This is a genomic window from Blastococcus sp. SYSU DS0617, assembly GCF_054051075.1.
In genome coordinates this window covers 286,178-341,187 of record NZ_JBJHAO010000003.1, presented here as the reverse complement: position 1 = coordinate 341,187, position 55,010 = coordinate 286,178, and the positions used below count along the sequence as shown (strand labels likewise).

Genomic DNA, 55,010 nt, shown 5'->3' with positions numbered 1-55,010 from the left:
ACCGAGGGCGTCCAGGGCCAGCGGCCCGCTCAGGTGTGGCAGCAGCCGCTCGCCGAAGGCCTGGGTCGCCTCCTTGTCGGCCATGCCGGGCCCGATCAGCACGGCGTCGGCCGCCTCGGCCAGGTTGCGGACGACGTCCGCCGCGTCCGGGGCGATGGCGCCGCCGCGGGTCTGCGGCAGGGCCCGGACCAGCGCCTCGGGCAGTGCGGTGGCCACGTGCGGGGCCATGGAGGCGACCGTGGCCACCTGCAGCTTGCCGGCACCGGCCCGCATGGCCGCCTCGGCGGCCAGCAGCACCGCGCCGAGGGTCTCGGTGCTGCCGCCGATCACGAGGATCGAGCCGCGCGCGTTCTTCCCGCCGGAGGGCTCGGGCAGCGGCCACGCCCGCAGCACTCCGGGGGTGACGGTGGTGGGCTCAGGCCTGCTGGGGGACATCGGGCTCCTCGGTGATCTGCTCGTGCTCGGCGGCCAGGTGGTCCACCTCGTTGAACGCGACGAGGCGGAAGTCGCCGGAGTCCTCGCGCCGGTACCGGGTGAGCGACGCGTTGGCGACCTGCTCCTCGCGGTCGACGGCGAGCAGCTCCTGCTCGGTGAGCCCCTCCAGCACGTACCGGAAGACCATGATCACGGCCTGGTGCGCGACGATCACCAGGCGCTCGCAGTCGTGCCGCAGGCCCTCGGTGGCCAGCAGGCTGCGGATGCGCAGCGCGACGTCGGCCCAGCTCTCCCCGCCCGGCGGCCGGTAGTAGAACTTGCCCAGGAGATCGCGGCGCGAGGCCTCGTCCGGGAACTGCTCGCGGATGCCGGCGCCGGTCATCCGGTCGAACATGCCGAAGTCGCGCTCGCGCAGCCGCTCGTCGGTGCGCACCCGGAGCCCCAGGTCCGCCGTCGCCAGCCGGGCGGTGGTCAGCGCACGGTCGAAGGGCGAGCTGAGCACCGCGGTCGGGCGCTCGACCTCCGGCAGTGCAGCCAGCCAGGCGCCGAGCGCCTCCGCCTGCGACCGGCCGGTGTCCGACAGCGGCACGTCGGGGTCCCGGATGTCGAGGTCGAGCCGGCCGGCCCCGGCCTGCTGGGCGTGCGCGTCGGCGACGTTGCCCATGCTCTCGCCGTGCCGCACGAGCCACAGCGCCGACGGTCCCGGTTCCCGGCCTGTCACCCGCCACCCCCGTCCCCGTGCCGCGCGGTGCGGCCGTCCGCCCGCCGATAGCCGCGCGGGAGGAAGCCGAAACGGTCGGCACCCGCGGGCACGATGACTCCGTGACGCTGCCCACGGACCTGCCGGTGCTGCCCTTCCCCGACCAGGCCGCTCTCGAGGCGTGGCTGGAGGACCACCACGAGACCGCGCCCGGGCTCTACGTGAAGATCGCGAAGAAGGGCTCGGGCGTGCCCTCGGTGAACTGGGAGCAGATGGTCGAGGTGCTGCTCTGCTTCGGCTGGATCGACGGCCGCGCCAACCGGCTGGACGACTCCTTCTACCTGCAGCGGATCACGCCCCGGCGGCCGAGGAGCGTCTGGTCGGCGAAGAACGTCGCGACCGTGGAGCGCCTGATCGCCGAGGGGCGGATGCGCCCGGCGGGGCTCGCCGTGGTCGAGGCGGCGAAGGCCGACGGACGGTGGGAGCGGGCGTACGCCGGCCCGGCCACCATCACCGTCCCCGACGACCTGGCCGCGGCGCTGGACGCCGAACCCGACGCACGGGCGGCGTTCGACGCGCTGGACGGGCAGAACCGCTACGCCGTCCTGTGGCGGGTGCAGACGGCGAACACGGAGAAGACCCGCGCGAAGCGGATCGCCGCCGCGGTGGAGCTGCTCGCCGCCGGCGGGACGCCGCACCCGCCGTCGGGTCAGCCGGGGTAGGCGCTGCGCCGCTCGCGCCAGAAGGTGGCGTCGCGCCGGCGCCACCAGAGCATGAGCAGGACCCCTGCGGACATGACGCCGACGCCGATGACCAGCGGCGGGCCCACCCCGAGCCAGGCCTGCCCGGTGTAGGAGTTCTCCGCGTCCGCCAGGTCCCGGACCGAGAGCACGAGCAGCCAGGCCAGCATCGCCGCCCCGGTCAGCGGGCCGACGCCCAGGAGCAGGAGGTTGCGCACGCTGGAGAGCAGCTGCCGCCGGAAGTAGACGGCGCAGGCCAGGCCGGTCAGCGCGTAGTAGAGCGCGATGAGCAGTGAGAGCCCGGTGATCGAGTCGAACAGCGCGTTCTCGCTGACCAGCCCGACGCCGACGTACCAGGCCACGCCGATCCCGGCGACCCACCAGGTGGAGACGTCGGGCGTGCGGTGCGTGGGCGAGATCGAGGCGAACCGGCGCGGCAACGCGGCTCGCCGGGCCATCGACAGCCCGGTGCGCGAGGCCGGGATGATGGTCGTCTGCGTCGAGGCGATGGCGGAGGTGGCGACGGCGACCAGCACCACCCAGTCCCAGCCACCGAGCGCCCGGGTGGACAGCAGCGCGAAGACCGCCTCCTCCTCGTCGGCGTTGCCGGCCAGCCAGCCGGTGCCCGCGAAGGCGACGACCGCCGTCGCCACGCCCAGGTAGGTGATCAGCAGGGCCACCGTCGACCAGACGCCGGCCCGGCCGGGCGCGCTCAGCGGGTCGCGGGTCTCCTCGGTCAGGTTGACCGCCGACTCCCAGCCCCAGTAGGCGAAGACGCCGAGCAGCAGGCCCCCGGTCAGCGCCGCGCCACCCGACCCGAACGGGTCCAGCCAGTTCCACTCCGGCGTCAGGCCGCCGAACGGGCTGGTCCCACGGACGCCGCGCACCAGCGCGACGACGGCGAAGACGGCGAGCGCCACGGTCTGCGCCACGATCAGGCCGTTCTGCAGCCGGGCCGAGAGCTCGGTGCCGCGCACGCAGATCGCCGCCATGACCACCACGAGCAGCACCGACAGGGCCATGACGGTCGGCGTCGACTCCGCCCAGCCGTCCAGACCCACGGCCAGCAGCGTGAAGCGGACGCCCACCTCGGCGAGCGAGCCCAGCACGAGGACGCCGGTCATGGCGATCGCCCAGCCGCCCAGCCAGCCCGCCCAGGGGCCCAGCGCCCGCGTGACCCAGGAGAAGGTGGTGCCACAGTCGGGGTCGACCCGGTTGAGCGCGGCGAAGGCCCCCGCGATGAGCAGCATGGGAAGGAACGAGGCCAGCAGCACACCAGGGGCGTGCACCCCCACCAGGGCGACGATCGGCCCGAGCACGGCGGCCAGCGAGTAGGCCGGCGAGGTGGCCGCGAGGCCGATGACGAGGGTGTCGAGGAAGCCGACGGCGTCGGGGCGCAGGGTCGGCGGCGCCTCGGGCCCGGACGCGGTGGCGGTCACCCCCGCGATTGTCCTCAGCCGGTGAGGCGGACGCCGAACCGGTAGCCGCGCTGGTCGACGCTCGTCACGGCGACCGGCTTCCCGTAGGTGCGGGCGTGCACGATCATCCCGTTGCCGATGTAGAGCGCCACGTGGCTGATCGGCGTGTAGTAGAAGACCAGGTCGCCGGGCCGGAGCTCGTTCCGGGAGACCTGCCGCCCCAGCTGGGACTGCGCACGGCTCGAGTGCGGCAGCCGCACGCCGGCGGCCGCGTAGGCGGCCGAGGTGAGGCCGGAGCAGTCGTAGGCGTTCGGGCCCGTGCCGCCGGCGGCGTAGGCGTCGCCCACCTCGGCCAGCGCCGCCCGGATGGCCACGGCAGCCGCCGAGCCCGGGGCCACCGGGAGCTCCTCGACGGAGGGGGCGTTCAGCGAGCGGCCGGCCACGGCGGTGGTCACGCGCTCCTGCTCGGCGGCCGAGAGCCGGGCGAAGTCGGCCTGGTAGGCGGCCGCCCGCTTCTCGACCTCGGCCTTCTGCTCCCGCAGCTGCTGGGCACCCGCCTCTGCGGTGGCGGCGGCCTCGTCGGCGGCCGCCTGGGCCGCGCGGGCCGCGTCCTGGGCGGCGTCCGCCTGGGCCACGACGGCGTTGGTGTGCTCGGCGATCAGGTCCAGCGTCGTCATCTGCTGGACCAGCTCGGCGGCGGACTCGCTGGTGAGGAAGGCGGCCATGCGCGACTGGGTCTTCCCGGTGTAGCCGGTGGTCGCGATGGCGCGGAGCTTGGGCTCGAACACGGCCATCGCGGCATGCGCTGCCTCGGCCCGCTCGGCGGCGGCTGCCGCCTCCTTCCGCTGGGTGGCGACCAGCAGCTCGGCCTCGTGCAGCTGCTCGTCGACGACCGTCAGCTCGTGCGCGGCCTTCTGGACGAGTTCCCTCGCCGCGGCAGCGGTGCCCGGCGTGGCGCCCGCGGGAGCCGGCGCCAGCACGCCCGTGGCGGCGGCGACGAGCGCCACCCCCACGGCGAGGAGGGCCCGGGAACGGCGTCGGGGGGTCGTGCGCGCGGACTGCACCGTCGGCCTCCGATCAGCTGCGCCGGTGCCGGGGAAGGGCACTGTTCGTTGCGCGTCGGTACGCACCGTAAGGAGGTCGTATCGACACGTAGCGGACGGCGCGCGGGATCGGAAGCCCTGCACTCGCCCCGTTCGTCACATGCGCCTCAGCCGTTCCCGCGGGCCCCGCGAGCGACCCCGTCCGGACCCCGGTCGGCCGCGAGCGGGACGAGCCGATCGGCGACGGCGCCGGTGACGAAGGAGTAGACGGCCTTGTGGCCGACGTCGACCACCTGGTCGCGGCGGGACCACGTCCACGGCGGTGCGCCGACGCCGGTGGCGTTCTCCAGGGTCTGGTCGGTGGCCAGCCGCACCGAGGTGTGCCAGGCCGAGGCGCGCCAGCCGCGCAGTCCGGCGGCGGACCAGATCCCGCGCAGGGCGCCGACGGCCGCACCGGTCCCCCAGTGCATGAGGTGGTTGCGCACCGGCGGGCGGGCGGAGCCCGGCAACCGGCGGCCGGTCGTGACCGCGGTGAGCGTCCGTGCCGGTACGTAGGAGTTCGGGCGCGAGGTGACCGACTGCTCGGCCTTCTCCGCCAGGGTCATGGCAGCGACGCCGGCCAGGCCGGCGAGGGCTCCGCGCAGCGCGGCTCGTCCCAACATGCGAGTGCCCCTACCCGGGGAACGGGCAGGGGCAACGCGACGATCAGCCGGCGAGGGGCTCCTGGACCTGGAGGCCGGCGACGGTCTGGAAGTCGCGGAGGATCGCGGAGAGCTCGTCGGCCGTCCACGCCTCGCAGCAGTCGCAGCCGCCGTCGGCGAAGCTGACCAGGCCGAGGCGTCCGCCCGCCTGGTCCTCGTCGATCGCGAGGTGGCCGGCCGACGGGTGGCGGTGGCAGGCGCAGGCCGCGGCGCACAGGCCCAGACCCCACCCGGAGATGACGACGGTGTGCCCGTCGTCCCGGACCTTGCCGACCTGGAAGACGGACGGCTTGTGACTCCTGCTCATGGGAGTCCTCCCCTCGACAGCCCGTTCCGGAGAGCGGGGCCCGTGCTCGGTTGAAAAAAGGAGCCACAAGAGGTTTCGGCAGATGTGGTCCTGCGGTAAAGCTCTCTGTTGCACCGACTTTCAGCACCCACGGTAACCCCGCCGCCACGACGCGTCGCCGTCACAACTCTCCAGGCGTCACTCGCCCACGTTGGCGGAACTGCACCGACCGGAGCCCGGCCTGCGACGGGTGTGACGGACGGGTCCGCCGGGGCGTCGGCGAGGCCACCGTCAGCTGGCCGGTGACACCGAGCTCATGTTGAAGTCCGGCACCCGCAGCATCGGCATGGCCGCGCGGGTGAACCAGTCGTTCCACTCCCGGGGCAGGGTGCGCTCGGTCCGGCTGGCCTGGACCGCACGGCCCAGCAGGTCGACCGGCGACTCGTTGAACCGGAAGTTGTTGGCCGCACCGGTAACCTCCCCGTTCTCCACGAGGAAGACGCCGTCGCGGGTGAGGCCGGTGAGCAGCAGCGTCTGCGGGTCGACCTCGCGGATGTACCAGAGCGTGGTCAGCAGCAGGCCGCGCTCGGTGGCCGCGACCATGTCAGCGGGATCCACCGATGCGGTGCGGTCCTCGAGGATCAGGTTGTCGACGGCGACCGTGGCCGGCGCCGTCTGCTTCAGCGCCCAGGCGCGCGGGCGGACCAGGTTGGTGAGGACGCCGTCGGTGATCCAGTCGATCGCCGGCGAGGCGAGGCCGTTGTCGAACACCGAGGCCGCGCCGGACGAAGCGGGCACCACCTGGAAGGGTGCGGTCTCCAGGCCCGGTGCCGCCGGGTCGCTGCGCAGGGTGAGCGGGAGCTCGGCGAGGCGGTCGCCGATCCGGTTCCCGCCGCCCTGGCGGGCGAAGACGTTGCGGCCCTCGTCGGCGTCGCGCGCCTCCATCGTCCAGTAGAGGCAGATCATCAGGTCGCTGACCGCCGAGGGCGGCAGCAGGGTCTCGTAGCGCCCGGCCGGGAGGTCGATGCGGCGCTCCGACCAGCGCATCTTCTGCGCCACGTCGGCGGCGAGCGCCGGCACGGACACGTCCCGGAAGTCGCGCGTGCTGGTGCCCGACCACACCGAGCGGGAGAAGTCCGGGCTCTTGCCGTTGAGCTCCACCCGGCCGGTGGGCTGGTCGGTGCGCAGGCGCAGACCGGTGGAGGTGCCCAGGTAGGTGGTGCTCAGGGAGTGCTCGGCGAAGCCGAAGAGCAGCTCGCCGCGGTCGCGCGCCTCGCCGAAGGCCTGCCCGAGCGCCGGCGCGAACTCGGCGAACACCTCGATCGAGGTCTCCGCCGGGTCGGCCGACCAGTCCCCGGTGCCCGGCGGCGGCTCGGAGACCAGCGGGACGGCGTCCTCGGCGGGGCCCGCGTCGCGGGCGGCGCGCTCGCTGGCGGCGACCAGCTCGGCGACGTCCGGCGTCCCGGTGCGCGACACCGTGCCGGCGGCCATCCCCGCACCCCCGTCCACGAAGGAGACGACGACGACCGAGCGCGAGCGCATGGCGCCGTTGGTGGTCAGGCTGTTGCCCGCCCACCGCAGGTTGGCCTCCGAGTGCTCGGTGACGTAGGTGACCTGGCCGTCGGCGGTCGAGGTGGCGAGCGCCTGCTCGACGAGCTCCTGGGCTGAGCGGTGCAGACTCATTGCTCGACTCCGGTCTCGTTCCGCTCCTCGGTCGCTAGCGCTCCCTGCGATGCTCGCTCGACCGTCGTTCTCGCGCTCATCGGCCGGCCTCCTGGACGGTGTTGAGCACCGACACCTGGTCGAAGCGGGCGGTCGGGCAGCCGTGGCTCACCGGCGCCGCCTGCCCGGGTTGGGCCTTGCCGCAGTTGAACGCGCCGCCCAGGACGTAGGTCTGCGGCCCGCCCACCACCGACATCGAGCCCCAGAAGTCCGTCGTCGTGGCCTGGTAGGCGACGTCGCGCAGCTGACCGGCCAGCCGTCCGTTCTCGATCCGGTAGAACCGCTGGCCGGTGAACTGGAAGTTGTAGCGCTGCATGTCGATCGACCAGCTCTTGTCGCCGACCACGTAGATGCCGCGGTCCACCCCGCCGATGATGTCGTCGGTCGAGGGCCCGTCGGGCGCCGGCTGCAGGGAGACGTTGGCCATCCGCTGCACGGGCACGTGGCCCGGCGAGTCGGCGAACGCGCAGCCGTTGGAGCGCGGGAGCCCCCGGAGGCGGGCCATGTTGCGGTCGACCTGGTAGCCCACCAGCACGCCGTCCCTGACGATGTCCCACTCCTGCCCGGCGACGCCCTCGTCGTCCCAGCCGACGGTGGAGAGGCCGTGGGCGGCCGTGCGGTCGCCGGTGACCTGCAGCAGCGGCGAGCCGTACTGCAGCGTGCCGAGCTTGTCGACGGTCGCGAACGACGTGCCGGCGTAGGCGGCCTCGTAGCCGAGGGCCCGGTCGAGCTCGGTGGCGTGGCCGATGGACTCGTGGATGGTCAGCCAGAGGTTCGAGGGGGCGATGACCAGGTCGTAGCGGCCGGCCTCGACCGAGGGCGCCTTGGTCTTCTCCCGCAGGAGCTCGGGGAGCTCGGCCAGCTCGCCGGCCCAGTCCCAGCTGCCGCCGGTCAGGTACTCCCAGCCGCGGCCGGACGGCGGGGCGAGGGTGCGCATGCTCTCGAAGGAGCCGGTGGCGCGGTCGACGGTGAGCGCGGTGAACTCCGGGTGGATGCGCACCCGCTGCTGCCTCGTGCGGGTGCCGGCGGTGTCGGCGTAGTACTTCTGCTCCTTGACGTGCATGCAGCTGCTCTGCACGTGCTCGACGCCGTCGGGGGCCAGGAGCCGCTCGGAGAAGTCGGTGAGCAGGGCGGTCTTCTCGGTGTCCGGCAGCTCGAACGGGTCGACCTCGTACTCGGAGACGTACGTGGCGTCGGGGTACACCGGCTCGGGGACCAGCTCCACGCGGTCGGTGTTGATCGCCGCCGACACCGTCGCCACGGCGACGGCCTGCTCGGCCAGCCGGACGGCCTCCGCGGCGGTGAGGACGACGCCGGCCGCGAAGCCCCAGGTGCCCTCGTATACGACCCGGACGGCCAGCCCGAGGTCCTCGCCGTCGGTCACCGCCTCCGGACGGGCGTCGCGCAGGCTGATCGTCTGGGTGCGGATCCGCTCGACCCGGATGTCGGCGTGCTCGCAGCCGAGGTCCACCGCCCGGGTGAGGGCGGCGTCGGTGAGCGCGGACAGCGGGAGCGCGAGGAAGGACTCGTCGACGGTGCGGGTTCCTGGCACCCGGCCTGTCTACCAGCACCCGACCGGGGGTAGCCGGGGCTCATGGTCGAGCCCGCACCGCAGCCCATGGACGACGTGACGATGACCTTCGTCGGCAACGCGACGATGCTGCTCCGGCTCGGCGGGTTCACCCTGCTGACCGACCCGAGCTTCCTGCACCGCGGGCAGCGCGCCTACCTGGGCAAGGGCCTGTGGACCAAGCGGTTGACCGACCCGGCGCTGGAGCCCGGCGAGCTCCCGTCCCTGGACGCCGTCCTGCTCTCGCACATGCACGGCGACCACTGGGACGACATCGCCACCCGCAGCCTGGACAAGGCCACGCCGGTGGTGACCACCCAGGCGGCCGCGCGGGCGCTGGGGCGCAAGGGCTTCACCGCGACGTCGGACCTGCGCCCCTGGCAGCAGCACGTCCTGTCCGCCGGCGACGACGAGCTGCGGATCACCTCGGTACCGGGCGTCCACGGGCCGGGACCGCTGGCGAAGGTGCTCCCGCCGGTGATGGGCAGCGTGCTGGAGCTGGTGCGGGCCGGCGAGGTCGCCTGGCGGGGCTACATCTCCGGCGACACCCTGTACCGGCCGTTCCTCGGCGAGGTGCTGGAGCGCTGCGGGCCGCTCGACGTCCTCGTCCCGCACCTGGGCGGGACCAAGGCGCTCGGGCTCACCGTCACCATGGACGCGCGCCAGGGCGCCGACCTCGTGGAGCTGCTCAAGCCGCCGGTCACCGTGCCGGTGCACTACGACGACTACGACCGGTTCAGGAGCCCGCTCGGGGACTTCGTCGCCGAGGTCGGCCGCCGCGAGCTGCCCGGCCAGCTGCGCACCGTCGGCCGCGGGGACACGATCTCCCTGCGCGCCTGATCCGCGGGCTCAGCCGCGGGCGAGCAGGTCGTCGAGCTTCTCGTAGCCCTCGTTCACGCCGACCTCCATGCCGCTGGCGACGAAGCCGTCGCGGCCCTCGAACGAGTCCACCAGCGACGTCGAGGTGAGCCGGGTGCGACCGTCGCCCAGGTCCTCGAGGACGATCCGCTCGAGGGCGACGTCGTCCGGCATCCCCTCGAAGGCGAACGTCTGGACGATGAGCTCGTTCGCGCGCACCTCGTGGAAGACGCCGTTGAAGCCGTAGTCCTCGCCGTCCTGCGACATCACGTAGCGGTAGGAGCCGCCGGTGCGGCAGTCGTACCGGTCGATGCGGATCTCCATGCCCTTCGGCCCCGTCCACCGTGCGAACAGCTCCGGGTCGACGTGCGCCCGGAACACCTTCTCGGGCGGGGCGTCGAACTCGCGCACGATCCGGACGAGGGGGACGTCGGGGTCGGAGACGATCTGGGTCTCGTGGTGCGTGGTGCTGGTCATGACGTGCTTCCTTCCTGGGCTGGGCCGGCGTCCGGCATGTCGCGCAGGACGTCGTCGAGACGGCGGTAGCGCTCCTCGGCCTGCCGCCGGTACCGCTCGATCCACTTCGTCATCAGGTCGAACACCTCGGCCTCGAGGTGCACCGGGCGGCGCTGGGCCTCCCGGCTGCGACTCACCAGGCCGGCGTCCTCCAGCACCTTGAGGTGCTTGGAGACGGCCTGGACGGTCACCTCGTAGGGCGCGGCGAGCTCGTTGACCGTGGCATCGGCGACCGCCAGCCGCGCCACGATGTCCCGCCGGGTGGGGTCGGCCAGCGCCGAGAACACCCGGGAGAGCGGATCCGCCACCGTGTTCCTCCTTGTCAACCTTGCGGTTGAACAGCACGGTAGACCTCCCACCACCCTTGGTCAACCGGACGGTTGAAGAAGGGTCAGCCGAGCCGCGCCGGGACGTCCCACCGGAGGAGGTCGTCGAGCCGGCGACGGGTCACCAGGTCCGGGGTCCGGCGGACGACGTGGTCCCGCGCCGCGCTGCTGAACCGCCCGTCCAGCTGGGCGATCCTCCCGACCTGGGCCGAGCGTCGCGCGATGCGCCGGGCCCGCGGACGTCGTGCCCGGTCGTAGGCAGCCAGCCCGGCGTCGACGTCCCCGCCGGCCGGGAGCAACGACCCGAGGGTCGCCGCATCCTCCAGCGCCTGGCAGGCGCCCTGACCCAGGTTCGGGGACATGGCGTGAGCGGCGTCGCCGAGCAGCACGAGCCGCCTCCCGACGTAGGACCGCGGATGCGGACGCAGGTCGTAGACGTCGTGGCGCAGCACGTCACCGGGGGCGGTGGCACCGACGACGTCCGGGATCGGCGCGTGCCAGCCGGAGAAGCGCCGGCGCACCTCGGCGTGCTCGCCGTCGGCCGCCTGCCCGCCCTCGGGAGCGTTCGCCGTCGCGAACCAGTAGACCCGCCCGTCGGCGAGGGGCACGATCCCGAACCGCTCGCCGCGCCCCCAGCTCTCGGTCGCGCCGTCGAGCCGGACGGTCACGGCGCCGGCGGGCACGACGGCACGCCAGGCGGTGTAGCCCGCGTAGCGGGGGCGTGGGCCCGGGCCGGCGACCAGCGAGCGGGTCGTGCTGCTCAGCCCGTCGGCGAGCACGACCAGCTCCGCGCGTCCCTCACCGCCGCTGTGCCGGACCCGCGCGACGTCCGGTCCGTCCTCGACGTCGAGCACCCGGGCGCCGGTGACGACGGTGCCCGGCCCCAGCGCCGCGAGCAACGCCTCCTGGAGGTCGGCCCGGTGCACCGCCAGGAGCGGGGCGCCGTACCTCTCGGGGTAGACGGCGGGGTCGGTGCGCGACAGCCAGCGACCGTCCCCGGCGCGAATGCCGCCGGGCCCCGGGGGCCGGCCGGCGGGCAACTCGACGCCCAGCGCGGCGAGCGCCCGCACCGCATTGGGGAACAGGCTGAGGCCGGCACCGAGCGGCTCCAGGTCGGCCGCCCGTTCGAGCACCCGCACCGACCATCCGGCCAGCTGCAGGCCCCGGGCCGCGGCCAGACCGCCGATCCCCCCACCGACCACGACCGCACGCGGAGCGCGGCCCGAGGTCACCGCCCGGCCAGGTGGGCGGCGCGCTCGGCCACGTCCACCCGCAGCGCGTCGGCGTCCACACGCGTGGACCGGCCGTCCTGCACGACCTGGCTGCCGCCCACCCACACGTCGCGGACGTGCCGGCCGTCGGCGGACCAGACCAGGTGCGCGAGCAGGTCGGCGGCGTCGCCGACGCGCTCGAAGACGAGGTCCCGGGTGTCCACGTGCACCAGGTCGCCGCGGCGGCCGGGCGCCAGCACGCCCAGGTCCGGGCGGCCGATCGCGTCGGCAGCCGCCCCGGTGGCCAGCCAGAACGCCTCCGCCGCCGTCAGCGCCGTCGCCGACCGTTCGCGCAGCCGCGCCATCGACGCGGCCAGGCGCTGGTCGGCGAGCAGGTCCAGGGAGTCGTTGGACGCCGGGCCGTCGGTGCCCAGGCCCACGCGGATGCCCCGGTCGAGCATGTCGCGGAGGCGGGCGACCCCGCTGGCCAGCTTGGCGTTGCTGGCGGGGCAGTGCGCCACGGCGACGTCGTACTCGCGCCACAGGTCGAGGTCGCCGTCGTCCATGTGCACGCAGTGCGCCGCCAGCACCCGTCCGCCCAGCACGTCGTGGGCGGCCAGCAGCGAGGGCACCGACAGGCCGTGCGCGGCGAGCAGGTCCTCCCCCTCGGTCGCGGTCTCGGCGACGTGCAGGTGCAGCAGGAGGCCGTGCTCGCGGGCCGCGGTGGCGGCGTCGCGGAGCACGGGGAGCGGCACCGTGTACGCGGCGTGCGGGCCGAGCCCGAACTCGACCGTGCCGTCGTCCGGCGCGCCGGCGGCCAGCGCGACGGCGGCGCGCAGCTGCTCCTCCATCGGCGGCATGCCCGGCAGCGGGAGCAGCGGCGTGGCGATCACGGCGCGGGCTCCGGTGACCCCGACCGCGGCGGCGATCCGCTCGGCCTGGAAGTACATCTCGACGCTGGTGGTGATCCCGTTCCCCAGCATCTCGGCCGACGCGGCGGTCATCGCGACCTCGACGTCCTCGGGGGTGAGGCGGGCCTCGCGCGGCCACATCACCTCGCGCAGCCAGCGGTCCAGCGGCAGCCCCTCGCCCTGACCCCGGAAGAGCACCATCGGGGCGTGCGAGTGGGCGTTGACCAGCCCGGGCGTCAGGACGCCGGGCAGGGCGACGACCTCGGCACCGGGCTGCGGCGGGGCCTCGGCGGCCGGGCCGATCCACTCGATCGAGCCGTCCAGGACGTCGACGACGGCATCGGGGACGACGGTGCCGGCGCGGTCCCCGACCACGGCGGCGCGGGCGGTGAAGCGCTGGCGCATACCTGGCGACGCTAGCCGCGCCGTGGGTCGGCGTCGCGGCAGCGCACCGGACCCGCCGATACCGTGGGCGGCATGGACCTGCTCACCGCCGCGGCCTCCGACGAGGGTGGGATCACCGGATTCCTGCTGGATCTGGTCAACTCGCTCGGCCCGGTGGGCGTGGGGCTGGCCATCCTGGCCGAGACGGTCATCCCGCCGATCCCCAGCGAGGCCGTGCTCGGGCTGGCCGGAGTGCTCATCAACGACGGCGAGATGAACATCGTGCCCGTCGTCCTCTTCGCCACCCTGGGCTCACTGCTGGGCGCGGTCTTCTTCTACTACGTCGGCCGGGCGCTGGGCCCGCGGCGGTCGCACGCCTTCCTCGACCGGCTGCCGCTGGTGGAGACCGGGGACGTCGACAAGACCTTCGAGTGGTTCGCGCGGCACGGGCGCTCGGCGGTGTTCTTCGGCCGCATGGTGCCGATCGTGCGCAGCTTCATCTCGGTGCCCGCCGGCGTCGTCCGGATGCCGATCGGGCAGTTCCTGCTGTTCACCGCCGGCGGCAGCCTGATCTGGAACAGCGTGCTGATCGGGCTGGGGGTGGCCGCGGGCGACTTCGTGCGCGACAACCTGCACTGGCTGGACTACGCCGTCGTCGTCGCCGTGGTCGCGGCCGTCGCGTGGTTCGTCTACAAGAAGGTGAGCGGCCGCCTGCGTCGCCCGCCGGCGGCCGCGGCGCACCTGCCGCCCGACGAGCGCGACGAGGCATGACCCGCCGACGGCCGGAAGTCGTCGCGTTCGACGTCAACGAGACGCTGCTGGACCTCGCGCCCGTCCGCGCCACGCTGGTGGAGGCCGGCCAGCCGGAGTCGCTGCTGCGCACCGTCTTCGCGCGCACCCTGCTCACCGGCTTCGCCGCCACCGTCGTCGGCGACTGGTGCTCCTTCCGCGACGCGCTCGACTCCGCCCTGGCGCAGGAGAGCGCCCTGCCGGCTGCCGCCCGTGCCGGGGTGCTCGACGCCTTCGCCGAGCTGTCCCCGCACCCGGACGTGGAGCCGGCCATGCGCCGGCTGACGGAGGCGGGCGTCCGCGTGGTGACGCTGTCGCACGGCTCCCCCGGCGTGGCCGAGGCCGGCCTGGCGCGCGGCGGCCTCACGCCGCTGGTCGAGGCGACGCTGACCAGCGAGGCGATCCGCGCCTGGAAGCCGGCCCGCGAGGTCTACCTCTGGGCCGCGGGCCGGTGCGAGGTGACCCCGGAGCGCCTGGGACTGGTCGCCTCGCACGGATGGGACGTGCTCGGCGCCCAGCGGGCCGGTCTCACCGGCGCCTGGTTCCCGCGCAGCGAGCGGGTGTACCCGCTGGTCTACGAGGCGCCGCACGTGCAGGCCGGCGACCTCCTCGGCGCGGTCGAGGGGCTGCTGGCGCTGCCGGCATGAGCGAGCTGGTCGACACGCCGCTCGGGCCGGCGCGCGTGCTCAGCGCCGGCGACGGGGCCGCGGGCACGCTCGTGCTCGGGCACGGTGCCGGCGGTGGCTCGGACTCGGCCGACCTGGCGGCGGTCGCGGCCGAGGCGGTGGACGCCGGGTGGCTGGTGCACCGGGTGGACCAGCCGTGGCGGGTGGCGGGCAAGCGGATCGCCCCGGCGCCGCCGCGGCTCGACGAGGCGTGGGGCGCCGTGCTGGACCGGCTGCGGCTGACCGACCGGCTGCCCGGCCGGCTGGTGCTCGGCGGCCGCAGCGCCGGCGCGCGGGTGGCCTGCCGGACGTCGGCCGCCGAGGGCGCGGCGGGGGTCCTGGCCCTGGCGTTCCCCCTGCACCCGCCGGGCAAGCCGGAGAAGAGCCGGGCCTCCGAGCTCACCGGCGTGGGGGTGCCGATCGTCGTGGTGCAGGGCGAGACCGACGCGATGGGCCGCCCCGAGCACGTCGCGGCGGCACTGGCCGGCCAGGGGCTCGCGTCGGTGTACGCGGTGCCGGGCGACCACTCGCTGAAGAAGAATCCCGGCCTCGTCGCCGCGGCGGCGCTCTCCTGGCTCACCGAGGTGCTCCCGGGCTGAGCTCAGCCGCTGCACCGCCCGACGTCGGTGCGACGGCTACGCGGTGCGACGGCTACGCGGTGCGACGACGACGGCGCCTGCGGCGGACCAGCAGCACCACCGCGGCGACCGCGGCCGCGGCGCCCACGACGGGCGCGTAGCGGCTCGGGCCGCCGGCGCCGGACACCTCGAGCAGGTCGATCGGCTCGGGCCGGGTGGCGGGGCTGGTCGACACGGGCGCCGCGGACCGGGGACCGGCCGACGGGACGCTGCGGGCGGGGGCACCGGTCGCCGGCCGGGCCGGGGGCGCGGACGGCCCCGAGGGCGGGCCGCTCGGGCGCCGCGCACCGGCGGACGCCGGAGCGACGTCGGTGGCCGCCGCGGGCCCGGCTTTCTCCGCGGGCGGGGTCGCGGCGGACGCCTTCTTCGCAGGAGCCGCCTTCGCGGGCTCTGCCTTCGCGGGCTCTGCCTTCGTGGGCTGGGCCTTCTTCGCGGGCTCTGCCTTCGCGGGCTCTGCCTTCTTCGCGGGCTCTGCCTTCTTCGCGGGCTCCGCCTTCTTCGTGGCCGCCGCCTTCGCGGGCGTCGTCCCGGCGGGCGCCGCCTTCTTCGCCGGGGCGGCCTTGGCCGGAGCTGACGTGGCGGGAGCGGCCTTCGCGGCCGTCGTCTTCTTCGCCGGAGCGGCCTTCGCGACGGGCTCGGTCACCTTCTCGGTGGCGCCGGCCGCGGCCTTCTTCGTGGCCGCCGCCGCCTTCTTCACGGCCGTGGCGGCGGGGCCCTCCCCGGGCACCTGCTCGACGGAGGCCGCGATCTCCTCCACCGCGCCGGACGCCGTCGCCGCGGCCTTCGCCACCGGTCCCGGCGAACCCGCGGCCGGCGACGGGGCACCGAGCTGGGCGGCGAGCTTGTCCGAGAACTGGCCGAGCAGCTTGTCGCCGACGTCGGTCATGACGCCCCGGCCGAACTGCGCCGGGCGCCCGGTGATGGTCAGGTCGGTGACCACGTCCACCCGCGTCCCGGAGCCCTCGGGCACCAGCACCGCCGTGATGACCGACGCCGCGGTGCCGTTGCCCCGCTGGTCCTTGCCGCGGGCCTCGATGACCGCGCGGTGGGCGGCGTCGTCCTTCTCCGTGACCGAGCCCTTGCCCTGGTAGGTCAGGTTGATCGGCCCGAGCTTGACCTTGATCGAGCCGGTGAAGTCGTCGCCGGACACGGAGTCGAGCACGGCGCCCGGCATGCACGGGGCGATCCGCTCGATGTCGAGCAGCACCCGCCACGCCTCGTCGACGGGCAGGGGCACGCTGAACGAGTTCTCCAGTTTCACGGCTGGATCCTCCTGAGGCTGCGTTTCACCGGACCCACGCAGGGCCCCGGCCGGGACGGACGGGTACGCACCGGCGGCTGCCCGACGCTACCGCTCGCCCCGCCCCCTCATCGTGCGGCGCGAGCGGGCTGGGCCGGGTGGGACAGGTGTTCCGGCAGCGCACCGGCGGCTCGCATCTCCCGTCGGCGCAGGACGCCCGAGGCGGTGAGCGCGAGCAGCCCCGCGGCCGCCAGCCCCGCGCCGAGCAGGCCGGGCGCGGTGTACCCGTGCCCCGCGGCGATGACCAGCCCGCCCGACCACGCGCCCAGGGCGTTGGCGGCGTTGAGCGCCGAGTGGTTGAGCGCCGCCCCCAGCATCTGCGCCTCACCGGCGACCTCCATCAGGCGCATCTGCAGGCAGACCACGAGGGTCGAGGCGCCCGCGCCCAGCAGGAAGATCGCCGCGACGATCGTGACCGGCGTCCGGGCGGCGAGCGGGATCAGCGCCAGGAGGACGCCGGTCACCACGTTCGCGCCCACCAGCGACCGGAACAGGGCCAGGTCGGCGAGCCGCCCGCCGAGCGCCGTCCCCACCACGCCCCCGATGCCGAAGGCGAGCAGCACCAGCGGGATGGAGCCGCGCGACATCCCGGTCACCTCGGTGACCAGCGGCGCGACGTAGCTGTAGACGGCGAACATCCCGCCGAACCCGACGACTCCCACGAGCAGGGTCAGCAGCACCTGCGGACGGCGCAGCGCGCCCAGCTCGGTGCGCACGGTCGCCGCGCGGTTGCCCGGGGACGCCGGCACCACCGTGGCGACGGCGAGGATCGTCAGCGCGCCGATTCCCACCACCGCCCAGTAGGCGCTGCGCCAGCCCAGCTGCTGCCCCAGCCAGGTCGCCGCCGGCACGCCGGCCACGTTGGCGACCGCCAGCCCGAGCATCACCGAGCTCACCGCCCGCCCGCGCAGGTGCGGCCGGACCAGCGAGGCGGCCACCAGGGACGCCACGCCGAAGTAGGCGCCGTGCGGGACGCCGGCCACGAAGCGGGCCGCCAGCAGCGAGCCGTAGCCCGGCGCGACCGCGGTGAGCACGTTGCCGGCGATGAAGGCGACCATGAGCCCGATGAGCAGGCCGCGCCGCGGCAGGGTGGTGCCGAGCGCGGCGATCACCGGCGCACCCACGACCACCCCGAGCGCGTACAGCGAGATCACGTGCCCCGCGGTGGGGATGTCGACGTCGATGCCCGCGGCCACGTCGGGCAGCAGGCCCATCGTGACGAACTCTGTGGTGCCGATCGCGAAGCCGCCGAGGGCCAGGGCGACCACAGCGGCCGCCACGCGTCCCGGGGACAGCGCCGGGCGGACGGGGTCGATCACGCCGGTCAGTGGACCGCGGCCGGCTCTGCGGCGTCGTCGAGGGGCAGCTGCCACGGGCGGACGACCAGCACCAGCAGGACGGTCGCCAGCCCCAGCGCGGTGACCACGACCGTGCCGATGGCCACCGCGTTGTTGCCGAGCAGGCCCACGACCGGCGAGACCAGGGCACCGACGCCGAACTGGACCGCGCCCAGGAGCGCCGCGGCGGTGCCGGCGGCGTCGCCGTGGCGGGACAGCGCCAGCGCGGGGGCGTTGGGCAGCGCCAGCCCGCAGGCGAAGAGCACGGCCCACAGGCTGACCGCCACGGCCCACAGCCCGCCGGTGGTGGTGGCGGCCAGCGCCACGAGCACGGCCCCCGCGACCACCCCGGCCACGGTTCCCGCGACGAGCACCTGAGCCGGGGACCAGCGACGGAGCAGCACCGGGTTGAGCTGCGTCGCGGCGATCAGCCAGAACGCCCCGGCACCGAACAGCAGGCCGAACTGCTGCTCGTCCAGGCCGAACTCGTCCTGGTAGACGAAGGCCGAGCCGGACACGTAGCTGAACAGGCCGGCCATCGTCAGCCCGGCGACGAGCACCAGCCCGACGTAGGGGCGGTCACGGAGCAGCCCGCGGTAGCCGCGCAGCGTGCCGGCGACCCCGGTGGACCGGCGGCGTTCCGGTGGGAGCGTCTCGGGGAGCAGGCGCGCGCCGACGACGATCATGACGACGCCGTAGACCGCCAGCAGGGCGAAGATCCCGCGCCACGAGGTGAACCGCAGCATCTCCCCGCCGATGGTCGGCGCCAGGACCGGGGCGGCGCCGAGCACCAGGAACAGGCGGGAGAGCATCGTGGCGGCCGCCCGGCCGACGTAGAGGTCCCGCACGATGGCCAGCGCGATCACCGCTCCGGCCGCCGTCCCGACACCCTGCAGCACGCGGAGCGCGCCGAGCACGGCCAGGTTCGGCGCGATGATCACGAGCAGGGACGCCAGCACGTGCAGGGCGGTGCCTGCCAGCAGCGGGCGCTTCCGGCCGATCGCGTCGGACAGCGGGCCCAGCACCAGCTGGCCCAGGGCGAGCCCGATCAGGGTGCCGGTCAGCGTGAGCTGCACCGCCGCCGAGGTCGTCTCCAGCTCCCGGGTGATGGTGGGCAGCGCCGGCAGGTACATGTCGATGGTCAGTGGCCCGATGGCCACGAAGGCACCCAGGACGAGGGCGGTACGGGCCGCGCCGGGCGGCTGCACCGCCGGCGGAGGCGCGGACGCCGGCCGCGCAGGGGCGGGCGCCGGCCGGTCGTTCAGGGTGGTCACAGGGGGTCCCTCGGGGTGTTCGCGACGGAGCGGGGACCCACGCTGGCCGGACCGCAGTACGAGGGCTCCAAGTCCAGGCGCCCGCCGGTCATTCCGGACCACGGCGGAATCGCCGGCAGTTCACCTCGCCGTCATCCGCGGGGCGGCCGAGTGGGCAGCAGCGCCCGGGCCGAGCGCGCCCGCACGGCTCCCGTCCACAGCCCGGCCCCGTACGCGAGGTCGTCGAGCCGACGCGCAGCCAGGTGACGGACCGGTCCGATCCGCCGCCGGTTCGGCAGCCAGGAGAGCAGCCCGTCGACGACGGCCAGCAGCAGGGCACCCCGCCGCGCCCGGTGCGAGAGCAGGGCCGCGGTCACCGTCAGCGGCCAGTGGTGGCGGGTCGCCGACCGGGACAGCGCCCGCGCGGCCGCACCGGCGCTCCTCCCGACGAGGACGACGGCCAGTCCCACCCGCGGGCGCTCCCCCGGCCGTGCGAGCCGGCCGGCCAGCCGGGCGGCCCGCACGGCCAGCAGCCCCAGGCCCGCGGTCCGCCCGGCCCGACCGCCCCCGGCGGCCAGCGCCACGGCCACCGCCAGCTCCGGGGCGATCACCAGCGGCGACACCAGACCCCCGTGCCGGGCCGCCAGCAGCGCGGCCCCGGTGCCGTAGAACGCCCGGCGGCGCACCCACTCCACGGTCCCGGTCGGGTGCTGGTGCGCCACCTCGGCGGCCGGGTCGTACCGCACCCGCCAGCCGGCCGCGGTCAGCCGCCACACCAGGTCGACGTCCTCCGCCACCCGCAGCGCCTCGTCGAAGCCCGCGCCCAGGGCAGACCGCCGGCACAGCAGCGCCGCGCTCGGCACGTACGAGACGCCCGACAGCGGCCGGACCGGTGCGGCGTGCTCGCCCATGTCCAGCGCGCCGCCCACCGCCTCGTGGTCCTGCAGCCAGCCCCGGCCGGGCAGCCCGACGATCCGGGGCGCGACGACCGCCAGCCGCGGGTCGGCCAGGTGCGGCAGCAGCGCGGACAGCCAGCCCGGCCGCGGCACGCAGTCGGAGTCCAGGAAGGCGACGAACGGTGTCCGGACCGCCCGCAGCCCGGCGTTCCGGGCCGCCGCGGGACCGCGCGCCGCCTCGTGCCGCACGACGACGACGCCCTGGGCGCGCACCGGGGCGGCCGACCCGTCGTCCACCACCACGACGGGCAGACCGGCGGTGGCCGGATCGGCACGCAGGGCGGCGAGCAGCCGGGCCAGCTCGGCCGGCCGGTCCTTGACCGGCACGACGACGGTCACGCCGGCGCCACCCTCCCCGGCGGCTCGCGTGACTCCGGAGGCGAGATCGGGATGCGCAAGCCCCGCGTCCAGCAGGCGCGCCGCGAGGGACGCGATGGCGGCGTCCCGCACCACCAGCCGGTCGCCGGTCAGCAGCTCGCGCGCCCGCGGGGCCAGCCGCAGCAGCCGCAGCGGCGAGCCACCGAGCAGCGTCGCCCCGCCGTCCCGGCGCCGCGTCCGCGGATCGAGGCGGACGGCGAAGCCGTCGGGCAGCCGGTCCTCGGGCGGGGTGCCGAGCGTCGCCGGTGCCGATCGATCCACCCCGCCAGTCTCCCCCGGCCCTCCGCCGGGACCTGCCGGGGCGGGGCGGGGCGGGGCGGGGCGGGGTGGTGATCGTTACACAGCCACGCTGTGGTTAGGTCAGCCTTACCTGACGTTCGAAGGAGCCCGCATGTCCCCCCGCCCCCTCCTCCGCGCCGCAGTCCTGACCGCCGCAGCACTCGTCGTCACCGGCTGCGGTTCCGACGACACCGGCGGCAGCTCCGGTGGCGACGGCGGCGGCAGCTCGTCGGGCGCCTTCCCGGTGACCGTGGACACCGCCTTCGGCGAGGTGGAGATCGAGGAGGAGCCCACCCGCGTCGTGGCCCTCGGCTGGGGCGACGCGGAGACGGCGCTGGCCCTGGGCGTGGAGCCGGTCGGCGCCAGCGACTGGCTGGCGTTCGGCGGCGAGGGCGTCGGTCCGTGGTCCGAGGGCTACGACGAGGTCCCCGAGATCATCGAGACGATGGAGCCCAGCTTCGAGGCGATCGCCGCGCTCGAGCCCGACCTCATCCTGGACACCAAGTCCGACGGCACGCAGGAGCGCTACGACCTGCTGAGCCGCATCGCGCCGACCGTCGGCATGCCCGAGGGCGTGGATCCGTACCAGACCAGCTGGGACCAGCAGCTCGAGCTGGTCGGCCAGGCGCTCGGCCGGACCGACGAGGCCGAGGAGCTCGCCGCTGAGGTGACGCAGGCGTTCGAGGACGCCGCCGCCGCACACCCCGAGTTCGACGGCACCGAGGTCGCCGTCGCCGCCTTCACGGCCGAGGGCTTCGGCGCCTACGTGCAGGGCGACGCCCGTGTCGACTTCATGGAGGAGCTCGGCTTCGTCAACGAGCCGGAGATCCAGGAGCAGGCCACGGACAGCTTCTTCGTGGGGGTCAGCGAGGAGCAGGTGTCCCTGCTCGACTCCGACCTGACCGTCGCCTTCCCCATCTTCGTCGAGGCCTCCGAGTTCACGTCGAACCCGCTGTGGCAGGCGCTGCCCTCGGTGCAGGACGGCCGCGCCGTGGTCCTGGAGGACGAGACGCTGGCCAGCGCCTTCTCGATCGGCACGGCTCCGGGCATCCTCTACGCGCTGGACGAGACCGTGCCGCTGTTCGCCGAGGCCCTCTCCTGAGCCGGCCCGCCTGAGCACCGGCCCCGCCGGACGGCTCCTCAGCCGAGCCGTCCGGCGGGGTCCACCTGCCATTCGCGCACCGCGGCCACCAGCCGCGCGGCCAGGTCGGCCACGAACTCCGCCCCCTCGGCCGCCGAGGCACCGGCGGGGTCGCCCAGCACCCCGTTCGGGCTGACTCCCCGCACCCCCTCGGCGCGCAGCCGGGCCAGGATCTCCGTCAGCGGCGCCGTCTCACCGGCCACCGCAGCGGCCTCCCGCACCCCGCCGGGTTCCACGTGCAACATCAGCGACGTCTCCGTGCGCCCGGCGTGCGCATCGCCGCCCGGCACCCCGCACGGGAACCAGGCGACGTCCCGCCCCTCCGAGCGCAGGAGCGGCACGGCGGCCCGAAGCGCCGCCAGGTTGCCCCCGTGGCCGTTGACCACCAGCAGCCGCGGCGCCCACCGGCAGGCCGAGCGCCCCAGTTCGACCAGCAGCCCGGTCAGCGCCTCCGTGCCGATCGACACCGTGCCGGGGAAGCCCTCGTGCTCCCCGCTCGCCCCGTAGGGCAGCGCGGGCCCCAGCAGCGCCCCGTCGAGCTCGGGCAGCGACGCGCGCGCGACCGCCGTCGCCACGGCGGTGTCCGTCGCCAGCGGCAGGTGGTGCCCGTGCTGCTCGACCGAGCCGAGCGGGACGACGAGCAGCGCGTCCTCGGGGATGCCCGGCCACACGGCACCGGCGAGCTCGGTCACCGGGGCAGCGTAAGGACCCGATCCCCGGGCAGACTGCGGCGCATGGCGAACCGGCGCTGCCCCTGCGGAACGGGCCTGGGCTACGACGAGTGCTGCGGCCCCCTGCACACCGGCGCCGCGCCGGCGGCCACCGCCGAGCAGCTCATGCGCTCCCGGTACAGCGCCTTCGCCGTCGGCGACCCGGCCTACCTGCTCGCCACCTGGCACCCGAGCACCCGGCCGTCGTCGCTGGAGCTGGATCCCGGCGTCCGCTGGGTCGGCCTCGACGTGCTGGCCACCGACGGCGGCGGGCTGCTGGCCACCGAGGGGACGGTCGAGTTCCGCGCGCACCGGGTGGCCGGCGGGCAGCGGGGCGCGCAGCACGAGGTCAGCCGCTTCGTCCGCGAGCACGGCGCCTGGCGGTACCTGGACGCGGTGTGAGGGGGTGTCGGGCCCCGCGACCGTGGGAACGGATCCGCCATGAGCGCAGAGGACACCCGCAAGGTCGCCGAGCTGCTGAAGGGCCAGCGGTTCGGCTTCCTCACCACGACCACGCCCGAGGGGAAGCTGACCAGCCGCCCGATGACCCTGCAGGAGGTCGAGTTCGACGGGGACCTCTGGTTCTTCGCCGAGCGCGGCTCGCACCCGGTGGAGCACATCCGGGCCGCGCCCCAGGTGAACGTGGGCGTGGGCTCCGGTGGCACGTGGGTGTCGCTGACCGGCCGCGCCTCCGTGGTCGAGGACGTCGCGAAGAAGAAGGAGCTGTGGAACGGCGGGGTCGAGGCCTGGTTCCCGCAGGGCCCGGAGGACCCGTCGGTCGTGCTGCTGCGGGTCGAGGGCGACTCGGCCGAGTACTGGGACAGCCCGGGGGGCCGGCTGGCGACCGCCTTCAGCTTCGTGAAGGCCAAGGCCACCGGCGAGCGGGTCGACGCCGGCGAGAACGAGAAGGTCGACCTCTAGGCGCGGTCGGCGACCGCCACGCCGCTGACCTGCTCCACCGCCGGTGCTCCCGGCTGTGCCGGGATCGCCGGCCGGCCGGCCGGGCAGCAGCCGCGCGCCCGCGTTCGCGGTCTCGGCCGGTTCCGGGCGGGCGAACAGGTACCCCTGCGCCGTGCCGCCGACGGCGGCCACGGCCACTGCGGTCGGCTGCCCGTACCCCCACCCCCACGCCAGCAGGACCAGTCCCACGGCGCAGGCCGCGGAGAGGCACACGATGGCGCGGTGGCGGCGCTGCCACACGGCGTCGGGCACCGCCGGCCCGAGGGCAGCAGCTGCGCGGCGCGGTGGCGGAGTTCGGCGATCACCGTCACCTGATCGGCGCGGACGGCGCCGGTCCGCAGCCCGCGGGCCGGCGCCGCCCGGAAGGGGGGGCGGCCCGCGTCGGACGACCGTCAGTGCTGCGCCATCGTCAGAAGTACTGGGACCCGGCATCGATCGAGAGGTGCTCCGCGGTGATGAAGCGGGCGTCGTCGGAGACCAGGAAGGCGACGGCGCTCGCGATCTCGTCCGCCTCCATCCACCCCTGCTCGAGGAACGCGGTGCCCATCACCGCGAGCTTGGGGTTGCTGGCGTTGGTCCGCTCGATGGCGGTGACCATGTCGCCGCTGCCCATGGGCGTGGCGACGGCGCCGGGGTGCACCGAGTTGACCCGGATGTCGTGCTTGCCGAGTTCCGCCGCGAACGCACGGGTCATGCCCGTGACGGCGTGCTTGCTCGTCGTGTAGTGGATCATGAACGGCTGCATCTTCTTGCCCGCGTAGGAGCTGGTCAGCACGATGGCCCCACCGCGACCGGCGGCCACCATGTGCGGCGCGGCCGCCATGACGGTGTTCCAGACGCCGGTGACGTTGACGTCCATCGTGTCCTTGAACATCGCCGGCGTGGTCTCGTCCCACGTCGCGGGGATGCAGATCCCGGCGTTGGCGACCACGACGTCGAGCCGGCCCAGTTCGGCCACCCCGGAGTCGACGAAGGCCTTCATGTCGTCGAAGTCCCGGACGTCGCCCTGGTGGGTCACGATGCGGCGGTCCAGAGCCTCGACGAGGCGGGCGGTCTCCGCCAGGTCGTCGGGGGTGGCCGAGTCGTAGGGCACGCCCGGGAGGGGGCCGGCCAGGTCCAGGGCCAGGATGTCGGCGCCTTCGCCGGCCAGCCGGAGGGCGTGCGCCCGGCCCTGGCCTCGTGCGGCTCCGGTGATGAAGGCGACCTTGCCCTGCTGGCGCTGCGGAACGGTGCTCATGGGCGTTCCTTCTCGTACGTCGTGGTGGTGGTGCGGTCAGGGTCGTCAGGTGGGGCGTCGTGCCCCACGGGGGAGGGGCCTTTATCGCGCGCCATGCGTCAGTCCGCGAAGACGGCACCCAGGGCGCCGGCGACGTCCCGGTGGTCCCGGATCAGCCGGATGCGCCCGCGGCCAGCGCGGGCCAGGTCGCGGCCCAGCTCGACGTCGACCTCTCCGGAGGTGTCCAGCAGCACGTCCAGCCGGGGCAGCCGCGCGGCGGTGAGCCGCGGGTCGGGGCCGGCGTTGTGCACGCAGTCGCTGAGCAGCAGGACCCGCGCATCGCGCTGCGGCACGCCGGTCAGCTGCCGGGACGCGGTCTCCAGCGCGAAGGTCACGTTGGTCAGGCCCTGGGTGGGCACCCGCAGCAGCAGGTCGAGGACGGCGAGCGGCGCGACCTGCTCACCCCGGCGCACCAGCACCGCGGCATCGGACCAGAACGCGACGACGGCCAGCGAGTCCCGGGCGAGCTCCCCGGCCAGCGCGCCGACCGTGGCGGCCGCCGTCCGGACCCGCTCGCCCTTCATCGACCCGGACACGTCGACGACCAGCACCACCGAGCGCTGCTGCCGGACACGTTCCCGGACGACGACGTCGGTCGCCTCCGGGAAGGGGTTGCCGGCGATCGCCTCGAGGGTGCGCTCCAGGTCGAGCTCGTCGGATCCCCCGCTCCACGGCGCGCTGGTCAGCTCGCCGACCCCACGCCGCGGGCGCCGGTCCCGGGGCGGGCGCGGGACCGACAACCGCCGGGCGATCTCCCTGGCCCGCTGCCGGGTGACCTGGTCGACCGAGCTCTCGGTCTCCAGGTCCCCCAACGCAATCAGGTCGGCCGGCTCGTCCGTGGTCCCCGAGGCCGTTCCGCCGGGACGTCCGGCTCCGGTGCGCGTCCGCCTGCGGTCACCGGAGGCGAGTGCCAGCCCTCCTCCGGCGCGGGCGGGCTCGTAGAGCGCGGGCTGCTCGGTGAGCTGCTTGGGCCGGCGGCGCAGCGGCCTCGCGCCCCGGGCCGACCCGGACCGGTCCCGCCGGGTCACCGGGGAGTCCGCCTCGACGGCTCTTCAACCCGGATCGGCAGCGGCCGGCTGCAGCAGGAAGTGGTCCTCCCAGATCTCCCGCAGGACCGCCTCCGGCGTGGTCTCCAGCGTCTCGTCGAGGAAGATCCGCCCGGACAGCGCAAGCAGGACCGCGTCCAGGACGACGTCGGTGTACTCCTCCGGCAGTCCGCGCGGCGGCGCGAGCGCCGGCTCGTCGGGCAACGGGACGCCGCGCATGGCCGCCAACTGTGCGGCGACCAGCGCGATGTCGATCGCCCCGCGGACGCTGCTCCCCTGCCGGACGTCGTCACGCTCCCGGGTGGCGCGGGTCAGCGCCACGGCATCGGCGATCAGACGGGGGGACTCCAGACCGGTTCGCCGCCCGACGATGCCCCGCTCGGCCTCGGCGTCCTGGTAACCGATCGCCAGCCGGCAGAGCCGGTCGTGCACCGAGGACGACAGCCGGGTCGTCCCGATGTTGTCGTAGGGGTTCATCGAGGCGATCACCCGGAAGCTGGGCAGCGCTTCCACGACGCCGACCCGCGGAATGGCGATGCGCCGCTCGGCCATGGCGGTGAGCAGCGTGTTGAGCGTGTCCTCGGGCGCCCGGTTGAACTCCTCGACGTAGAGGAACCCCCCGCTGCGCATCGCCTCGACCAGCGGGCCGGGCACGAAGTTGTCCGGCGAGTAGTCCTCGCGCAGCACCCGGGCCGGGTCGTGGTGGCCGACCAGCCGGGTGGGCGTGAGGTCGGCGTTGCCCTCGACGAACACCAGCGGGATGCCCCACTCGGCGGTGATCGAGCGCAGCAGGGTCGACTTCGAGGTACCCGGCGGGCCCTCGAGCAGGACGTCGCGCCCGGCGGCCACCGCGGCCAGCAGCAGGTCGAGTTCCCGGGCGCGCCCGACCAGGTGGGAGGCCACGCGGCCACGGACGGCCAGAACGGCGGCCCCGTCGTCCCCGGTGACCCGGAGGCCGGTGACCAGCGGGTCGTCGCCGGTGGGATGGGACATGTGCTCGGTCAGCGATCGATCCTCTCAGAGCGCCGAAGGCACGCCTCGGGCGAGTGTGGGACGGCGGCCGCGAGGCCGCCGTCCCACACGGGTGTCACTTGACGGTGTAGCCGGCGTCGACCGGGAGGGTCACACCGGTGATGTAGCGCGCCTCGTCGGAGACGAGGAACAGGATGGCGTTGGAGATGTCGACCGGCTCCACCCACGGGACCGGCAACGCGTTGGTCGACTGGAAGATCGGCGCCGCCGCCTCCCGGCTGGGCGCCGGGTCGTCGGGAGTGAACAGCCCCCAGGTCTTCTCGTTCTGGATCATCACCGTGTCCACCCCGGTCGGGTGCACGGTGTTGACCCGGATGGAGTGCTGGGCGAACTCGTTGGCCAAGGTCCGCATGATGCCGACGACACCGTGCTTGGCGGCCGTGTAGTGGATCGTGTTCGCCGTCCCCTTGAGTCCCGCGGTGGAGCTGGTGAGCACGATCGCCCCACCCCGTCCGCCCTCGATCAGGTGCGGCAACGCGACCTTGCAGGTGTTCCAGACACCGGTCAGGTTGATGTCGATCATCTCCCGCCAGGCATCGTCGGTGACGTCCAGCGCGGGCTGGATCTCGAAGACACCGGCGTTGGCCAGCACGATGTCAAGGCGTCCGAGCTGAGCGACTCCCTCGTCCACCGCGGCCTCCAGAGCCCCGGTGTCGCGCACGTCGGCCGTGGTGGCGACGATCCGCCGGTCGAGCGCCTCGACCTGGCGCACCGTCTCGGCCAGGTCCTCCTCGGAGGCCGGTGGGTACATCTGGATCGACGGCACCGGGCCGGCGATGTCGACGGCGATGATGTCGGCGCCCTCCTGCGCCAGCCGCACCGCATGGCTCCGGCCCTGGCTGCGGGCCGCGCCGGTGATGAACGCGACCTTCCCCTCGACGCGACCGGCCATCACTTGATCACCGAACCCGCGTCGATCGGCAGCTGGACGCCGGTGACGTAGCGCGCCATGTCCGAGGCCAGCCAGACGACCGCGTTCGAGATGTCCACCGGCTCCACCCAGCGGATCGGCAGCAGGTTCAGCGACAGGAACGCCTCCTGGGCGTCCTCCGCCGTCGCCGTCCCGGGCGTCATGTCCGGCCGGAACAGGTCGTAGGTCCCCTGGTTCGTGATCATGTCGGTGTCGACCGTGGTGGGGTGCACCGAGTTGACCCGGATCATGTTCGGCGCCAGCTCGAGGGCCAGCACCTTCATCAGCCCGACCACGCCGTGCTTGGCGGCGACGTAGTGGCCGGCGTTCGCGATGCCCATGATGCCGGCGGTGGAGCTGGTCAGGATGACCGATCCCCCGCCCTCGTTGGCCTTCAGGTGCGGGATAGCCGCCCGCACCGTCTTGAAGACCCCGGTGAGGTTGGTCGCGAGCATGTCCTCCCAGATCTCGTCGGAGAGCTCCTCGACGGGTCCGTAGCTGGCGATCCCGGCGTTGGCCGCGACGATGTCCAGCCTTCCCAGCTGCGCCACGCCCTCGTCCACGGCCGCCTTCAGCGCCGCGCTGTCCCGGACGTCGGCCTCGGTGGCCACGATCCGCCGGTCCAACGCCTCGACCTGACGGACGGTCTCGGCCAGGTCCTCCGGGGTGGCCATCGGGTACGGGACGGTGTCGATCTGCGCGCACAGGTCGACCGCGATGATGTCCGCGCCCTCCTGCGCCATCCGGAGTGCGTGACTGCGGCCCTGGCCGCGTGCCGCGCCGGTGATGAAGGCGACCTTGCCCTCGAGCATGCCCATGCTTGATCTCCTCGTGTGGTCCCCCGCTGTGGACGTACCTGGACGCGGTCGGACCTGTCGAGGTCAGACCGCTGTGGCCCCTGACGGGGCGGCGGCCGCCGGCCGCCCGGGTCGGGGGTGCCACGCCGCGGGCCCGCGCAGGTACCAGGGACGGGAGAGCTCCAGCGAGGCGAGCGCGGGAAGTGGCGTGCAGCAGCCGTCGCAGGCCATGCGCTCCACCTCCTCGTCGTCGAGCCGGTCGGTCGGGACCTGCGGGATCAGCTCAGCTGCAGGCCGGCCAACGGGGACTCGTCGCAGATCTTCGCCGGGATCGACGGGATGCCGAGCAGCGTCGGCTGACCGCGGACCGGACCGCTGTGCGAGTGGTCGATGTGGCTGCGCGGGGTGACCAGCTCCAGGTCCCGGGCGGCCAGGGCGCTCTCGCCGTAGCCCTGCACGCACTCGGGGTCCGGGCCGTCCAGCGGCAGCCCGGTGAAGAACTTGGCCGCCATGCAGCCGCCGCGGCAGGCGTCGAAGTGCGCGCACTTGGTGCAGGCGCCGCCGGTCTGCGGGTTGCGCAGGTCGGCGAAGAGCTCGGACTGCTGCCAGACCCGCTGGAAGCCGCCCTCGTCCCGCACGTTGCCGGCGAGGAAGTTCTCGTGGATGGCGAACGGGCAGGCGTAGACATCGCCGACCGGGTCGATCAGGCAGACCACGCGCCCGGCACCGCACAGGTTGAGCCCGGGCAGCGCCTCCCCGAAGGCGGACAGGTGGAAGAACGAGTCGCCGGTGAGGACGCCGTCGCCGTTGGCGAGCAGCCAGTCGTAGAGGTCGCGCTGCTGGGCCTGCGTCGGGTGCAGCTGGTCCCAGACGTCGGCCCCGCGACCGGAGGGCCGCAACCGGGTGATGCGCAGCTGCGCGCCGAACGAGTCGGTGAGCGCCTTGAACTCGTCGAGCTGCCCGGCGTTCTCGCGGGTGACGACGACGGAAACCTTGAAGTCCTTCATCCCGGCCTCGGCCAGGTTCTCCAGCGCCCGGATGGCCGTCGCGTAGGAGCCGGTGCCGCGCACGCGGTCGTTGACCTCGGCGGTGGCGCCGTCCAGGGAGATCTGCACGTCGACGTAGTCCGTGCGGGCCAGCTGGGCGGCGCGGGTCTTGTCCAGCTTGATGCCGTTGGTGGAGAACTTGACGCCGACGTCGTGGCCGATGGCGTAGTCGAGCAGGTGCCAGAAGTCCGGCCGCACGGTGGGCTCGCCGCCGCCGACGTTGACGTAGAACACCTGCATCCGCTGCAGCTCGTCGATGACCGCCTCGGCCTCGGCCGTGGACAGCTCCCGCGGGTCCCGCCGTCCCGACGAGGACAGGCAGTGGGCGCACGCCAGATTGCAGGCGTAGGTGAGCTCCCACGTCAGGCAGATGGGGGCGTCCAGGCCGTACTCGAACTGGTCGATCAGCCGGCCGCCCACCGGGCGGTCCGGGCGGGCGGGACGGGACGGCAGGACGGCGGTCACGGGGTCTCCCGGGGTTCGATCATCTGCGAGCGGGCGAGGTCGGCCAGCGCCTTCTCGTAGGCCGGGCGCTGCGCTTCGCTCACGCCGCAGGCCAGGAGCGCGGCGGTGGCGCTCGGGTGGTCGGCCAGCGCCTCGACGACGGCGACCAGGGTCTTCGACTTCAGGAAGGAGAGCTTCCGGTTGCCGAAGTGGTAGACCAGCGCGCCGAAGGGCTCGGGCCGCAGCGCGACCGAGCGGGCGCGCTGCCAGGGCCCGGCCGGGTCGAACGCGACCTCGGCAGGGGACACCGCCGTGGTCACTGGGACGTCGTCGCTCAGTAGACGCCGCACATGCCGTCGATGGACACCTCTTCGACCAGCGACTCCTCGACCAAGGCCTCCTCGCCGGCCGGAGCGGGGGCGACGTCGACGTCGGTGTGGTTCTCGGGCATGGCGCACTCCTGGTGATCGGGGTCACGGTGGATGCAGCGAGGCTAATGACACCGAGTGCCACCCGGCAACCCCCGGGGCCGGTGGATGCGTCCGGACGCGGAGGATTCCCTGCGGCGCGCCGCCGCGCGGCACAATGCGGTCCGTGACCGCCATCGAGACCGCGCCGGCCGGCGTGCCTGCCGAGGGCACCCGGGCACGGGTGGAGCGGGCCGCCCTGGACCTGTTCACCCTGCGCGGCTTCGAGCAGGTGACCACCGACGAGGTGGCCGACGCCGCGGGCATCAGCCGGCGGACCTTCTTCCGCTACTTCGCCACCAAGGCCGACGCCGTGTGGGGCGACTTCAGCGCCCACGCCAGGCGGCTCGACGAGCTGCTGGGCGCCGCCGAACCCGACACACCCGTGCTGGCCGCCGTCTGCGCCGCCTACGTCGAGGTCAACGACTACCCGGCGTCCCAGCTGCCGCTGCTCCGCGAGCGGATGCTCCTGATCCTGACCGAGCCGGCGCTCCTGGCCCACTCGCAGCTCCGCTACGCGGCAGTGGACCGGGTGGTCGCCCGCCACGTCGCATACCGCTCGGGAGTCGCACCGACGGACCTCGTGCCCCGGCTGGTCGCGGCGGCCACCCGCGCGGCGGCGACGACGGCCTTCGAGGCGTGGCTGGCCGACGAGCACTCCGCCCTCGGTAGCCACCTCCGGCAGGCGTTCGCCGAGCTCACCGCCGGCTTCCCGAGCCTGTCCCGCTGAGACCTCTCCCCCGCAGGTGTGGCGCTCGTCTCCCTGCGTGCGGGTAGCCTGGCACTCAGTGCCACCGGCCGGTCCCGGCCGGGGCGGCAGATCAGGTGGCCTCCCGGCGCACGGGGTGGCCCGGCGACAGGAGAGCAGCAGATGGCGAATCCCTGGTTCGAGTCAGTGGCAGAGGCGCAGCGGCGGGCCAAGAAGCGCCTGCCCAAGGGGGTCTACGGCGCGCTGGTCGCCGGCTCCGAGCGGGGGCTGACCACCGAGGACAACCTCGCCGCGTTCGCCGAGATCGGCTTCGCACCGCACACGGCGGGCCTGGCCAACGAGCGCAACATGGGCGTCACGGTCATGGGCCAGGAGATGTCCATGCCGGTGATGATCAGCCCGACCGGCGTGCAGGCCGTGCACCCCGACGGGGAGGTCGCCGTCGCCCGCGCCGCGGCCAACCGCGGTGTCGCGATGGGCCTGTCCTCGTTCGCGAGCAAGCCGATCGAGGACGTCGTGGCCGCGAACCCGAAGACGCACTTCCAGATGTACTGGGTCGGCACCCGCGACGAGATGCTCGCCCGCATGGAGCGCGCGAAGCGCGCCGGCGCCGTCGGCATGATCGCCACGCTGGACTGGTCGTTCGCCTACGGCCGCGACTGGGGCAGCCCGTTCATCCCCGAGAAGATCAACTTCGAGGCCGCGCGCCGCTACGCCCCGCAGGTGCTGGTCAAGCCGCGCTGGCTGCTCGACTTCGCCCGGACCGGGAAGATCCCGGACCTCAAGGTCCCGAACATGGTCGCCCACCCCGGCGACGAGGCGCCCACCTTCTTCGGCGCCTACGGCATGTGGAACGCCTCTCCCATGCCCACCTGGGAGGACGTCGCCTGGCTGCGCTCGCAGTGGGACGGGCCGTTCATGCTCAAGGGCGTCATGCGGGTCGACGACGCCAAGCGCGCGGTCGACGCCGGCGTCTCCGCCATCAGCGTGTCCAACCACGGCGGCAACAACCTCGACGGGACCCCCGCCTCGATCCGCGCACTGCCCTCGGTGGCCGCGGCGGTCGGCGACCAGATCGAGGTGCTCCTGGACGGCGGCATCCGCCGCGGTGGCGACGTCGCCAAGGCGCTGGCCCTGGGCGCCAAGGCCGTGATGATCGGCCGCGCCTACCTCTGGGGCCTCGGCGCCAACGGCCAGGCCGGCGTGGAGAACGTGCTGGACCTGCTCCGCGACGGGCTGGGCTCGGCGATGGTCGGTCTGGGCAAGGCGAACGTGGGCGACCTCAGCAGCGACGACCTGGTCATCCCGGCCGGCTTCGAGCGCCAGCTCGGCGACACCGCCGTCGCCAACGCCACGCTCAGCACCTCGCCGGCCGCCGCCCGCGCCCGCGAGGTCTGACCACCCGCCGACCGCGGGGACCGCACCGCCCGGGCACCGTTCCAGGCGTCGCTCTCCCCGCGGTCGGCGCAGCCGTCAGGGCCGCCCGGCCGGCTGCTCGGAGCCGTCGCCCCGCAGCAGCTCCGCCCGACGGCGCAGCCGGGCGCGCTTCCAGGGGTGGCCGGCCGCCGCCACGGTCCATGCGACGACGGCGAGCCACCACCACGGGCTGTCGGTGACCGCCAGGAACGCCGAGAGCAGGGCCACCAGCACGAAGAACGGCGTCGCCCAGAGCCGCTGCCGGTCCAGCGGGGCCAATTGGGCGAGCACCAGGCCGTGCGCCGCCTCGCGCACCTCTGGGTCCGCGGGCACCGGCCCGCGGGACGCCGCCCGCCGGACCCGCCTGGACAGGCCCTCCGGCGACCGCGCCGCGACGTCGCGGAGGCCCTGCTGCTGCCGGTACTGGATGCGCCCCCTGAGCCCGCCGAAAACGGCACCCGCGACACCGCCGTAGGTCAGCGTGGTCGGCCAGCTCTCGCCCCCGCCGAAGCGCATGAACGCGGCCCACACGAGCCCGAACAGCGACCCGTTGACCAGGCCGAGGACCCACGCGGGGGCGTGCAGCAGCCGTTCACGCATGCCGCGATCGTGCCGGTCCGTCGCTCCAGTGGCCAGCACGTCGCCCGGCCGGGTCGCGCCGGCCCCCTGCAGGTCGGCCGAGCTCGCCATCCAGGCCTCCGTCGCCCGAACTCCTCGATCAGGCGAGGAGCTCCGCACGCCCACGCATCCGGCGGCGCAGCCAGGGATGACCGGCCGCGGCCGCCAGCCACACGGGGACAGTGACCCACACCCACGCGGGCCCGGTGAGCGCAACCCCCGCCGCCAGCACGGCCGTTCCCACGAACAGCGCCGGCGCCCAGTACCGCTGCCCGTCGAGCACGCGCAGGTGGTCCAGGGCGATGTCGTGCGCCGCCTCCCGCTCGTCGGGGTCCTCGGGCACCGGCCCCCGCGACGCCGCCCGGCGCACCCGCCGGCCCACCGCCCGCGGGGACTGGTCGTCCGGATCGTCCGCGCTCCGCCTCCGGTGCATGAACGCCACGACCACACCGGCCCCCACGCCCACGACCGCGGCGCGCACGACGACCTCGGCCCAGCTCTCGTCCCGCACGAGCACGCCCCAGAGGACGACCACCGCGAAGAACGTGACCACGGAGATCACCGTCGACCGCCGGCCAGGGGCATCCAGGAGTCGCTCGCGCATCCCCCGATCGTGCCCGGTCGTGGTGGCGACGGGCGACCCCGCCCGGTCCGAGCGCCAGCGCGGACGACGGCGTCAGGCCTCGTCGCCGACCGACGGCCGGAGGAGTTCCGCGCGGCGCCGCAGCCGCCCCGGCAGGACCAGCCAGCCGTGCACGAGCAGCGCGACGGCCCCGGCCACCCCGAGCCACCACCAGGGCGAGGCCTGGACGGCCAGGTTCGCCAGCATGGCCAGCATGACCAGCGAGCCCACGATGCCGAGCACGCGCCGCCGCCGGTGCTCCGCCAGGGCCTGCTGCGTTAGCGCGTAGGCGGCGGCGCGGGTCTCCGGGTCCTCGGGCACGGCGCCACGGAGCGACGCCCGTCCAGCGACGCGTCGGTCAGGCGCCGGCAGCCCCGCCACCGCCTCGGCCCGGCGTCGGACCTGGCCCCGCAGCAGCGTCGCCCCCACCAGGCCGCCGCCCAGCGCAGCTCCGACGGCACCGGGCAGCGCGCCGCTCCAGCCTTCGCCGACGACAGCGAGCAGCAGCCCCGTGCCCAGCCCGCAGGTCAGCCCCATCACGAGGGCGACCTGCCACCGCGGGGCACGCGACATCCACTCGCTCAGCCTCTCGTCCACCGCACGATGATCACCGCGAGCCGGCCGGCCGAGAAGCCATCCGCGGGATCTCTGCTCCGAAGAACCCGTCCGGGTGGCCCGGAACGCCCTGGCATCACCCGATCAGTCCCGGACGGAACCGACGATCCGGTCCGGCCGGATCTCCACCGCGGCGGCGCTCCCGAGCCAGCGCCGCAGCGTGCCCGAGGGGTCCGCCACCCGGGCCGCGCTGCCGTCGGCACGGCGGACCTCCAGGCCGGCGGTCAGCACGGCCGGGCCGTCGCCGAGGACGTCGTCCAGCCGGCACCGGCGCCCGTCGACCGTCACCCGGGGCTGCGGGACCAGCGTGCCCGCCAGCCGCCGTCCGGCCCGCCCGCTCCGGTCGACCGACGGCCCGCGCAGCGCCGGGGTCCGGCTGTCGGTGGCCAGCCGCGCCACCGCGGGAATCCTGCGGACGACGGCCAGCACGGCCCGGCGCAGCACCGCCGCGCCCCGGCCGCCCCCGGTCATCAGCCGGCCGACGAGCAGGGCCAGCCGGATCAGCGCCCGCGCGTGCGACTCGCGCTCGGCCTGATGGGTGTCCAGCAGCTCGTCCGCGGCCTCCCCGGCGAGGACAGCGGCGAGCTTCCAGCTCAGCTGGTGCACGTCCCGCAGCCCCAGCCCCAGGCCCTGCCCGACGAAGGGCGGGGTGAGGTGGGCGGCATCGCCGGCCAGGAGCACGCGCCCGGCCCGCCAGCGGTCGGCCAGCTGCGCCCGGAAGGTGTACTCGACGGCCCGCACCACCTCCACGGCCGCGGGATCCACCGGCGCGAGCAGGGACCGCAGGGCCGCCGTCGTCGTCAGGTCGGCGACGGTCTCCTCCGGACGCAGGCGGAACTCCCAGCGGTAGCGGTCGCCGGTGACCGGCATGCAGGTGGCGGCGCGGGCCGGGTCGCAGACCTGGGCGACGCCCGGCCAGAGCGGCAGCGGCACGGGGGAGCGCACGTCCAGCACCAGCCACCGGTCGGCCGGCCCCAGGTCGCGCATCCGGGCCCCGATCAGGTCGCGCACGGTGCTGTGGGCGCCGTCGCAGCCCAGCACCGCGGCCGCCCGGACGGACCGGTCCGCCCCGTCGTCCCGCCCGCGCACCGTCAGCCGCACGCCGTCGCCGGCCGACTCGAGGCCGGTGACCTCGGCTCCCCGCCGCAGCTCCACCGCCGGCGTGCGGGCGACGGCGGCCGCGAGCACCGCCTCCAGGTCCGGCTGGTGCACCAGCGAGCCCTGCGGCCAGCCGTTGAGACCCGCGGCCGGATCGCGGCGGAACTCGGCGAGCACCTCACCGGTGGCGTCCACCAGCCGCAGACCGGCCATCGGCCGGGTCAGGGGCGCCAGCTCGTCGGCGACACCGGCGTCCTGCAGGACGCGGAACACCTCGTCGTCCAGGTGCACCGCGCGCGGGAGGTCGTAGGGGGTGCGGTGGCGCTCGAGGACGACCACCCGCAGGCCGCGCCGGGCCAGCAGCAGCGCCGCCGTCAGCCCCACCGGCCCGGCGCCGACCACGACCACGGGCTCGCCGGACACGCCGATCAGTGTCCCCGGGGGATGCCCGGCGCCGCCTGCCGGGGAGCGCGGATGGGCCCCCACCTTGACGGGCCGGGCAGACCTGCTGAGAGTGTGGCGGGAAGCACTGTCGTGCTGCGGATCCCGCCATCGACGGCGGGTCTCGACTGGAGGGACATCTGTGAAGACCAAGGGCGCGATTCTGTGGGGCGTGGGCGAAGAGTGGTCGGTCGAGGAGATCGAGGTCGGCGACCCCGTCGCCGGTGAGGTCACCGTCGAGCTGGCCGCCTCCGGTCTGTGCCACTCCGACGAGCACCTCGTCACGGGCGCCACCCCGGTCGGCTTCCCGTCGCTGGGCGGGCACGAGGGCGCCGGCGTCGTCACCAAGGTCGGCCCGGGCGTCACCGGCCTCAAGGAGGGCGACCACGTCGTCACCGCCTTCATCCCGGCCTGCGGGGTCTGCCCCCCGTGCTCGCGCGGCCAGCAGAACCTCTGCGACCTCGGCGCCCACCTGCTCGGCGGCAAGGCGATCTCCGACGGCACCCACCGGGTGACCGCCAAGGGCCAGGGCGTCTCCCCGATGTGCCTGCTCGGCACGTTCTCGCCCTACATCACCGTGAACCAGGCCTCGGTCGTGCGCATCGAGCCGGACATCCCGCTCGAGGTCGCCGCGCTGGTCGGCTGCGGCGTCACCACCGGCTGGGGCTCGGCGACCAAGGTGGCCGACGTCCGACCCGGCGAGAACGTCGTCGTCATGGGCGCCGGCGGCGTCGGCATGAACGCCGTCCAGGGCGCTGCCGCGGCGGGCGCCAAGCGGGTCATCGTCATCGACCCGGTCGCCCAGAAGCGCGAGTGGGCGATGGAGATGGGCGCCACCCACACCTTCGCCAGCATGGAAGAGGCCACCCCGGCCATCAACGAGCTGACCTGGGGCCGGATGGCGGAGAAGACGATCATCACCGTCGGCGACATCCAGGGCGAGGACGTCGCCGCCGCCATGAGCGTCACCGGCAAGGGCGGGCGCGCGGTCGTCACGGGCATGGGCAACTTCGCCAACGCCGACGTGAAGCTCAGCCTGTTCGACCTCACGCTGATGCAGAAGGACCTGCAGGGCGCCATCTTCGGCGGTCTCGCCCCGCGCAACGCCATCCCCGAGCTGCTCTCGCTCTACCAGGAGGGCCAGCTCAAGCTCGAGGAGCTCGTCACGACCAAGTACAAGCTCGAGGACGTGAACCAGGGCTACCAGGACATGAAGGACGGCAAGAACATCCGCGGCATGATCGTCTACACCGACGCCGACCGGCGATAACACCGTCGTCCTCCGGACGACACCGCCACAACACCGTCGTCCTCCGGACGACACCGCGGCCAGGAGCCGTCCCCCGGGGAGTGGAGCCCATCCAGCCACTCCTCGGGGGAGCCTCCGGCCCCGCCCTCGTCGGGCAGTTCCTAGCCGAGGAGCCGTGTCAGCGCCGGCCCGAGGTCGGTCAGGGACCGGACGGGCTCCATCCGGCCGCCGCCGCGCGCGGCCAGCAGGCGAGCGGTGTCCAGGGCCTCGTCACTGGGCAGCGGGCACAGCACGTGCAGCCAGTCGATGCCGGCCAGCGCCGTCTCGGCCGGCTCCCCCGCCGTCGACAGGCAGTCCGACAGCAGCACGACGACCCGCTCGTCCGCCGTCGCCGGCACCAGCTCCCGCCGGGCGCCGCGGAGCGCACCGGCGATGTCGGTCTTGCCGTGCCCGCGCAGCCCCACCAGCTCCAGGACGACGTCCTCGGCCGCCCGGTGCCTGCCCAGCGGCTGCAGCACGGTCACGTCGTCGGCGAAGGTGAGCACGCTGGTCTGCAGCCGCTCGTCGGCGGCCAGGACGACGCCCGCCGCGGCCACCGCGGCGATCGCGACCCCCAGCCCCTGCATGGACCCGGACCGGTCGACGACCAGGCAGACGGCCCGTCGCGAGCCGGTCCAGTTGCGGGTCACCAGGTCGTCGGCGGCCGGGGGCCAGACGCCCGACCAGCGGTCCAGCGTGCGGTCCAGGTCCAGGTCGCCCTCGGGACGGCGGGTCGGCACCAGCCGCCGGGTGCCCCGGGCGCGGGTGGCGCCCACCCGGCCGACCTGGACGAACACGCGGGCGGCCAGCCGGCGGGCGGCCGACCGCAGCTCCCGGTCGGTGGCGGACGCGAGGTCGGCCAGCAGGGCGGCGGCCGCATCGGGATCGGCGCCCATCAGGCCGGCGAAGGCGTCCTCGTCGAGCTCGCCGACCTCGGGGCTGACCGAGGCGAAGGCCTCGTGCCGCAGCTGCATCTCCCGGCGCCCGGTCGTGCGGGGTCCCCGCCGGGAGCCCCGGTCGCTCCGCGGGTCGCTCTGCTCGGTGCCCGTCTCAGCCGACGGGCCGGGGGCTTTTCCCTGACCACCACCACCGAGGGGACCCGCGTCGTCCGCGGAGCCCTCGCCGGGGTCGGGTGGCGCTGCGCTCTCCGGCCAGACCTCGTCCAGGATCTCGTCGAGGACGGCCTCCGGCGTGCGCTCCACGCCTTCGGTGACCCGGATCCGCCCCGACAGGGCGGCGTGGGCGGCGTCCCGGGCCGTCTCGCGGCCCCCGCCCAGATCCTCCCCGCGCATCCGCAGCAGGCCGTCGAGCAGCAGCACCAGGTCGATGGCGCCGCGCACCGACGAGCCGGTGCGCAGGTCGCGGTGCTCGCGGGTGGCCCGCACGAGGCGGACGGCGAGCGCGATCTGCGGCGCGCCGGCCCCGGTGACGCCCGCGACGATGGCGCGCTCGGCGTCCTCCGGCTGGTAGCCCAGCACGACGCGGCACATCCGGTCGGCGATCGCCTGGCCGACGCGCGCGGTGCCGATGGCGTCGAAGGGGTTCATGGCGGCGATCAGCCGGAAGCCCGAGGTCGCCCGCACCGTGCCCAGCCGCGGTACGGCGATCTCGCCCTCGGTGAGCACCGTGATGAGGACGTTGAGCGTCTCCTCGGGGATGCGGTTGAGCTCCTCGAGGTACAGCAACCCGGCGCCCCGCATCGCGGTGAGCAGCGGCCCGTCGGTGAAGTTCTCCGGCAGGTAGCCGCCCGCCAGCACCGCCGACGGGTCGTACTGCCCGATCAGCCGGGCGGGGGTCAGCTCGGCGTTCCCCTCCACGAACACGACGTCCTGGCCGGTCTCGGCCGCCACCGCACGCAGCAGCGTGGACTTGCCGGTGCCCGGCGGGCCCTCGAGGACGACGTGCCGGTGGGTGGCGAGCGCGACGGTGAGCACCTCGCGCTCACGCCCCAGCCCGACGACGGAGCCGTTCGCCGGGGGATCGGTCGGGCGTGCGACGGTCATGGGGCCTTCCTGGGGGCGCGGCCGGGACGGCCGTCGGGCGAGGACGGGACCGGCCGGGACCCCGGTGCGGGGTCCCGGCCGGCACCGGTGGTGCGGCGGACTCAGCCGCCCAGGACGCTCTCGAGGTCCATCACGTCGTCGGGAGCCGAGATGTCCTGCTCCTCGCCGTGGTCGCTGAAGGTCACGGTGCCCTCGGAGTCCCCGCCACCCGACATCTGCAGCGGGTAGGGCGGGTCGTCGTCGGCGACGGTCAGGGAGCTGCCGTCCTCCTGCTCGACGATGACGACGTCCTCGCCGTCCAGCTCGTCCGTGCGGGTCTCGTCCTGGATCTCGCCGTCGGGCGAGCGGAGCTCGTCGGCGATGCCGGCCAGGGAGAACTCGGCGAAGTCCGCGGCGGCGTCACCGGGGACGGCGACCCACTGGCCCTCGAACTCCGCGGCGGCCTCCTCGGGCATGCCGAAGGACGCCCAGAACTCCGGCGCCGCCTTCATGTAGACGTCGCCACCGACGCTGATGAGCTCGATCTCGACTCCACCGATGCTGATCGAGCCGGCGGCGTCGTCGCCCTGCAGCTGCAGGTCGACCTCGCCCTCCTCGCCGTCGGTGGTCATCGTGCCGGACATGCGGACCGCACCGGACTCCTCGAGCGCGTCGGCGGCCATCTCGGCGACCTCGGACCCGGTCTTGCCCTCGAGCGGGCTGTCCCCGCCGCACGCGGTCAGCAGGAGGGTGCCGGCGACCAGGGCGACGGGAGCGGTGATCGAACGGATGCGCATGGGACTCCTCGGACGTCGGACCCGGGTGCCCGGGCGCCGCCGATCCTGCCAGGCCGGAGAGTGCACGTGGGTACCCCGACATCCATCGGGTGACCGGGCTACTCGTCCGGCAGCCCGGCCAGGTGCCGGATCCGCCGGCGTTCGCGGACGCCGAGGTTGCGGTCGGCGAGCCGCCGGGCCGCGGCGGCCGGCAGCACCGGCGCCGGATCCAGCCCGGACGCCCGCCGGAACAGCCGGGCGAACGAGCCCTGGGCGGCCGCCACGACGGCGGCCCGGGACCGGCTGCCGGGGACGCTCGCCGCCGAGATGACGAGCCACGCGTCGGCCACGTCGGCCGCGGCCGGTCCGCGGGCCGCGTTGGTCCAGTCGATGATCACCGGGCCGGACGGCGTCAGGAGCACGTTCTCCGGGTGCAGGTCCAGGTGCAGCAGCGCGTCGCCGTCCCCGACGGGGGCGTCGAGCCAGGCCGGCGCCGGCACCGCGTGCACGAGTCCGTGCAGCCGGGCCAGGGTGCGCGCCTGCCCGCCCATCGACCAGGGCCTACGCACGAGCGCGTCGGCCATCGTCGGGCCGGCCACGCGCGCCATCACCAGGTCCGGGCCGGCCACGTCGTGGACCTCCGGCACCGGCAGGCCGCGGGACCGCGCGTACGCCATGACCGCCGCCTCGCGCTCGGCCGAGCGCCCGGCGTCCCGGTAGCGACGCAGGACCCGGTCCCCGTCGAGGGCGAAGACGTCGGCATCGCGCCCCGCGCCGACCAGCTGCACGGCGGGAGTGTGGCAGAGCCGCGGACCCGCCGGTCCGCTCAGCGGCGTGCGACCGGGCGGACCGGGGCTCCGGCAGCGGCGGGATCCAGCGGCACGCCCGAGCGGAGGACGGCGGGCCCCAGCCGCAGCACACCCCCGGTGAGCGCCGCGCACCGGACGCCGGCCCGGCCACGCAGCCCCCGGTGGGCGCCCGGCGCGAGCACCGTGTCCAGCCAGGCGCAGGGGTTGGCCGGACGGCCGCCCCGCAGACGCACCTCACCGCTGCCGCAGTCCAGGGAGAACTCCACGCCGCGCAGCGCCTCCACCTCCGCCCCGCGGAGCACGACGGTCCGGCGCGTCAGCAGCGGGTCCAGAGGGCCGGCCCCCAGCTCCGCGGCGAGCGCCTCGACCGCCTCGGCGGCCAGCACGGTCAACTGCGCGTCGCGGTGGGCGGCCCGGCCGGCGTAGCGGTCGCCGACGACGCCGTACCCCGCGCGCACCTCGATCTCCTGCCGGCGGTCGTCGTCCTGCTCGGGCACGACGTCCCCCGGCCGCCCGTCGTAGCGGTGCCGAGGCGCGGCCACCAGCCCGACGACCTCCACGTCGTAGCGGTGCGGCAGCTCAGCCACGGGCGGACACGTCCCGCAGCATCCCACCTCGGCCTCGGCCCCGGCCTCCGCCGTCGGGCACGATGGCGGCATGCCCACGCCGGATGCGCCCCCTGCCGACGACCTCGCCCTCGGTGACGACCTGCGGGCCTTCGTGGACGCGTCCCCGTCCCCCGGGCACGCCGTGGCGGAGCTGGTACGGCGGCTGAGCGCCGCCGGCTTCACCGAGCTCGCCGAGATCGACCGGTGGACGCTGTCCGCGGGGGGACGCCACTACGTCGTCCGCCACGGCAGCCTCATCGCCTTCCGGCTGGGCAGCGGGCCGCTCGGCGACACCGGGATGCGGCTGGTCGGCGCGCACACCGACTCCCCGACGTTCAAGGTGCGCCCGCACTCGGGCGTCCACCAGGCCGGCTACCGGCTGGTCGGCGTCGAGCCCTACGGCGGCGGGCTGTGGCACACCTGGCTGGACCGGGAGCTCACCGTGGCCGGGCGGGTCGCGCTGCGCGGCGGGGGCACGGCACTGGTCCGGCTGCCCGGGGCACCCCTGCGTTTCCCGTCGCTGGCCATCCACCTCGACCGCTCCGTCCGCGAGGGGCTGACCCTGGACCCCCAGCGTCACCTCGTGCCGGTCTGGGGCGGCGACCTGGGCGAGGAGCCGGGGCTGGTCGAGGCCGTCGCGGCCGCCGCGGGGGCCGAACCCGACGACGTCGTGGGTCACGACCTGGTGCTGGCCGACACCCAGCCGGCCGCACGCGCCGGCGCGGACGGCAGCTGGATCGGCGCCCCGCGACTGGACAACCTGACGTCCTGCCACGCCGGGCTGCTCGCGCTGCTCGCCGCGCCCGCCGGGGAGCGCACGCAGGTCCTGGTGTGCAACGACCACGAGGAGGTCGGCAGCGGCTCGATGGCCGGCGCGCGGGGGAGCTTCCTCGAGGACGTCGTCCGCCGGCTGGCCACGGCCACGGACCCCGGCGACCCGGAGGCCGTGCACCGGGCGATCGCGCGGTCCTGGCTGGTGTCGGCGGACATGGCGCACGGCGTGCACCCCACCCGGGCGGAGCGGCACGAGCCGGCGCACCAGCCACGACTCGGGGGTGGCCCGGTGGTGAAGCTCAACGCCAACCAGGCCTACGCGACCGATGCGGCGACCGGCGGCTGGTTCCGCGAGCGGTGCGCCGAGGCCGGTGTGCCGGTGCAGTCGTTCGTCATGCGGGCCGACCTGCCGTGCGGGAGCACGATCGGGCCGCTCACGGCGACCCGGCTGGGGATCGCCACGGTCGACGTCGGCATCGCGCAGCTGGCCATGCACTCGTGTCGCGAGCTGACGTCGGCGCTCGACGTCCCGCTGATGGTCGACGCGCTGACCGCCTGCTTCACCGACTGACGACGAACGACGACCGGCCGGGGCATCTGAGGTCGCCCGGCCGGCCGTCGCCGTCTGTGGTCCCCGGCGTCGCCGGGGGCGGAGGTCAGATCCGCCGGTCGTTGTCCCCGGCGCCGTCGACCTCGATCTCCTCCTTGCGGAGATCCGCCGAGACCTGCTCCTGGTCGGTCACGGTGGTCTTGTCCAGGCGGACGCGCTCAACGGGCACGGCTTCCTTCTCGACGACGGGACGGTCGGCGTGGAGGGTGACCTCGTGCTCCTCCTCGCTGATGGCGGGGCCGTCCATCGCGTTGCCGACGTTCCCGTCGGTGATGGGCTCGCGCTCGACGCGGACCTCCTCGTGCGTCACCGGCACGGTCTGGGTCACGTTCTCGTTCACGACGTACTTGCGCAGGCGGGCCCGGCCCGTCTCCTCGCTGCGGGTGCCGACGTTCAGCCGCTCCTCGGAGCGGGTCATGGCGTCGTCGGTGGTGGGCCCGGAGGTGTCCCGGCCGACCGTCCCGTGCTGGTTCTGGTCGGTGGTCATGCCACCGGCCACGCCGGTGTCGGTCCGGCCGGTGGTCGCCTGGGTGCCGGTGCCCATGCCGTAGTAGCGGTAGAGCTCCTGCTCCTCCTGCGGGGACAGGTGCCCGTCGGTGTCGATCTTCGGGGCGTCCTTCACGCGGTCCTTGCTCACGGGTACGCGGAGGCCGTCGTTGGTGAGGTCGGCGTCGCGGATGGGCACGAAGGACTCCTTCGTGCCGAACATGCCGGTCCGGACGGTGACCCACTCGGGCTGGCCCGTCTCGTCGTCGAGGTAGACCTCTCCGGCGGAGCCGATCTTCTGGCCCGCCTCGTCGTAGACGTCCTTGCCGATAACGCGGTCGAGGGTGTCGGTTCCGATCATCGTGAGATGCGCTCCCATTCCTGCTCAGGGTGTTCGCGGTCACGCTCTTGGGTGACCGTGACGAGCGGTGCGAAACGACGGGAGGGGGTCCGCCACGCCCGACCGCGTGGCTGTCGGGCGCCGGCTAGCCGTGACACTCGGTCACCCGAAACAGCCCTGGGATGCCATTCCCCCTGCTCAACGCAGCGCGTCGCGCGTGTCGGCGTCCTCGCGTTGCGGCACGCAACCGTTCCGATCGGCCGACCACGAAGAGCAACGCCCACCGCGTCCGGGCGTGTCGGGATCGGTGCCCCGGCGCGTCGTGCGTGACCCCGGCCGCGGGTCTGCCTAGCGTCGCCGGGTGCCTCCCCGCTCGCCGTACGACAACCTGGTCCACCCGCGCACGGTGAAGAAGGCCCCGCCGACCGTCGAGGCCGAGAAGGACCTCGTCGTCGAGGACCCCAGCTCGGGGTTCGTCGGCGCCGTCGTGCGCTGTGAGAAGGACGTCGTCCACCTGGAGGACCGCCACGGCCGCGTCCGCGGCTACCCGCTGGGCCCCGGGTTCTGGGTGGAGGGACGGCCCGTCGTCCTGGTGCGGCCGAAGCAGGCGGCGCCCACGGCCCCCGCGCGCAGCGCCTCGGGCTCCACGTACGTGGCCGGCGCCCGCGCCCGGGTGGCTCGCGAGGGCCGCATTTACGTCGAGGGCAAGCACGACGCCGAGCTCGTGGAGAAGGTCTGGGGCCACGACCTGCGCATCGAGGGCGTCGTCGTCGAGCCGCTGCACGGCGTCGACGACCTGCCGGGCATCGTGCGGGAGTTCCGCCCCACCTCCGGACGGCGGCTCGGCGTGCTCGTCGACCACCTGGTGCGCGGCTCCAAGGAGAGCCGCATCGCCGAGCAGATCACCGGCGAGCACGCGCTGGTCGTCGGTCACCCGTTCATCGACATCTGGCAGGCCGTCAAGCCCTCCGTCGTGGGCATCAAGGCCTGGCCGACCGTGCCCAAGGGCGAGGACTGGAAGACCGGCGTCTGCGCGCGGCTGGGCTGGGAGGACGACACCGGCTACGTCTGGGCGCAGCGCATCCTCGCCCGCGTCCGCACCTGGACCGACCTCGAGCCGCAGCTGATCGGCCGGGTCGAGGAACTGATCGACTTCGTCACGACCGACTGACCCGGGAGAGCCTCAGCCGGGGCCGTAGCCCGGCGCGGGCGGGAGGCCGAAGAACTCCTCCAGGGTGGCGACCCCGGCCTCGTGCATCTCCGTGGCGAGCTCCGGGCCGACGTAGCGGAGGTGCCAGGGCTCGTACTGGAACCCGGTGATCTGCTCGGAGCCCGCCGGGTAGCGCACGAGGAAGCCCGAGCGGTGCGCGTTGGCCGCCACCCAGCGCCCCTCCGGTGTGTCGCCGAAGCAGCGCTCGATGTCGCAGCCCCCGCCACCCACGTCGACGGCCAGCCCGGTCTGGTGCTCGCTGTACCCGGGGCGGGCGCTGCGCTGCTCGGCGCCCTCCGTGCCGAAGCGCGCCACCGAGTTGGCGAAGAGGCCCTGCTGGCGCTCGAACGAGCGGTAGGCGCTCTGCACCGCGACGTCCAGGCCGGCCGCCGCGGCCTCGGCCTGCAGCCCGGCGATCGCCTGCGCCGCCTCCGCACGGAGCTGGTACCCGCCGCCGATGTCGACCAGGTCGGCCGGCACGTGGCCGATCGGGTCCAGCGGCCGCAGCTTGTTCACCACCACCCAGATGCTGTCCGGCGCGTCCACGGAGCGCTGGGCGCGGTCGAACGTCGGGGCTGCGGGCGTCGGGGCTGCGGGCGTCGGGGCCGTCGCGGGGGAACGCGAGGCTGGGGACGCCGGGCCGGGGCTCGGCGTCGACGCGGTCGTCGAGGGCGTGCTCGACGAGGTCGCTGCGACCGTGTCGGCGAACGACGGCGGGCGCAGCAGGACCGCCGCGACCACGGCCCCACCGACGACCAGGATCAGGAGGGCGAGAGCCAGGAGCAGGCGGCCCGGTGGCCGCGCGGCGCGAGCGGTGCGCAGGAGGGCTCCCCTCGGTCCGGCGTCCCCTCGCGATCGGAGCGCCGGAGGGGTCGGCCGCCGATCATGCCCTCCCTAGGCCATCCGGCGGGCCATGGGCAGCCGCGACCGCACGAACAGGCCGGTGACGGCGACGGCGACCAGCGGGACGGCGACGCCGACGGCGGCCAGCACGTCCCACGGGATGTCGAGCACCGGCTCGACACCGTAGCCGTAGTCGGTGCTGGTCAGCGGATACGCGACGGCGATGCCCGGCGCGAGCCCCACGGCGACCCCCAGGAGGGCGCCCCCGCCGCCGACGATCGCGGCCGACCCCATCGCCATCGACCGACGGGTGCGCGGCGCCGCCCCCACGGCCGCCAGCGTGGCGAAGTCCGGCCGCGCGTCGGTGAGCGCCAGCCCGGTGGCCGTCAGCGTGGCGATCAGCACCAGCGCGCCACCCACCCCCACCAGGATCAGCCGGGCCGGCGCGAGGTCGTCCTGCCAGCCCCGCTCGACCGCGATCCCGCCTTCCCCGGTCGCGGCGGCCAGCGCCTCGTCGATCCGCTGCTCCTGCTCATGGGTCACCGGATCGTCGGGGCCGCCGGTCACCACGGACGTCGTCCCCACCCCGAGGGGGAGCTGCCCGGCCAGCGACGGCGGCACGACCACGAGCGCCGGCACCTCCACGCCGCGCTTCCCGGCCTCGGGCAGCGGCACCTGGACCGCCGGCAGCTCCGCCGTCCCCTCGACCGCAGCCGGCGAGCGCACCACCGTGGAGGCCCCGGTCTGCAGGTCGTACTGGACGCCGACCACCGTCACCCGTCCCGCGCCGTCCACGGCACCCGTCCCGAACACAGCCGCGCGCCCGGCGTCGAGGGCGTCGTAGACCTCCGGCGGCAGATCCCCGGTGGTGACGGCTCGCAGGGCGTCGGGGTCGGCGACCAGCAGTTCGCCCTGCGTCGTCATCACCGCGTTCGCCTCGTGCGGGTACCAGCGGCAGGTGGTGACGTCGCCGGAGCACCCGTCGGCCAGGACGGCCACCTCGTCCTGCGTGTCCGTGTTGGTCCAGACGTTGCCCTGCAGTCGGTGCACCGGCCGGCCGGGCGCCTCGCGGGCGAGGATCCCCACCACGGCGTCCCAGTCCGCCTCCGCCATCTCCCCGTTGCCGTAGACCCGACCGGCCCCCATCGGGGCCGCGGCGACGTAGTCCCGCTCCGCCTGGGCGCTGTCGCTCGCGCTGCCGATGGCCAGCGCGGTCACGCCCGCCACGGTCGCCATCACCGCAGCAACCGCCGGTGCGGTGCGGCTCCGGTTGCGGGTCGCGTCGCGTACGGCCAGCCGCCCGGCCACCGGCAGCCAGCGCGCCAGGGGAGCGAGCAGGCCGACCAGCCACGGCGTCGCGGTCACGATGCCGACGATCAGCAGGACCGCACCACCGGCGACGGCGAGCTCCGTGCCCCGGGCACCGAGGACGACCAGCGCCAGCCCCGCCGCACCCAGGACCAGGCCCGCCACCGGGGAGCGCCACGAGGTCCGGACCTGCCCGCGCCGCCCGGCCAGGGCGTCGACGACGTCGGTGCGCGCGGCCTGCCGGGCGGGGAACCAGGCGGCCGCGAGGCCGGCGAGGAGCCCGACGGCCACGGTGAGGACGACGTCCAGGACCGGCACGTCGAAGGGGCCGAACACCCCATCGCTGCGGGCCTCGAGCACCGGGATCGCCGCGGCGGCCAGCCCGACGCCGGCCGCTGCCCCCAGGACCGCCGCGCCGCCGCCGAGCACCACCCCGTTGGCGAGGACGATCCGGCGCAGGTCACCGGCGGAGCCACCGGTGGCGCCGATCAGGGCGAGGTCGCGACGCTGGCGGCGGACGCCGACGGCGAAGGCGGGCCCGGCCAGGAGCACCACCTCGAGCACCAGCGATGCGACGACCAGCGCGAGCACCGCCGTCTCGGCCGCGTTGCTGCCACCGTCCCGGTAGCCGACGTCCTGCGGCGGCAGCCAGGCCGACTCCGGCGGCGGATCCGTGGCCACCTCGCGGGAGAGAACGGCCAGGCCCTGCTCGTTGAGGGCCTGCACCTCCGGCCACCCCAGCCCGCCGGGCACGGTGGCGTAGAAGCCGCTCAGCGGGTCACCCAGGAGCCCGGCGTCCTCCGCGGGGAGGACGACGAAGTCACCCGAGCGGTCCGGCCACCGGACGACACCCACCACCTCGGCCGGCACGTCGTCCCGGGTGAGCCTGACCTCCTCGCCCACCCCCCCGGCGCGCTGCACCACCTTCGGGCTGACCGCGATCTCCCCCGCGCGCTCGGGCAGCCGTCCCTCGACGACCTCGAAGCGCCCCTCGGCCATCGGGTCCGCGGCGTCCTCGGCGTGGCCGTCGACGCGCGCGTAGCCGCCCTCGGTGCCCACGTAGATCCAGCCGGTCACGCTCTCGGTCACGCGCGCCCCGTCGGGCAGGACCCCGGCGACCTCGTCCCGGGTCCACGGCGGGTCCGCCGGCGCCGCCTTCGCCCACACGATGCCGCTGGCCGGGTCGACGGCGATCGCCTCCCGCGACTCGCCGCTGATCCGGGCGTCGGCACCGCCCAGCGCCCCGGGCAGCGCCTCGCCGTGGCTGACCTCGGAGGTCCGGAACAGCGTGTCGCCGCCGGCGATGGCCATCACCGGCAGCCCGACCATCAGCACGACCAGGAGGGTGCGGCCCTTGTGCCGCAGCGCGTCGCGCCGGGCGATGCGCAGCGCCAGGCGCCAGCGCGCGAGCCAGGAGGTCACGACCCGCCGCCCGTGGCGAGCAGCGACTCCGCGCCCGGCACCGGGCCGCTCTGGTCGACCACGACGCCGTCGCGCAGGAAGACGACGCGGTCGGCCCAGGCGGCGTGCCGGGCCTCGTGGGTGACCAGGACGCCGGCCGCCCCGGCCTCGCACCGGGCGCGCAGCACCCGCAGCACCTCCTCGCCGGTCTGCGAGTCCAGCGCGCCGGTCGGCTCGTCGGCCAGCAGCAGGCGGCGCGGACCCACGAGGGCACGGGCGATGGCCACCCGCTGCTGCTGGCCGCCGGACATGTCGTCGGGGAAGCGGCCGGCGAGGTGGCCGACGCCGACCTCCTCGAGGGCGTCCCGGGCGGCGCGCCGGGCCAGCCCGCCCCGGGCGCCGTCGAGCTCGAGCGGGAGGGAGACGTTCTCCAGCGCGGTGAGGGAGGGCAGCAGGTTGAGGTCCTGGAAGACGTAGCCGATGCTGCGCCGGCGGACGGCGGCCACCTGCGCCGGCGAGAGCTGGGCGAGGTCGCGGTCCTCGACGACCACGGCGCCGGAGGTGGGCGTGTCCAGGCCGCCGGCGATGTGCAGCAACGTCGACTTGCCCGAGCCCGACGGGCCCATGACGGCCACCAGCTCGCCGGGGTGGACGGCGAGGTCGACGCCGCGCAGGGCGTGCACGACCGTGTCGCCCTGCTGGTGCTCGCGGGTCACGCCGCGCAGCAGGAGCATGGGGGCGGTCATCGCTGCGTCGCCCGGTCCGTGGCGGCCGGTGCGGCGACGGTGTTCTGCGGCCGGCGGGCGGCCGCCCGGGCCACCCGCGCCTCGCAGTGGTCCAGCCAGCGGATCTCCGCCTCCGCGCGGAAGACCAGCGAGTCCAGGACCAGCGACCAGGCCAGGTCGTCGTCGGCACCGCGGGTCTTGAGCCGGGTCAGCTCCTGCAGGGCCGTCATCGTGCCGGTCCGCTGGGTCTGCACGACGGCCAGGACGTCGACGCCCGGGGTGGTCACCGCCAGCGCCAGCTTGATCGCCAGCTCGTCACGGGGCGCGCTCTTCGCGCTCACCGGCGAGCGGAACCACGTCTGCACCTCCGCCCGGCCGGCGTCGGTGAGCCGGTAGGCGATCCGGCCGTCGGCGTCGGGCTCGCCGTCCTGGACGACGAGGCCGTCGCGCTCGAGGCGGTCGAGGGTCGTGTAGACCTGCCCGACGTTGAGCGGCCACGTCGCCCCGGTCGTGGCGTCGAACTGGGCGCGCAGCTGGTAGCCGTGGCTGGGACCGCGCTCCAGGAGCGCCAGGAGACCGTGTCGGATGGACATGGATACGGAGTATGCATACTCAGTATCTGGTCGTCCAGGACCCTCCGTCCCGCCACGACGCGGAACCGGCGGACTCAGCCGGGGATGTAGTTGAAGGTGTCCGGGTCGGGGCCGGTCCGCTCCCCGCGGTCCAGCCCGGTGAGGGCCGCCATGTCCGACGTCGAGAGCTCGAAGTCGAACAGCGCGAAGTTCTCCTCCATGCGCCGGCGGGAGACCGACTTCGGGAAGACGACGTCGCCGCGCTGCACGTGCCAGCGCAGCACGACCTGGGCGGGCGTCCGCCCGATCCGCTCGGCGATGGCGGTGATCGCGGGGTCGTCCAGCACCCGGCCCTGCGCGATCGGCGACCAGGCCTCGGTGACGATCTCGTGCTCGGCGTCGAACGCGCGCAGCTCGTCCTGGGCGAGGTAGGGGTGCACCTCGATCTGGTTGACAGCCGGGCGCACCTCCGTCTCGGCGAAGAGCCGCCGCAGGTGGTGGGCGTTGAAGTTCGAGACGCCGACGGCCTTGCTGCGGCCGCTCGCGTGGATCTCCTCCATGGCCTTCCAGGTCTCGACGTAGTCGACGTCGATGCCCGGCAGCGGCCAGTGGATGAGGAACAGGTCGACGTAGTCGGTGCCGAGATCGGCCAGGGTCTGGTCGAAGGCGCGCAGCGCGTCGTCGCGACGGTGGAAGCCGTTGTTCAGCTTGCTGGTCACGAAGATCTCGCCGCGGTCGATACCGGAGCGGGCGATGGCCTCGCCGACGCCCTTCTCGTTGCGGTACATCTCGGCGGTGTCGATGTGCCGGTAGCCGACCTCGAAGGCCTGCGACACGACGTCGGCGGTGTCCTCCGGCGGGACCTGGTAGACACCGAAGCCCAGCTGGGGGATCTCGACGCCGTTGTTCAGAGCGATGGTGGGCACGGCCACGGAGGGGTTCCTTTCGGGTCGGGGAGGGCCGGGCGTCATGTCGTGCACGACCCGGCCCGCCCCCGCCTACCCGAGCACCCCGTGCTCGACACGGGCCGGCTCGGCGGCACGCCGCCGCAGCAGGGGTGCGCCGGCCAGCGCGATCACGCCGGCGGCCGCGGCAGCCAGCGCCGGGACGGCGAATGCGTCCCGGGCACCCCAGTGGTCGACGGCGGCGCCGGCCAGCGCCGATCCGGCCGTCACGCCGAGGGTCAGGCCGGTGATCGTCCAGGCCAGGGACTCGGTGAGCACGCCGCGGCCGACCCGCGACTCCACCAGCGAGGTGCCCGACACCAGCACCGGGGCGATGGTGAGGCCCGCCAGGAAGCCGCAGAGGACGAGGGACGCCAGCGAGCCGACCGTCCACAGCAGCTGCGCGGCCAGCGCGATGGCGACGGCCGTGGCCACGAACCGGGCGGCCAGCGAGCGGGCCGGACGCGCGAGGCCGTAGGCCAGGCCCGCGACCAGGCTGCCGCCCGCGAAGACCGCGAGCACCACACCGGACAACGCCTTGGCGCCCTCGGCGTCGGCGAACCCGATGACGACGACGTCGATGGCGCCGAACAGCGTGCCCACGGCGAGGTAGGTGAGGGAGACGACCAGCAGGGCCGGGGTCAGCACCGGGCGACGCCCGCCGGAGGGCGAGGTCTCCCGCGGCTGCAGCGGCGGCTCGCTCGAGCGTTGCGCCGCCAGGACCAGCCCGCCCCCGACGCCGAGCAGGATGCCGGTGAGGAAGCCGACGGGCGGCGCGATGAGCGTCGCCAGGAGGGTCACCAGCGGCGGGCCGATCACGAACACCACCTCGTCGACGACGGCCTCGAAGGCGAAGGCCGTCTGCCGACCGGGCGCGTCCAGCGCCGCCGCCCACCGCGCCCGCACCATCGAGCCGACGTTCGGCGCGGAGGCACCGGTCAGCGCCGCGAGCAGGAACCAGCTCCACCGCGGGGCGCCGGCCTGCACGGCGACGGCGAAGGCCACGCCGCTGACCATCAGGCCGACCATCGCCACCTGCAGCACCACGCCCTGCCCGCGACGGTCCATCGCCCGGGCCCACTGCGGCCCGGCCAGCGCGAAGCTCAGCGCCAGCGTGCCGGACACCGCACCGGCCAGCCCGTAGCTGCCCGACGCCTCCTCCACCAGCAGGACGGCGCCCAGGCCCAGCATCGGGGCCGGCAGCCGGGCGACCCAGCCGGCGAGAGCGAAGGCCCGCGAACCGGGGACGGCGAACAGGCGCAGGTAGGGATCGAAGACGGTGCGGGGTGACACGGGCTCTCGCGCTTCCTGGCCACGGGCGAGTGCGGGTCGAGGCTCCGCCGGTCTCTCGGGTGGCCCCGGGAGCCTAACCGCGGGACAGGTGACTTCGGCACCGCATTCCGGCGTACCCGCGGCTACATTCGGGCCATGACCGGCGCCGAACTGCCCGACCCGGTGGTCCGGCGCGCCGGTACGGCCCCGGTTCCGGGCACCGGCGGGCTGGTCGACCGGCACGGGCGGGTGGCCACGGACCTCCGGGTCTCGCTGACCGACCGCTGCAACCTGCGCTGCACCTACTGCATGCCGCCCGAGGGGCTGGACTGGCTGCCCAAGGTGGAGGTGCTCACCGACGAGGAGATCGTCCGGCTGGTCCGGATCGGGGTCGAGCAGCTCGGCATCGAGGAGGTGCGCTTCACCGGCGGTGAGCCGCTGCTGCGCCCAGGGCTGGTCGGCATCGTCGCCGGCGCGACGGCGCTGGCGCCGCGGCCCGAGGTCAGCCTCACCACCAACGCCATCGGCCTGGCCCGGGTGGCGCCGGCGCTGGCCGCCGCGGGGCTGGACCGGATCAACGTCAGCCTCGACACGGTCGACCGCGACCGCTTCAAGCAGCTCACCCACCGCGACCGGCTCGACGACGTGCTCGCCGGCCTCGCCGCCGCCCAGCGCGCCGGGCTCACCCCGGTGAAGGTCAACGCCGTCCTGCTGCGCGGCATCAACGAGGACGACGCCGTCCCGCTGCTCGACTTCTGCCTCGAGCACGGCTACCAGTTGCGGTTCATCGAGCAGATGCCGCTGGACGCCCACCACGCCTGGACCCGCGGCGAGATGGTCACCGCCGAGGACATCCTCGAGCGGCTCTCGGCCGCGCACACCCTCACCCCGGACACCGAGGCCCGGGGGTCCGCTCCCGCCGAGCGCTGGCTGGTCGACGGCGGCCCGGCGACCGTCGGTGTCATCGCCTCGGTCACCCGCTCCTTCTGCGGCAGCTGCGACCGCACCCGGCTCACCGCGGACGGGCAGATCCGCAACTGCCTGTTCGCCCGCGAGGAGTCCGACCTGCGCACCCCCCTGCGCGAGGGCGCCAGCGACCAGGAGATCGCCGACCGCTGGCGGATCGCGACGCTGGGCAAGCTCCCCGGTCACGGCATCGACGACCCCAGCTTCCTGCAGCCCGCGCGGCCGATGTCGGCGATCGGGGGCTGAGGTGTCCGTCCACCCCGCCGCCCCGGACGTGCCCGCGCCCGTCACGGTGCGGTACTTCGCCGGGGCCCGTGCGGTCTCCGGCGTCGACACCGAGACCCGCGAGGCCCGCTCCCTCGACCAGCTGGTCGGCCAGATCGTCGAGACGCACGGGGAGCGGATGGCCCGGGTCCTGACGGCCTGCTCGTTCCTCGTCGACGGAACCACGACCCGGGACCGGGCGTTGGAGCTGTCACCCGGCGCGGTGGTCGACGTGCTGCCGCCCTTTGCCGGTGGGTGACTGGGGGAGGATGACGGCATGAGCATCTTCGAGAAGGCCAAGGCGAAGGCCGAGGAACTGCTGGGCCGGGCCGAGCAGGTCTACGGCGAGTCCCACGGGGACGCGGCGGCCACGGTCGCCGGCGAGGCGCACGTCATGGAGGCCCAGGCCGAGGAAGAGGCCCTGGAGCAGGCGGAGAAGCCGGACGACGACGGGCTCGCCGGCGTCCGCTAGTCCCGCCGCCGGCGTGTGAGCCAGACGACCAGCAGCAGGACGACGGCGAGCCCGGCCGCGGGCGCGGCGTAACGGGCCGCCACGGCGCCGCCGGCCACTCCCAGCAGATCGATCGGTGCGGGCTCCGGCTCCGGCACGGGCCGGGGGGTCGACGGAACCGACCGGACCACCTCCTCGACCGGCGTGGCGGGGCCGGCCTCCGCCGCGGCCGGCGGCGCGGGGACCTCCACGGGCTCCCGGTCGCCTTCGCCGAGCTGGGCGGCCAGCTCGGCGGCGAACTGGCCGAGCAGCTTGTTGCCGACGTCGGTCATCACGCCGCGGCCGAACTGCGCCGGGCGCCCGGTGATGTTCAGGTCGGTCACGACGTCGACGCGCGTGCTCGTCCCCTCGGCCGCGAGCGTCGCGGTGACGAGGGCGGCAGCCGTGCCGTTGCCCCGCTGGTCGCGGCCGCGGGCATCGATGACCGCCTTGTGGGCCGCCTCGTCCTTCTCCACGAAGGAGGCCTTGCCCTGGTAGGTCATCGTGATCACGCCGAGCTTGACCTTCACGCGCCCGGTGAACTCGTCGCCGGTCACCGAGTCCAGCGCCGCGCCGGGCATGCAGGGTGCGATCCGCTCGATGTCGAGCAGCACCCGCCACGCCTCGTCGACGGGCACGGGCACGGTGAACGAGTTCTCCAGTTGCACGTGAAACCAGCTCCTAGCCGTGGATCCCGGCGGCCGCGCCGACCGCCCGGCGGGTGAGCACCTGGGCCAGGTGCCGGCGGTAGTCGGCCCTCGCGTTCAGGTCGTCGCTGGGGTCGGTGCCCTCCGCGGCATGCCGTGCCGCCTCGGTGATCGCCCCGGCGTCCGCAGCCGCTCCGGCCAGCGCCTGCTCGGTGGCCGTCGCCCGCAGCGGGGTGGGGCCCATGTTGGTCAGGCCGATCCGGGCCTCGGCGATGTGCCCGTTCTCGCGCCGCACCGCCGCGGCGACGGCGACGATCGACCACGCCTGCGCCACCCGATTGAACTTCTCGTAGCGCATCCCCCACTCACCGGCCAGCTTCGGGATGTGCACCTCGACGAGGATCTCGTCCTCCGCCAGCGCCGTCGTCAGGTAGTCGACGAAGAACTCCCGCGCCGGGACCGTCCGCCGCCCGCCCGGGCCGGCGATGACGAACCGGGCGTCGAGGGCCAGCGCGACCGCCGGCAGGTCGCCGGCCGGGTCGGCATGGGCCAGCGCGCCACCGAAGGTCCCGCGGTGGCGGACCTGCCGGTCGGCGACGGTCTCGGTCGCCTCCGCGATCAGCGGCGCGTGCTGCTCGATCAGCGGGTCGGCGACGACGTCGGAGTGGGTGGTCATCGCGCCGACGACGATCGCGTCGCCGTCGTCCCGGACGCCGCGCAGCTCGGCCACCCGGGTCAGGTCGACGACGGTGGACGGCGCGGCGAGCCGTAGCCGCAGAACCGGGATCAGCGACTGCCCGCCGGCGAGGATCTTGGCGTCCTCGCCACCGTCGGCGAGGGCCCGGAGCGCCTCGTCGATCGTGCTGGGGCGGGCGTAGTCGAAGGCCACGGGGATCATGAGCCGGCTCCAGGGACGAGGTCGGGCGTGGTC

General features: G+C 74.9%; 59 protein-coding genes (2 of these 59 running past the window's edge). 16 read left to right on the top strand and 43 right to left on the bottom strand.

Features of this window, described 5'->3' with window-relative positions; all coding sequences use genetic code 11:
- Both ACI793_RS06215 and ACI793_RS06210 read right to left on the bottom strand, forming a co-directional pair.
- Positions 1-435: the start of an NAD(P)H-hydrate dehydratase gene (locus tag ACI793_RS06215; protein WP_456605499.1), read on the bottom strand. Its footprint begins 456 nt before the window's first position; the window shows 435 of its 891 coding nt (coding positions 1-435); its start codon is at positions 433-435; the stop codon falls past the left edge of the window.
- On the bottom strand, positions 416-1,156 hold the full coding sequence (locus tag ACI793_RS06210; protein WP_456605498.1) for a histidine phosphatase family protein: 741 nt from the start codon (positions 1,154-1,156) through the stop codon (positions 416-418). Before ACI793_RS06210 ends, ACI793_RS06215 begins: the two co-directional genes overlap by 20 nt.
- A gap of 101 nt (positions 1,157-1,257) precedes the next feature.
- Between ACI793_RS06210 and ACI793_RS06205 the strand changes: the two genes are divergently transcribed.
- Complete coding sequence (locus ACI793_RS06205) at positions 1,258-1,857, top strand: YdeI/OmpD-associated family protein (protein ID WP_456605497.1); 600 nt, start codon at positions 1,258-1,260, stop codon at positions 1,855-1,857.
- Here the strand turns inward: ACI793_RS06205 and ACI793_RS06200 are convergent.
- The 6 genes from ACI793_RS06200 to ACI793_RS06175 form a co-directional block, all read right to left on the bottom strand.
- The gene (locus ACI793_RS06200) at positions 1,845-3,314 is read right to left on the bottom strand and encodes an APC family permease (protein ID WP_456605496.1); all 1,470 of its coding nucleotides are present in this window, start codon (positions 3,312-3,314) and stop codon (positions 1,845-1,847) included. The two genes, ACI793_RS06205 and ACI793_RS06200, sit on opposite strands and share 13 nt — an antisense overlap.
- A gap of 14 nt (positions 3,315-3,328) precedes the next feature.
- Entirely contained in the window at positions 3,329-4,357 is a 1,029-nt protein-coding gene (locus ACI793_RS06195; RefSeq protein WP_456605495.1) for a C40 family peptidase, read from the bottom strand.
- A gap of 146 nt (positions 4,358-4,503) precedes the next feature.
- Positions 4,504-4,998, bottom strand: coding sequence for a hypothetical protein (locus ACI793_RS06190; protein ID WP_456605494.1), 495 nt, complete (start codon positions 4,996-4,998; stop codon positions 4,504-4,506).
- A gap of 43 nt (positions 4,999-5,041) precedes the next feature.
- On the bottom strand, positions 5,042-5,344 hold the full coding sequence (locus ACI793_RS06185) for a hypothetical protein (RefSeq protein WP_456605493.1): 303 nt from the start codon (positions 5,342-5,344) through the stop codon (positions 5,042-5,044).
- 270 nt (positions 5,345-5,614) lie between these two features.
- The gene (locus ACI793_RS06180) at positions 5,615-7,006 is read right to left on the bottom strand and encodes a metallopeptidase TldD-related protein (RefSeq protein WP_456605492.1); all 1,392 of its coding nucleotides are present in this window, start codon (positions 7,004-7,006) and stop codon (positions 5,615-5,617) included.
- A gap of 76 nt (positions 7,007-7,082) precedes the next feature.
- A complete protein-coding gene (locus ACI793_RS06175; RefSeq protein ID WP_456605491.1) occupies positions 7,083-8,597 on the bottom strand; it encodes a TldD/PmbA family protein in 1,515 nt (504 codons plus the stop codon).
- 42 nt (positions 8,598-8,639) lie between these two features.
- Here ACI793_RS06175 and ACI793_RS06170 point away from each other — a divergent pair, with 42 nt between their 5' ends.
- Positions 8,640-9,455: an MBL fold metallo-hydrolase gene (locus ACI793_RS06170; protein ID WP_456605490.1), complete on the top strand. Its 816-nt coding sequence runs from the start codon at positions 8,640-8,642 to the stop codon at positions 9,453-9,455.
- A 9-nt stretch (positions 9,456-9,464) separates the two neighbouring features.
- Here the strand turns inward: ACI793_RS06170 and ACI793_RS06165 are convergent, their stop codons facing one another.
- The 4 genes from ACI793_RS06165 to ACI793_RS06150 form a co-directional block, all read right to left on the bottom strand.
- A complete protein-coding gene (locus ACI793_RS06165) occupies positions 9,465-9,950 on the bottom strand; it encodes an SRPBCC family protein (RefSeq protein WP_456605489.1) in 486 nt (161 codons plus the stop codon).
- Positions 9,947-10,297: an ArsR/SmtB family transcription factor gene (locus tag ACI793_RS06160; RefSeq protein ID WP_456605488.1), complete on the bottom strand. Its 351-nt coding sequence runs from the start codon at positions 10,295-10,297 to the stop codon at positions 9,947-9,949. Before ACI793_RS06160 ends, ACI793_RS06165 begins: the two co-directional genes overlap by 4 nt.
- 83 nt (positions 10,298-10,380) lie before the next feature.
- On the bottom strand, positions 10,381-11,517 hold the full coding sequence (locus tag ACI793_RS06155) for an FAD-dependent monooxygenase (RefSeq protein ID WP_456605487.1): 1,137 nt from the start codon (positions 11,515-11,517) through the stop codon (positions 10,381-10,383).
- Between the two features lie 26 nt (positions 11,518-11,543).
- On the bottom strand, positions 11,544-12,842 hold the full coding sequence (locus ACI793_RS06150; RefSeq protein WP_456605486.1) for an amidohydrolase family protein: 1,299 nt from the start codon (positions 12,840-12,842) through the stop codon (positions 11,544-11,546).
- Positions 12,843-12,914: 72 nt separating this feature from the next.
- On the opposite strand from ACI793_RS06150, the gene ACI793_RS06145 reads away from it, so the two are divergent.
- The 3 genes from ACI793_RS06145 to ACI793_RS06135 are packed head-to-tail and all read left to right on the top strand — an operon-like array spanning position 12,915 to position 14,874.
- Complete coding sequence (locus ACI793_RS06145; protein WP_456605485.1) at positions 12,915-13,592, top strand: DedA family protein; 678 nt, start codon at positions 12,915-12,917, stop codon at positions 13,590-13,592.
- On the top strand, positions 13,589-14,257 hold the full coding sequence (locus tag ACI793_RS06140) for an HAD-IA family hydrolase (RefSeq protein ID WP_456605484.1): 669 nt from the start codon (positions 13,589-13,591) through the stop codon (positions 14,255-14,257). Before ACI793_RS06145 ends, ACI793_RS06140 begins: the two co-directional genes overlap by 4 nt.
- On the top strand, positions 14,254-14,874 hold the full coding sequence (locus ACI793_RS06135) for an alpha/beta hydrolase family protein (RefSeq protein ID WP_456605483.1): 621 nt from the start codon (positions 14,254-14,256) through the stop codon (positions 14,872-14,874). The genes ACI793_RS06140 and ACI793_RS06135 overlap by 4 nt, the downstream gene beginning before the upstream one ends.
- 52 nt (positions 14,875-14,926) lie before the next feature.
- On the opposite strand, the gene ACI793_RS06130 is transcribed toward ACI793_RS06135, so the two are convergent.
- The 4 genes from ACI793_RS06130 to mftF form a co-directional block, all read right to left on the bottom strand.
- Positions 14,927-16,174, bottom strand: coding sequence for an SRPBCC family protein (locus ACI793_RS06130; protein WP_456605482.1), 1,248 nt, complete (start codon positions 16,172-16,174; stop codon positions 14,927-14,929).
- Positions 16,175-16,281: 107 nt separating this feature from the next.
- Positions 16,282-17,532, bottom strand: a complete 1,251-nt coding sequence (locus ACI793_RS06125) for an MFS transporter (RefSeq protein ID WP_456605481.1) — start codon at positions 17,530-17,532, stop codon at positions 16,282-16,284.
- Between the two features lie 5 nt (positions 17,533-17,537).
- Positions 17,538-18,824, bottom strand: coding sequence for a multidrug effflux MFS transporter (locus ACI793_RS06120; protein ID WP_456605480.1), 1,287 nt, complete (start codon positions 18,822-18,824; stop codon positions 17,538-17,540).
- 131 nt (positions 18,825-18,955) lie between these two features.
- Positions 18,956-20,398, bottom strand: coding sequence for a mycofactocin biosynthesis glycosyltransferase MftF (gene mftF, locus ACI793_RS06115; protein ID WP_456605479.1), 1,443 nt, complete (start codon positions 20,396-20,398; stop codon positions 18,956-18,958).
- A gap of 130 nt (positions 20,399-20,528) precedes the next feature.
- Here mftF and ACI793_RS06110 point away from each other — a divergent pair, with 130 nt between their 5' ends.
- Positions 20,529-21,518 carry an iron-siderophore ABC transporter substrate-binding protein gene (locus ACI793_RS06110; protein ID WP_456605478.1) on the top strand — a complete coding sequence of 330 codons (990 nt, stop codon included), beginning with the start codon at positions 20,529-20,531 and terminating at the stop codon, positions 21,516-21,518.
- Positions 21,519-21,556: 38 nt separating this feature from the next.
- Here the strand turns inward: ACI793_RS06110 and mftE are convergent, their stop codons facing one another.
- A complete protein-coding gene (mftE, locus tag ACI793_RS06105) occupies positions 21,557-22,249 on the bottom strand; it encodes a mycofactocin biosynthesis peptidyl-dipeptidase MftE (protein ID WP_456605477.1) in 693 nt (230 codons plus the stop codon).
- A 42-nt stretch (positions 22,250-22,291) separates the two neighbouring features.
- Here mftE and ACI793_RS06100 point away from each other — a divergent pair, with 42 nt between their 5' ends.
- Positions 22,292-22,669: a YchJ family protein gene (locus tag ACI793_RS06100; protein ID WP_456605476.1), complete on the top strand. Its 378-nt coding sequence runs from the start codon at positions 22,292-22,294 to the stop codon at positions 22,667-22,669.
- A gap of 39 nt (positions 22,670-22,708) precedes the next feature.
- Positions 22,709-23,188: a pyridoxamine 5'-phosphate oxidase family protein gene (locus tag ACI793_RS06095; RefSeq protein WP_456605475.1), complete on the top strand. Its 480-nt coding sequence runs from the start codon at positions 22,709-22,711 to the stop codon at positions 23,186-23,188.
- Positions 23,189-23,636: 448 nt separating this feature from the next.
- On the opposite strand, the gene ACI793_RS06090 is transcribed toward ACI793_RS06095, so the two are convergent.
- From ACI793_RS06090 to mftA, 8 genes are all read right to left on the bottom strand, one after another.
- Positions 23,637-24,464 carry a mycofactocin-coupled SDR family oxidoreductase gene (locus ACI793_RS06090; protein ID WP_456605474.1) on the bottom strand — a complete coding sequence of 276 codons (828 nt, stop codon included), beginning with the start codon at positions 24,462-24,464 and terminating at the stop codon, positions 23,637-23,639.
- Between the two features lie 98 nt (positions 24,465-24,562).
- Positions 24,563-25,531 carry a vWA domain-containing protein gene (locus tag ACI793_RS06085; protein WP_456605473.1) on the bottom strand — a complete coding sequence of 323 codons (969 nt, stop codon included), beginning with the start codon at positions 25,529-25,531 and terminating at the stop codon, positions 24,563-24,565.
- A gap of 24 nt (positions 25,532-25,555) precedes the next feature.
- Positions 25,556-26,542 (bottom strand): AAA family ATPase, encoded by a 987-nt coding sequence (locus tag ACI793_RS06080; RefSeq protein WP_456605472.1) that lies wholly within the window; start codon positions 26,540-26,542, stop codon positions 25,556-25,558.
- Between the two features lie 94 nt (positions 26,543-26,636).
- Positions 26,637-27,473 (bottom strand): mycofactocin-coupled SDR family oxidoreductase, encoded by an 837-nt coding sequence (locus ACI793_RS06075; RefSeq protein WP_456605516.1) that lies wholly within the window; start codon positions 27,471-27,473, stop codon positions 26,637-26,639.
- Positions 27,473-28,309, bottom strand: coding sequence for a mycofactocin-coupled SDR family oxidoreductase (locus ACI793_RS06070; RefSeq protein ID WP_456605471.1), 837 nt, complete (start codon positions 28,307-28,309; stop codon positions 27,473-27,475). Before ACI793_RS06070 ends, ACI793_RS06075 begins: the two co-directional genes overlap by 1 nt.
- Before the next feature lie 257 nt (positions 28,310-28,566).
- On the bottom strand, positions 28,567-29,799 hold the full coding sequence (gene mftC / locus ACI793_RS06065) for a mycofactocin radical SAM maturase (protein ID WP_456605470.1): 1,233 nt from the start codon (positions 29,797-29,799) through the stop codon (positions 28,567-28,569).
- Positions 29,796-30,098: a mycofactocin biosynthesis chaperone MftB gene (gene mftB / locus ACI793_RS06060; RefSeq protein ID WP_456605469.1), complete on the bottom strand. Its 303-nt coding sequence runs from the start codon at positions 30,096-30,098 to the stop codon at positions 29,796-29,798. Before mftB ends, mftC begins: the two co-directional genes overlap by 4 nt.
- Positions 30,099-30,112: 14 nt before the next feature.
- Entirely contained in the window at positions 30,113-30,229 is a 117-nt protein-coding gene (gene mftA, locus ACI793_RS06055) for a mycofactocin precursor MftA (protein WP_456605468.1), read from the bottom strand.
- A gap of 143 nt (positions 30,230-30,372) precedes the next feature.
- Between mftA and mftR the strand changes: the two genes are divergently transcribed.
- Positions 30,373-30,975 carry a mycofactocin system transcriptional regulator gene (mftR, locus tag ACI793_RS06050; RefSeq protein ID WP_456605467.1) on the top strand — a complete coding sequence of 201 codons (603 nt, stop codon included), beginning with the start codon at positions 30,373-30,375 and terminating at the stop codon, positions 30,973-30,975.
- 141 nt (positions 30,976-31,116) lie between these two features.
- Entirely contained in the window at positions 31,117-32,352 is a 1,236-nt protein-coding gene (gene mftD / locus ACI793_RS06045; protein WP_456605466.1) for a pre-mycofactocin synthase MftD, read from the top strand.
- A 75-nt stretch (positions 32,353-32,427) separates the two neighbouring features.
- Here the strand turns inward: mftD and ACI793_RS06040 are convergent, their stop codons facing one another.
- The 4 genes from ACI793_RS06040 to ACI793_RS06025 form a co-directional block, all read right to left on the bottom strand.
- Positions 32,428-32,970, bottom strand: a complete 543-nt coding sequence (locus tag ACI793_RS06040; RefSeq protein ID WP_456605465.1) for a hypothetical protein — start codon at positions 32,968-32,970, stop codon at positions 32,428-32,430.
- A gap of 118 nt (positions 32,971-33,088) precedes the next feature.
- Positions 33,089-33,592: a hypothetical protein gene (locus tag ACI793_RS06035; protein ID WP_456605464.1), complete on the bottom strand. Its 504-nt coding sequence runs from the start codon at positions 33,590-33,592 to the stop codon at positions 33,089-33,091.
- Between the two features lie 72 nt (positions 33,593-33,664).
- Positions 33,665-34,207, bottom strand: coding sequence for a hypothetical protein (locus ACI793_RS06030; RefSeq protein ID WP_456605463.1), 543 nt, complete (start codon positions 34,205-34,207; stop codon positions 33,665-33,667).
- 102 nt (positions 34,208-34,309) lie between these two features.
- Positions 34,310-35,746 (bottom strand): bifunctional 3-(3-hydroxy-phenyl)propionate/3-hydroxycinnamic acid hydroxylase, encoded by a 1,437-nt coding sequence (locus tag ACI793_RS06025; protein WP_456605462.1) that lies wholly within the window; start codon positions 35,744-35,746, stop codon positions 34,310-34,312.
- A 160-nt stretch (positions 35,747-35,906) separates the two neighbouring features.
- Here ACI793_RS06025 and ACI793_RS06020 point away from each other — a divergent pair, with 160 nt between their 5' ends.
- Entirely contained in the window at positions 35,907-37,034 is a 1,128-nt protein-coding gene (locus tag ACI793_RS06020; RefSeq protein ID WP_456605461.1) for an NDMA-dependent alcohol dehydrogenase, read from the top strand.
- A gap of 140 nt (positions 37,035-37,174) precedes the next feature.
- On the opposite strand, the gene ACI793_RS06015 is transcribed toward ACI793_RS06020, so the two are convergent.
- From ACI793_RS06015 to ACI793_RS06000, 4 genes are all read right to left on the bottom strand, one after another.
- Positions 37,175-39,055 carry an AAA family ATPase gene (locus tag ACI793_RS06015; protein WP_456605460.1) on the bottom strand — a complete coding sequence of 627 codons (1,881 nt, stop codon included), beginning with the start codon at positions 39,053-39,055 and terminating at the stop codon, positions 37,175-37,177.
- A 101-nt stretch (positions 39,056-39,156) separates the two neighbouring features.
- Positions 39,157-39,831: a hypothetical protein gene (locus ACI793_RS06010; protein WP_456605459.1), complete on the bottom strand. Its 675-nt coding sequence runs from the start codon at positions 39,829-39,831 to the stop codon at positions 39,157-39,159.
- Between the two features lie 98 nt (positions 39,832-39,929).
- Positions 39,930-40,598 carry a phosphotransferase gene (locus ACI793_RS06005; RefSeq protein WP_456605458.1) on the bottom strand — a complete coding sequence of 223 codons (669 nt, stop codon included), beginning with the start codon at positions 40,596-40,598 and terminating at the stop codon, positions 39,930-39,932.
- A 38-nt stretch (positions 40,599-40,636) separates the two neighbouring features.
- Entirely contained in the window at positions 40,637-41,206 is a 570-nt protein-coding gene (locus tag ACI793_RS06000; protein WP_456605457.1) for an MOSC domain-containing protein, read from the bottom strand.
- Positions 41,207-41,276: 70 nt separating this feature from the next.
- On the opposite strand from ACI793_RS06000, the gene ACI793_RS05995 reads away from it, so the two are divergent.
- Entirely contained in the window at positions 41,277-42,572 is a 1,296-nt protein-coding gene (locus tag ACI793_RS05995) for a M18 family aminopeptidase (RefSeq protein ID WP_456605456.1), read from the top strand.
- An 85-nt stretch (positions 42,573-42,657) separates the two neighbouring features.
- Here the strand turns inward: ACI793_RS05995 and ACI793_RS05990 are convergent, their stop codons facing one another.
- Complete coding sequence (locus tag ACI793_RS05990) at positions 42,658-43,458, bottom strand: DUF2382 domain-containing protein (protein ID WP_456605455.1); 801 nt, start codon at positions 43,456-43,458, stop codon at positions 42,658-42,660.
- A gap of 340 nt (positions 43,459-43,798) precedes the next feature.
- On the opposite strand from ACI793_RS05990, the gene ACI793_RS05985 reads away from it, so the two are divergent.
- A complete protein-coding gene (locus ACI793_RS05985) occupies positions 43,799-44,608 on the top strand; it encodes a DUF3097 domain-containing protein (RefSeq protein ID WP_456605454.1) in 810 nt (269 codons plus the stop codon).
- A 12-nt stretch (positions 44,609-44,620) separates the two neighbouring features.
- Here the strand turns inward: ACI793_RS05985 and ACI793_RS05980 are convergent, their stop codons facing one another.
- The 6 genes from ACI793_RS05980 to ACI793_RS05955 form a co-directional block, all read right to left on the bottom strand.
- A complete protein-coding gene (locus tag ACI793_RS05980) occupies positions 44,621-45,193 on the bottom strand; it encodes a M15 family metallopeptidase (RefSeq protein WP_456605453.1) in 573 nt (190 codons plus the stop codon).
- Positions 45,194-45,541: 348 nt separating this feature from the next.
- The gene (locus ACI793_RS05975; protein WP_456605452.1) at positions 45,542-48,220 is read right to left on the bottom strand and encodes an FtsX-like permease family protein; all 2,679 of its coding nucleotides are present in this window, start codon (positions 48,218-48,220) and stop codon (positions 45,542-45,544) included.
- Positions 48,217-48,945, bottom strand: coding sequence for an ABC transporter ATP-binding protein (locus ACI793_RS05970; protein ID WP_456605451.1), 729 nt, complete (start codon positions 48,943-48,945; stop codon positions 48,217-48,219). The genes ACI793_RS05975 and ACI793_RS05970 overlap by 4 nt, the downstream gene beginning before the upstream one ends.
- Positions 48,942-49,517, bottom strand: coding sequence for a PadR family transcriptional regulator (locus ACI793_RS05965; protein ID WP_456605450.1), 576 nt, complete (start codon positions 49,515-49,517; stop codon positions 48,942-48,944). The genes ACI793_RS05970 and ACI793_RS05965 overlap by 4 nt, the downstream gene beginning before the upstream one ends.
- Positions 49,518-49,591: 74 nt before the next feature.
- Complete coding sequence (locus tag ACI793_RS05960) at positions 49,592-50,428, bottom strand: aldo/keto reductase (protein WP_456605449.1); 837 nt, start codon at positions 50,426-50,428, stop codon at positions 49,592-49,594.
- 66 nt (positions 50,429-50,494) lie between these two features.
- Positions 50,495-51,733: an MFS transporter gene (locus ACI793_RS05955; protein WP_456605448.1), complete on the bottom strand. Its 1,239-nt coding sequence runs from the start codon at positions 51,731-51,733 to the stop codon at positions 50,495-50,497.
- A gap of 135 nt (positions 51,734-51,868) precedes the next feature.
- On the opposite strand from ACI793_RS05955, the gene moaA reads away from it, so the two are divergent.
- Genes moaA through ACI793_RS05940 form a run of 3 tightly spaced genes read left to right on the top strand, consistent with a single transcriptional unit; the run spans position 51,869 to position 53,414 of the window.
- A complete protein-coding gene (gene moaA / locus ACI793_RS05950; RefSeq protein ID WP_456605447.1) occupies positions 51,869-52,924 on the top strand; it encodes a GTP 3',8-cyclase MoaA in 1,056 nt (351 codons plus the stop codon).
- Position 52,925: 1 nt separating this feature from the next.
- The gene (locus tag ACI793_RS05945; protein ID WP_456605446.1) at positions 52,926-53,201 is read left to right on the top strand and encodes a MoaD/ThiS family protein; all 276 of its coding nucleotides are present in this window, start codon (positions 52,926-52,928) and stop codon (positions 53,199-53,201) included.
- Between the two features lie 18 nt (positions 53,202-53,219).
- Positions 53,220-53,414, top strand: a complete 195-nt coding sequence (locus tag ACI793_RS05940; protein WP_456605445.1) for a hypothetical protein — start codon at positions 53,220-53,222, stop codon at positions 53,412-53,414.
- Here the strand turns inward: ACI793_RS05940 and ACI793_RS05935 are convergent.
- The 3 genes in view from ACI793_RS05935 to ACI793_RS05925 are tightly spaced (at most 31 nt apart) and all read right to left on the bottom strand, a layout consistent with a single transcriptional unit that may run on beyond the window.
- The gene (locus ACI793_RS05935) at positions 53,411-54,100 is read right to left on the bottom strand and encodes an SRPBCC family protein (protein WP_456605444.1); all 690 of its coding nucleotides are present in this window, start codon (positions 54,098-54,100) and stop codon (positions 53,411-53,413) included. The two genes, ACI793_RS05940 and ACI793_RS05935, sit on opposite strands and share 4 nt — an antisense overlap.
- A 13-nt stretch (positions 54,101-54,113) precedes the next feature.
- The gene (locus tag ACI793_RS05930) at positions 54,114-54,977 is read right to left on the bottom strand and encodes an FAD binding domain-containing protein (RefSeq protein ID WP_456605443.1); all 864 of its coding nucleotides are present in this window, start codon (positions 54,975-54,977) and stop codon (positions 54,114-54,116) included.
- Between the two features lie 31 nt (positions 54,978-55,008).
- A protein-coding gene (locus ACI793_RS05925; protein ID WP_456605442.1) for a xanthine dehydrogenase family protein molybdopterin-binding subunit crosses the window boundary here: on the bottom strand, positions 55,009-55,010 show a 2-nt sliver of it. It continues 2,494 nt past the right edge of the window; only 2 of the gene's 2,496 nt are visible here; its start codon lies beyond the right edge, outside the window; its stop codon straddles the right edge of the window (only 2 of its three bases are visible, at positions 55,009-55,010).

Bases quoted from the DNA above. Each gene is read 5' to 3' on its own strand.
- ACI793_RS06190 (WP_456605494.1), bottom strand. From the start codon at position 4,998: ATGTTGGGACGAGCCGCGCTGCGCGGAGCCCTCGCCGGCCTGGCCGGC.
- ACI793_RS06185 (WP_456605493.1), bottom strand. From the start codon at position 5,344: ATGAGCAGGAGTCACAAGCCGTCCGTCTTCCAGGTCGGCAAGGTCCGG.
- ACI793_RS06180 (WP_456605492.1), bottom strand. From the start codon at position 7,006: ATGAGTCTGCACCGCTCAGCCCAGGAGCTCGTCGAGCAGGCGCTCGCC.
- ACI793_RS06170 (WP_456605490.1), top strand. From the start codon at position 8,640: ATGGTCGAGCCCGCACCGCAGCCCATGGACGACGTGACGATGACCTTC.
- ACI793_RS06165 (WP_456605489.1), bottom strand. From the start codon at position 9,950: ATGACCAGCACCACGCACCACGAGACCCAGATCGTCTCCGACCCCGAC.
- ACI793_RS06150 (WP_456605486.1), bottom strand. From the start codon at position 12,842: ATGCGCCAGCGCTTCACCGCCCGCGCCGCCGTGGTCGGGGACCGCGCC.
- ACI793_RS06145 (WP_456605485.1), top strand. From the start codon at position 12,915: ATGGACCTGCTCACCGCCGCGGCCTCCGACGAGGGTGGGATCACCGGA.
- ACI793_RS06140 (WP_456605484.1), top strand. From the start codon at position 13,589: ATGACCCGCCGACGGCCGGAAGTCGTCGCGTTCGACGTCAACGAGACG.
- ACI793_RS06135 (WP_456605483.1), top strand. From the start codon at position 14,254: ATGAGCGAGCTGGTCGACACGCCGCTCGGGCCGGCGCGCGTGCTCAGC.
- ACI793_RS06110 (WP_456605478.1), top strand. From the start codon at position 20,529: ATGTCCCCCCGCCCCCTCCTCCGCGCCGCAGTCCTGACCGCCGCAGCA.
- ACI793_RS06100 (WP_456605476.1), top strand. From the start codon at position 22,292: ATGGCGAACCGGCGCTGCCCCTGCGGAACGGGCCTGGGCTACGACGAG.
- ACI793_RS06095 (WP_456605475.1), top strand. From the start codon at position 22,709: ATGAGCGCAGAGGACACCCGCAAGGTCGCCGAGCTGCTGAAGGGCCAG.
- ACI793_RS06090 (WP_456605474.1), bottom strand. From the start codon at position 24,464: ATGAGCACCGTTCCGCAGCGCCAGCAGGGCAAGGTCGCCTTCATCACC.
- ACI793_RS06080 (WP_456605472.1), bottom strand. From the start codon at position 26,542: ATGTCCCATCCCACCGGCGACGACCCGCTGGTCACCGGCCTCCGGGTC.
- ACI793_RS06075 (WP_456605516.1), bottom strand. From the start codon at position 27,473: ATGGCCGGTCGCGTCGAGGGGAAGGTCGCGTTCATCACCGGCGCGGCC.
- ACI793_RS06070 (WP_456605471.1), bottom strand. From the start codon at position 28,309: ATGGGCATGCTCGAGGGCAAGGTCGCCTTCATCACCGGCGCGGCACGC.
- mftA (WP_456605468.1), bottom strand. From the start codon at position 30,229: ATGCCCGAGAACCACACCGACGTCGACGTCGCCCCCGCTCCGGCCGGC.
- mftD (WP_456605466.1), top strand. From the start codon at position 31,117: ATGGCGAATCCCTGGTTCGAGTCAGTGGCAGAGGCGCAGCGGCGGGCC.
- ACI793_RS06040 (WP_456605465.1), bottom strand. From the start codon at position 32,970: ATGCGTGAACGGCTGCTGCACGCCCCCGCGTGGGTCCTCGGCCTGGTC.
- ACI793_RS06035 (WP_456605464.1), bottom strand. From the start codon at position 33,592: ATGCGCGAGCGACTCCTGGATGCCCCTGGCCGGCGGTCGACGGTGATC.
- ACI793_RS06015 (WP_456605460.1), bottom strand. From the start codon at position 39,055: ATGACCGTCGCACGCCCGACCGATCCCCCGGCGAACGGCTCCGTCGTC.
- ACI793_RS06010 (WP_456605459.1), bottom strand. From the start codon at position 39,831: ATGCGCATCCGTTCGATCACCGCTCCCGTCGCCCTGGTCGCCGGCACC.
- ACI793_RS05995 (WP_456605456.1), top strand. From the start codon at position 41,277: ATGCCCACGCCGGATGCGCCCCCTGCCGACGACCTCGCCCTCGGTGAC.
- ACI793_RS05990 (WP_456605455.1), bottom strand. From the start codon at position 43,458: ATGATCGGAACCGACACCCTCGACCGCGTTATCGGCAAGGACGTCTAC.
- ACI793_RS05970 (WP_456605451.1), bottom strand. From the start codon at position 48,945: ATGACCGCCCCCATGCTCCTGCTGCGCGGCGTGACCCGCGAGCACCAG.
- ACI793_RS05965 (WP_456605450.1), bottom strand. From the start codon at position 49,517: ATGTCCATCCGACACGGTCTCCTGGCGCTCCTGGAGCGCGGTCCCAGC.
- moaA (WP_456605447.1), top strand. From the start codon at position 51,869: ATGACCGGCGCCGAACTGCCCGACCCGGTGGTCCGGCGCGCCGGTACG.
- ACI793_RS05940 (WP_456605445.1), top strand. From the start codon at position 53,220: ATGAGCATCTTCGAGAAGGCCAAGGCGAAGGCCGAGGAACTGCTGGGC.
- ACI793_RS05930 (WP_456605443.1), bottom strand. From the start codon at position 54,977: ATGATCCCCGTGGCCTTCGACTACGCCCGCCCCAGCACGATCGACGAG.